This window comes from Pleurocapsa minor HA4230-MV1 (assembly GCA_019359095.1).
Classification (GTDB): Bacteria; Cyanobacteriota; Cyanobacteriia; order Cyanobacteriales; family Xenococcaceae; genus Waterburya; species Waterburya minor.
On sequence record JAHHHZ010000003.1, the window covers coordinates 1 to 57,671 of the forward strand.

Consider the following 57,671-nt stretch of genomic DNA (forward strand, 5'->3'; position numbering starts at 1 on the left):
TGGTGCTAGTAGCGCAGTGGACCCACTTCGACCCCATCCCGAACTCGATGGTGAAACGCTGTTGCGGCGAAGATACTTGGGGGGTAGCCCCTCGGGAAAATAGCTCAGTGCCAGGTTCCTTTTTTACCCGCAATTAACCCCCGAACTTCACCATGATTAATTAAGTTCGGGGGTTTTGCTATTGACTAACAGTAGATTTACTACTTTCGTTAATTGGCCAATCCTCATTTTGACCTCCAACTATAATTTTATTTATTTGCACAAATTCTTTACTAAGTTGATAAATTGAATTAATTAAAACATCGATCGCGATTAAATCACTCGTACCAAGATCGAACCAACATCTACCCCAAACACCGAGATATTCAATATCGCCCATATTGTGCATTGGTGACATCAAAGCATTTTCTAATTGCGAATGATCGTAGTCCATGTAGCTAATTTCTATTCCAGCATCTTGTATTGGAAGATTTTCAGCATTAAAACCGCCCAACTTGCCTAGATAAAACCAAGAATCAAAAAGTTCTTCAATGTACTGCTGTTCCATACGAGAAGGAACAGTGGGAAATTCTAACCAAATCCATAAATCAAAAGGATTAAATTCTCTAAATTGTATTTCCATAATTTTTATTATTTTATTGGGGTCTAGACTTTATCTTTAAAATGTTTTAAATAAGAAAAAATACTTCAAAATAAAGTAATGCCTCGCAAAATTCTGTTGACATCTTTTCAAACTTGGCTACCTCATCAAAAATCAAACTCTTCGGATGATCTGCTAAATTTAATTAATTCAGTTAATATTCATAGAGTGCAGGAGCTTAAATTAAACTCATTGTTGTTTTTGAGGCAACTTCCAGTCAATATAGAATTAGCTACACAACAAGTAATCGATGCCATTAAAGTAATTAATCCTCATGGAATTATTTGTTGTGGAATGGCTGAGTCAAGAAGTAAACTCTCTTTAGAATCTTGTGCATCATGGGATCGAGACTGCGCTTTTACTAAAGTTAATTTGAATGAGCTAGTAAATTGTTTGAACGATACTAATATTAGCCATAATGCGGGCAAGTTTGTTTGTGAAGGCTTGTATTATCGGGTATTGAAGTATATACAAACAGAAAAATTATACTTACCTTGTATTTTTGTTCATGTACCTGTCTTGCTTCCTGACAATTTAAGTTTAATTGAAGCAGATTTTCAGACAATAATTCAATTTATGCAGTCTATTGAAGCTTAAAATAAATTATCTAAATACGTTGGGGCATAAAAATAGAGCCAGGTTGAAACTTAGGAAAAAATAACTCACCAATATATTGGTACGACAAACAACATATAAATAGTTGAATTCTACAATCAGTGAATAATTTTTCTTAAGCCACTATTTGACTCAATAACTAAACTAAGATTATTTTATTTTTTAGATTTAAATTAACCTTCTCTTTGATCTTTATCAGTTTGGATAAAGAGAATTAGTAAAAAGACAGTAGGAACTAAAACAAATAGGATAGTAGCTACAAATCCCAAATCATTAACTTCCATAAAACAGCAGCTCCTAAGTAAGCAATTATTAAAACAACATTCATATATAGAATATCATTATCTTAGGTTAATAGCTGCATAGACTACGTTTATTTCTTCTTTTTAGCAGGCTTGGGCTTGGTAATAATCGTGACTGGGCCATTAACCATAGTTTGACATGCCAATCGGTAATTCTCAGGCTTTCTTTTTAATCTACGGTTTTCAAAATCTGTTCTGGGAGATAGGTTTTCCATCCCTTGAGTAACTTCGACAATACAAGTTGCACACTGTCCATAGCCACCACAATTTCTGAGTTTTCCCCCCAGGGTGTAAATATCAACTCGGTTTTGAAGAGCTTTTTCGCGCAAATTTGACCCTTGAGCAGCAATTACTTCTTGATTTTCCTTGGCAAAGGTGATTGTCGTCATAGAAATTCTCTCTTGCTAAATCCTGCTTACTATAATATTAAGAATTCATAAGAAATCATACATCGATTTTAATACTTATGGACTTTTCAGAAGTTATTGTTTACAACTTGCGATCGCTATGGATAATCTAACTTAAAAATTAATTGTACTAAAAAACTCTTTTGACCAATGCCAATAATTAATAGATTGAACTGGTATTTGAGCATTAATGGCGATCGCTGCTAAATAATCTGTTGCTGGAGTACAAGAATATAGCGACCAGTTCATTATTGTATCTTTCTTAAGTGTTGATAGGTAAGGAGATTTACTTTGATTCAAAGCAATCTCAACACTGTTTAAAGAAGCTGATAAACCTGTGCCAGTAGCCTTTAGGTAAGCCTCTTTTGCTGTCCAAAGCTGAAAAAATAATTTTGGTTGTTGCTCTATGGAGACTTCTTCTAGCATCTTGTATTCTCTGGCAGAGAAAAAACGTTGAGCAATTTTAAGCGCATCGAGCATAGTTCGTTGATATTCAATGTCAACGCCAATCAGATGATTGAGGGTGAGGCCAAAAAGGGCGTATTCCTGAGAATGAGAAAGATTAAATTGTAAAGATAAATCTTTTGCCAAGTGAGGCTTTCCGCGATCGCTGTATTCAAAGGTAATCTTTTGCGGATTTAAATCAAGATAATTAGCTAATAATTGTCTTAAAATTCCTCTGGCTGCAATAAACCTGCTTTTGTGTTTAAAGAAACGAAATTTATTAGCTCTAGCTATTTCATCAGGAGATAAAAGAGTCGTTAATTCCTCAATTTCTGAGGTAGATAGGGATAAATTGGCGCGCCAAACATGAACCAGACTATCTCTCAATCTAGGTGGTTGCGAGGGAGTTTGCCAAATTGAATCGATGCTGCTGTTGGTTGCCATGATCAAGAACAGATCAACTTAGATGATCTCACTGCACATTAGAGTTTAGTCTATAGTTAGCTTTTGTCTTAATGAGCAGATTTTGATCGTCTACTACTTCAGACCAACAATTCTCGCCCAGTTGTTCCAGTGCCAATAGACAAGCATACTTAAGATCGAAGATGGGTGTATCAAGAGTTTGTTTCAGCAAAGGAATAGCTTGAACAGCTTGCAGATTACCAAGAGCGATCGCCGCAGCGGCGCGAGACTTCTGGAACTGGGGCGAAGTATTATGTAACGCTTCGACAATTAAATCGTAGCTGGGTTGATGTTGGAGTAACCCAAGTAGCTTTATTACATGAAAATGTGCGCCATAATCATTGTGAGCTTCTGACTGATAAGTTTGTAAAAGAGCTTCTGCTGCCTCTTGAGGATAGATTTCGAGTAGTGTTTTTCCTGCTAGGTAACATCGCCCAAAATCAGTGTGATATAGCTCTCTAATCAAGAATTCTAGTTCGGGTGGTCGATCGTATTCATGTACCAGATCGATATCTTGAGGGCGATCGCGAATTATACGATCTAAACTAGGTTCAATCTCAGCAAAATTGATTTTACCTATAGCCAAACCTTTAGCAGCTAAAAGTCTAATCCCCCGCAAACGGAAGGCAATAGAAATCGGCGCTTTGGCGATCGCGTCAATGGCTGAATAATATTCAGAGTCGATTAAATCCTGAATACAGGCGCGTCTAACGTTAATGTCATCATGCTGGAGAAATTCTACAACTTGATTCATTTGACTGTAGTCATTACCCAGACGTGCTACAGAAGCGAGCGCAGCACTAGCAATAGATTTATCATCATGGCTAGTAAAAGGTTTGATCCGTTCGAGCGCGGGTAAATAATGAAAATTTGCTAGAGTATGAATAATTACGCGGTATGTTTGATTCGGTTTAGTTAATAAATTGGCGATCGCTTCGAGGAGTGATTGATCTTCTGTACCAATTTCACCAATTGCCCAAACCGCATTTTCAACGGTCAAGGGATCTGCATCCGCTAAACAAACTTTAAGTATGGGTAATGCCTGAGTCGCTTTTAAACGCCCCAAACTTTCTACCGCTTTTCTTCTGGCGATGCGGTTTTCTAAGGCTGGATCCAAGTCTTTGATTGCTTCAATTAAGGCATTGATCGATCTTTCCGTGGGAAAATTAATTAAATGTGCAGCACCAACATAACGCTCGGATGTCCCATCTTCTGTATTTAACGGTTTTTTCAACAGAGCGATCGCTTGGTCTTCCGTTAAATTAAATATGTTAGAAAATCTATTGTCCATTACTCAAGGAAATTTTATAATCGTTTCTAATTAATAAATAGTTTAAAGCTTATTGTCTTAGTTCATCGTCGGTAGTTTACTGTAGAAAAACGATTTGCGAAAATCGACATGAATTTAAACTCATTGAGTAGCCAAAATTTAGTAAAAAAACATTAAGCAGATGACAGAAAATCTAGTGACAGCCACAGATTTAGCAGAACTAATTGTTGAATTTGAAAAATATCGCGATCGCCTAATTAGCGAAACGACAGAAGCAGCCAAAAAAGCCAAGCTTTCTAAAAAAGCGACCATGGCAAAATTGGAGCCACAGCTAGCAGATATTGATGCCAAGCTACAACGACTTAAAGAACAGCAGACTAATTTAAGCGCGAGTAGTTAAATGACAAATACTCCCGATCCCGCCAGAAATAGTCAAACTTTGTTGCTTTCTCATGAAGAAACAGATGAACTATTAAGCAGGGTAAATCAGCAATTGGCTAACGGTACTTTTAATCATCAAGACCAACAGCTAATCAAGCAAATGGTAGAATGCTTAGGTGATACCAGAGGTTTAGTCCGTTTAGGCTTTGCAGAAGCCTTGGGAGTGGTGGGAAAACCTGCGGTAGACACTTTAATTGATGCCTTATTGCATCACTCTAACGAGGTAGTTAGAAGAGCTGCGGGCAAAACTCTAACCTTAATTGAAGATCCCGTCGCCATACCTCATTTAATTCACGCTTTGCTTAACGATGAAGATACGGTGGTACAAGCCTCAGCGATTGGCGCACTGGCTCGGATCGGGATCGCTTCTGTAACGCCTTTATTAGAGGTATTAGCATCTCCCAATTCTAGTGAAAGTAATAAAGGTCATGCAGCCTGGGGTTTAGCCTTTATCGGCGCTCCAGCCAAAGATAAATTGTATACCGCTTACAATTCAGACTCGCCAGCAGTTAGAGCTGCCGTGGTGGGAGCGATCGCCAAAGTGGTGCAAGAAGATCGTCATGATACCCACTCATTAAATTTACTAGTAAATGCCCTCCAGGATACCGTAGCTGATGTTCGGAGTGAGGCAGCAGCAGTCTTGGGTAATTTAAAATATCAGCCTGCAATTCCTACTTTAATAGATCTACTCCATCACCCTGAAGCAGAAACACGCCAGTCAGCTGCTTTGTCTTTAATGAAAATTGGCGAGCGCCAATCTATTCCTGCACTGCAAACTGCTTTAGACCAAGAAAGTAATCCGCAAACCAGTAAAGCGATCGCTCTAGCTGTATCTTTATTACAAAAGCAAGTCGATTCTGGGCCAGATAATGATTGGATCGAGTAATTTCTGTACCCTAATAAATAAACTTGCTCAAATTGCTTGAAAAATTGCCGATCATCTGCCATACTAATAAATGGCAAGGAAACAGCACAAACTTTAAATACTTGTGCATCATAACAATTCTCAAAGAATTAGTTAAAATGCGGGTGTAGCTCAGTGGTAGAGCGTCACCTTGCCAAGGTGAATGTCGAGGGTTCGAATCCCTTCACCCGCTTATTTGAATTAGAATAAAAGCATAACTTAATGCTCAACATCTAATAGTTTAATTAAAATTGGATTTGAGGAGTGGGGCGAGGGCAAAAGAAGATACGATCTGCATTTGAATATAAATGGATAACCAAGTTTATTTATCCTCTAACGTTATTAATCTCAGTCGATTAGAGTGCGTCCATATAAAATACACAAAATAGATTTAACTTGCGAGTACCCCTGTCCTTGCCGAAGAAACGGGAAGTTAAAACCGATTATTTTGACTGAGGCGCTAGGTTGCGATCGCTGTCAACAGATATTCGCTGTCAAAAAAGATGGTCAGGTAATAGAACAATTATCTTTTGTTTACCAAAAAAAATCTTGGAGATGGACAGGTCATCGTTGGCAAAATGCCTATGCACGATGGACGCAGGGGTATCTCATAATTATTTTTATTTTGCTATTTGGTTTGAGTCTTTTGGTAGTAATGATACTATCGTGAGTGTTGCTTTGGTTGAATGCTCAGAGTAGCATTTGCTGGATAGTAGTGTTTTTTTCGCTCATCTTATTATCTTATTAAGTTGTATCGCTGTTTGTAATCTATGGGCATTAATAGCAAAGAAATAGAAAGTTCATCAGATCGAGTGCTGGCCATAGTTCAAAAATCCCACAAAGCTGCTATCAAACTTGCTCAAATATCGGGTTCAAAACGAAGACTAGGAATATTAGCGATCGCCGAAGCAATAGAAAACAATGGCGATGAAATATTAGAATCTAATACGCTTGACCTGGAAATGAGTCGCGAAATGGCGATCGCCGAGCCGATAGCTGACTGGCTGAAGCTAACGCCAGAAAGAGTGGAAACGACAGTGGCGATCTTAAAGCGACTTTCTCAAGCTGCCGATCCTACTAGACGCTTAATTAATGCGCCCTATCAGTTAGAACCATCTCAAACTTATTGTCAGCTAGTTCCTTTGGGAACAGTTGCCTTGATTCATGAAGCCTTTCCTGAATTAGCAGCGATCGTGGCAGGACTTTGTTTGAAAACAGGCAATAGCTTAATCACAAGGGGTTGCAGTACTGCTAGTAATTCCAACCAGACTATTGCCAGCATCATTCAGACAGCATTAGCATCGACGGAGTTACCTTCAGGCACATTTGAAAGTATTTCTGATTTAGGTATTTCAGTGCAAGAGCTGGTTACCCAGGATCGTTATATTAATTTAGTTATACCTTATGGTCGCCCAAGTCTTGTGCAACAGGTAGCCGAAAAAGCAACGACAACAGTGTTGAGAACTGCCATGGGTAATTGTTATCTATATTGGTCAAAAAGCGGTAGTTTAGAGCTAACTCGCCAGATGATTGTTAATAGTCATGACGGTGAACCAGATGCAGTCAATGCGATTGAAAAAGTATTAATCAACCAGGAAATCAAGCCTTCGCTGCTACAATCGTTGTTTAATAACCTGCAACAGTCAGGATTCAAACTGCGGGGAGATGATGCATTAGTAGAGCAGTTTCCTGAGTTTCTATCTCTAATGAAACCCCAAGAATGGAGTAAACCATATTTAACTAAGATTGTGGCATTTCGCCGTATAGATAGTTTATCTCAAGCAGTCTTTTGGATTAACCGCTACAGTAGTGGTCATGCAGACTCAATTGTCACCAAATCTTACCAGGAAGGAAGGCAATTTGTTCAAGGTATTGATAGCGCGCTGGCTTATATTAATACTTCTCCTAAGTTTTCGCGTATTCCCGAAGAAGGAAGTGATGTATTTTTAGGTATGTCAAACCAAAAAGCTTATCGACAAGGTTTAATTAGCGTCGAAACCTTCACCACAATTAAGCAAATTGTTCAAGGATGAGTAGTGATTACTAATTACTGATTACTACTCAGCCAGGTGTAGAATGGGCATCGAAAATGACAATAATCAAGACCGATTGCCTAAATAATGCCCACCAGTTAATCAGCATTGATGACAACTTAAGATTAACTGATTTTAGTCAACTACTACAGATAGTGTTTTGTAAATTTGTAAACACGCTTATATGGAATTAAACTCAATAAAAAGCGATCGCTTTCTAAACAGTTAAAGTACCTGAAAAATTTTTTAAAAGCTTATAGCTTACGGCTTATAGCTCAACACTAGTTGACAAACATCGTAGTCTCTTAACTTGTCACCAATGGTTAATCAGTGATACCACAAGGGCGACGCACGACGCTAAGCGTTATACCATATGCGAAGCAGTATCTTTTAGGACAACGTCAGTAATTAGTCCTAAAGGACGACGCGTAGCTAGTGCTTTAGCATAAGCTTCGCCCTAAAGGACTAGCTTCGCGTCGCAAATAATCAGTAATCAGTAATCGCTAAATGATTTATCCACAACGTATTGAGCCACAGCCTGGACAGGAGTCTGTTTGGGATTATCCTCGTCCACCTAGGAACGAGCGATCGCACAAGCAAATTAAAATTGTTTTTAATGAAGTTATCATTGCCCAAAGTAGTAACACTTATCGAGTGTTAGAAACTAGTCATCCTCCCTCTTACTATATTCCTCCAGAAGATATTAAGCTGGAATATTTAAAGCCAGTTGCGTCTAAGAAATCGTTTTGTGAATGGAAAGGAATAGCAGCATATTACAATTTGCAGGTTGAAGATCGAGAAGTAATTAATGCAGCTTGGTATTATCCTCAGCCAACAGCAGAATTTGCGGCCATTAAAGATTATGTTGCTTTTTATCCTAGTAAAATGGATGCTTGTTATGTTGATGGTGAACTGGTTCAAGCTCAAGCTGGAGACTTTTATGGTGGCTGGATAACTCAAGACATAGTAGGGCCATTTAAAGGGGACACAGGCAGTTGGGGATGGTAATGCTCTTGAGCAAAAGTAATGAGAAATTTAGCGATCGAACCAGCTATTGTCGAAAATTGGGATCATCAAATTCTTGACAATTAACAGTTAATCATCAAGAATTTGATTAATTTATTCAAAAAGAGAAGTAATGTTTAAAGCTTGGTTATTTGGTGTGGCAATTTTGTTTGTGCTGGCAGAGTTTAGTATTTGGCTCAAGCAGTTTATCTTGCCACTGCCAATTTATATATTGGCAGGAGCGTTTTTAGCGATCGCCTCTAATTATGAGCAGGGTTTAATTGCTTTATTTAGACAGTCAGATGCATTAGCCTCAGATCCTTTAACCCAGACAGCGATTTTAATTGACCAAGCCAAGGCTTTACAAGCTTCAGAAGTTGCTAGTCAGACTGAAGTTGATAAACAGATTAAAGCGTAAAGTAAGATAATTGAATTATTTTGCTTGCTCTAGAGCAGAAGTAATAATTTGGGTTAATTCCTGTTCTGTCCAGGGTTTATATAGACAAGCATGAAGATTTGCTTGTTCTTTGGCTCTTTCAATCGCCTCTTCATCTGCTTGCCCAGTTAACATGACCGTAATCAATTTAGGAAACTGCTGATGAATTTGAATTAAAAACTCATCCCCTTTAATGCCAGGCATTAGCCAATCTGAGACGATCGCGATTACTTGAATTTCGTCTTCCTGTAGTTCTTTAATTACTTCCCAAGCTTCATCGGCACTTTCTGCCACTTCATAAATAAAGCGATCGCCAAACTTGCGTTTTAGCTGTTCTTTTAGGCTGTCTAGAATAACAACCTCGTCATCAACACATAAAATTGCAGATTCACTCATGGTTTGATTACTGATTACTGATTACTGATTACTGATTACTGATTACTGATTACTGTTCACTGTTCACTGTTCACTGATCATTGCTCAAAGGTAGCCAAACAGTGAATTTAGTATGTCCTGGTTGGCTGGCTACAGTAATAGTGCCATTATGTTTGTCAACAATTTTTTTACTAATATGTAGACCTAAACCACTTCCTTCTCCTGTCGGTTTAGTCGTGAAAAAAGCCTCAAATATTTTGTCTTTGACTTGAGGAGGAATTCCTGAACCTGAATCGGTTATTTCTACTTTAATGCCCTCATTTTCTAAAGCAGTTGTCAGAGTTAATGTTCCCCCCTGTTTCATAGCTTGAATGCCATTGTGAATTAGATTAGTCCAGATCTGAATTAGCTCATCAGGATAGCAGAGGATTTCAGGCAGATCTTGATAATGCTGAATGACCTCAATGTTATGTTTTAATTGGTTGTGGTAAATTTCTAAGACGGTTGCTAATCCATCTTCTACTTGAGCTAGTTGTTTTTCTTCACTAGCATCAAAGCGAGCGTAGTTCTTTAGGGCAAAGACAACCTTAGACGCTTTTTCGACTGAAGTCAGAATGGTTTTGTTGTTGTTCAACAAACGAGTTAGATTATAAGCTAAATCTAAAATCCAACTAACTTTTCCATGCTGTAGCAGAGGTAAATAGCTGTCAACCTCTTGGACAACTCCAATATCAATTAAGAGATCGGCAATATTGCGTGCATTATTAACCTGATATTCTTTGAGTTGCTCGGTAATTTGGCGTTTAAGAGGACGTTTTTCGCTAGAAGAAAAAATAGGCTTACTTCTCATCGCCTCTTCAATCAGTTTGAAAAACAATACTTTTTCTGCTGGATTTAAAAATTCCGACAGCTTGGGTAATTCGGCGATCGCCGCTATCAAAGCCTTGGTGTTGTTGCCTGCTGAGGCTTGAATCGCGCCTAATGGTGTATTGATCTCGTGAGCAACTCCAGCGACTAATTGTCCTAAGGCAGCCAACTTTTCCTGTTGAATTAGCTGCTGTTGAGCTAGCGTTAACTCTTTGAGGGTTATTTCTAAATCTCTGGTTTGCAGCTTGAGCTGATTAATATATTCTGCTTGTTGCAAAGCTACTGCTAAATGAGTCGCAATTTGCCTCATCAATTCGATTTCAGAATCTGACCAGGTGCGCGTAGATTGATTTTGATATGCACCTAACAAACCCCAAAGTTTTTGCTCCTGAAAAACTGGAACTAACAAATAAGCTTTGGCTTGATACTGTTCTAGAGCTTGAATATAGCAATCGGGAAATCCTTTGGTGTAAATATCCTCTACTGCGGTGAATTTTTGTCCGTGAGCATATTTTCCTCCCTGAGTTGATTGCAGAAAACTATCTTGTTGGAGAATATCCCCCTGTTCACCTTTTGACCAATCTCTTAAGAGACAGCGATCTTGTTGAACATGACCGTTATTTAACACTTCATAGTTATTTTGTTCAACTAGTAAAGAAACCCAGCCAGCACCCACGGATTCTGCCAGAACCTGACCACTCCAGTCATCATTAAACTGATAAACGATCAAGCGATCGCATTCTAAGACGCGACGTACTTCTTGAGTCGTGATCGTGAAAATAGTTTGAATATCTTGAGAACAGCGAATTTTATCAATAATTGTGGATGCTACTTTGATTCGTTCTGTAGCCACTGATTCTAGTAGATTTGGCGATTCCTCTTGGGTTGGTGGTTGATAATTATTCATAAAGTAAACAGCTAGCCAAACAATTTATCTAGTTTGTCCTAGCAAATTGCCAACGGCAAGCTGAATCAAGAGAGACAAGTAAAATTACTTAGCTAATTTTTGGTAATCTTGTTCAAGTTAGTGATAATTTTGGTCGTCATTTCGGGAACTTATAAATACAGTGGAGATTAGCGATCGCTATCACCAGTAGCAATAATGTCTTGTCGGACATACAATTTACATGGGCAATAATCAAACTAAAAATTCTGCTTGGCAATCAAAAGCTTCGTTAAGTACTAATGTTGATGATAGTAGGGCAGCAATTATCTGCGTTGATGATGAACCTGTAATTTTAAGTAGTCTGGGAGAACAGCTTAAACGTTCTTTAGGTCAGAAATATGAAATTGAATTAGTAGATAGTGGAGCGGAGGCGATCGCTCTTTGTGCTGAATTAGTGGCGGAGGGAATCCAGATTCCCCTGATTATTTCCGATCAAATTATGCCTGAGATGATGGGAGATGAGTTATTAATTAAGCTTCATGCTCTCTATCCTGACACGCTAAAAATTCTCCTAACAGGGCAAGCCAATGCCGATGCGGTGGGTAATTTGGTTAACGCTGCGGCTTTATATCGATATGTGACTAAGCCTTGGGCGGAAACAGATTTGATTCTTACCGTTGAAGAAGCTTTACGCCGTTATCAGCAAGAGCAACAGTTAGCTGAACAAAATCAAATTCTCTTAGAGGTTAATCACCAGCTAGCTAGTGCAATTTCTCTGCTGCAAGCTACCTTAGAAGCCACAGCAGATGGCATTTTGGTTTTAAACGAGAGTGGAAATGTAATCAACTATAATCAAAAATTTATTGACATTTGGGGATTGCCCAACAAGATCGAGCTAAATCGCGACCAAATTTTGACCTGGATTTTAGCCGAACTTACTGAACCCTATGCCAACAGCTTAAAAGAACGATATGCTCAGTTTAATTCTCCTAAATTTAATTCTTTAGAACTAAAAAACGGCAAAGTATTGGAGTGCTATTCTCAGGTACAGCAACTTCAAGAGCAGGCAATGGGACAGGTTTTGAGCTTTCGAGATGTAACCGAACACAAAAAAGCTCAGACGATCATTCAACATCAGGCTTTTCACGATTCTCTAACTGATTTACCCAATCGAACTCTATTTGATCGCGAATTAGCTAAAGCCTTGAATCAGGCTCAGCAGCAAAATCAGATGTTGGCAGTAGTATTTATCGATTTAGATCGTTTTAAGACGATCAATGATACTTTAGGACATGCAATTGGGGATTTATTGCTCAAAAGTGTGGTCAAGCGATTAGAACGTTGCGTGAGAGAAAAAGACATTATTGCTCGTTGGGGTGGGGATGAATTTACCCTACTGCTACCTGAAATCAATTGTCGAGATGATGCAACAGCGATCGCCCAAAGAATTTTGTCAGCTCTCAAGCCTGGATTCAAGCTGGATCGACACTATCTGCATATTACTAGTAGTTTAGGGATTGCTGTCTTTCCTGATGATGGTAAAGATGCGGAAACTTTACTCAAAAATGCTGATGTAGCTCTTTATTGGGTCAAAGAAAAAGGTCGCAACAATTATCAACACTACACCTTGAGGCTTAATTCTCAAGCTCACGAATTGCTGAGTATAGAGAACAGCCTGCATCATGCTTTAGCGAATCAAGAGTTTACTCTTTGCTATCAACCAATCGTCGAGGTTCAGACTAACAAAATTGTCAAACTAGAAGCTTTACTCCGTTGGCAGCAACCCGATCTGGGCATGGTTTATCCTGATTTGTTTATTCCCATCGCCGAAGAAAACGGTTTGATTGTCGATATTGGAGCTTGGGCATTACAAACCGCCTGCGCTCAAACAAAAGCATGGCAAAATATGGGCTTGTCTGACTTAATCGTCTCGGTCAATTTATCGGCTCGCCAATTTTACAACAACGATCTGGTACAGACAGTAAAGCAAATCTTGCGTTCAACAGAACTAAGTCCCAATTACTTAGAACTGGAAATAACCGAAACAGCGACGATGCGCAACACTAATCTGGCTAAACAGATACTATTGAGTCTGCATCAGATGGGGATCTCTCTTTCCATGGATGATTTTGGCACGGGATACTCATCACTGAGCTATCTTAAAGACTTTCCTTTTAGCACGATTAAAATCGATCGCTCTTTTGTCCAAGATCTCAGTTTTGACTCTAGTAACTTCGCTATTATCAACGCAATTACCACTTTAGGAGCAGGCTTAAATCTTCAAATCATTGCGGAAGGGGTAGAATCTGAACAGCTCAAGAACTTGTTAAAAACTTTGCACTGTGACTACATGCAAGGATACTTTTTTAGTTTGCCCCTAACAGCAGAGCAAGCAACTAAGCTACTTTTAAACTCTTTAAGTCATAAAGCTTAAGGATGTTACTCAAGCTGCTAATTTATTCTAGAGGTTTTATGTAGGGGTTTGGGGACTTGGGGACGTGGGGACTTGGGGCAATAATTCTCCCAACCTCCCAACCTCCCAACCTCCCAACCTCCCAACATAATTGTAATTACTAACTCTTCTGTGGTTAACGTCAGCTACTAATTCAGGTTTTTTCTGATTTGCTCTAGCTCTTCATCCACTTCCCATTTTTGAAATTCAGCTTCTAAAGGATCGGCGCTACGACCATACTGAGGAGGATTAGCACCCCGATCCCAGCCAATCGTATCACTAGAGGATTTGGTAGTGCTAGTAGATTGAGCTTGAGCTTGAGCAGACTGTTTAAGCTCTTGACGCTTTTGCTTAACTTGTAATAGCAATTCTTTAGCTTGGGTGGTGCGCTGTTTAACCCCCGCCATCTGTCCCCAAATTTGATTGCCTTGCCTAAGTAATTCAGCTTCTCGCTCTCTGGCTGCATCTGCTAAATCCTGTCGATTAGCTTTCTCCGCCTTGCCAATTCTACCGTGCCAAGTTTGAATATCATTGGCGATCGCCAGAATTTGATCCTGGAGGCTTTTTTCTTCTAACTGAAGTCGAGAAATCAGCTTAACGGTATCTTGTTCCTGTTCGCGTAATTGCTCCTCTAATGCCTGTAATTCAAGATGGGGATTGTTCTGCAAGAATTCATCGAGTCGCTCTTCTAAAAATTGATTAATGTCATCAAATAAACCCATCATTTAGTTCTCAAATACTTGGCTTTATGTCATATTCTAGAACGTTTCGCCGACAGAGATAGAACGAACCTCTCCTTGATAGCTAATATTGGCTTGCTGATTAGCGATCGATTCTAAAATCCAACCGTCGCTGTTAATTTCTTCTCCTAACCAAACTCGCCTAGTTTGACCTTGAACCTTGACCAATGCTGCTGAGCGATCGCCTCCTAATTCTAAGACTCCCATTAATGTATGGTTGATCTTTGGTTTGGGGGCGATCGCCACTTGATTACTCGGTGCTGAATTGTCCGCATGATCTGCGATCGGAGTGGGTGCGGGTAGAGGAGGAGGAGCGGGAATGGCTAAGGGTTCAGCAGGTGCAAGCTGAGGTGGAGGAATATCTGAAATACTGCTGTTGGGTAAAGCCAAAGGTAGATTATTATTACTGCTGGCTATATTCGGTGTTGTCGGTGCGGGGGTATAGACGGGAACATAAACCACCTGCTCGTTAGTTTTTTGCTTGGCTGCAACTTGACGATCTATCTGATTAAGCGATCGCTCCATGTAGTCAATAAACTCAACGTCAGACTTTGATAGCACCACATTCTTGCCACCCATCAAGCCGATCAGTAAATTTTGACCCTGATGCCCAAACAGCCACCAAAGGACAAATAAACTATAGCTACAGGCAAGAGCAAACAGCATTTTTCCCAAATAATCACTGGGAGTCGATGAGTTCAAACTTGACCTTAAATTTGACTCTGGGTAATTATTTTTAGTGGCATGAATTATTTCTGCCAGATTTAAGCTGTAGTCGGCTGTAGGTTGATACCAATTGTGATCGATCGTCGTCGCCGTATTAGAAGTAGTAACAATGGCGGATGGCTGTTTCTGAGTCTTTTGCGTCTTAGTTACTGAAATTTGACCATCATGACCATCATGGGATATTCTTTGTTGCTGAAAACTAAGAGCGCGATCGATCTTAAGCTTGCCTAAATTTGATGGAGAATGACGATTCTTAGAACGAGATAAGCTTAGACTTTCAATAAAAGAAAATTCTTGGCTTATTTGGCAATAACTTTTATCCCTCAACATAGGGTATTTGGCGACTAAATTAACCTATCTAACATAAGCCTGCTGTCTTACTTCCACCATAGTGTTTTTTCAGAGGCTCACGAATCGCTCCCAATTGTTGAGCGTGTAAATACGGACTTTAATTAATTTAGAGTCAAGTTAGCTAATAAATAATTGATAATTGATAATTGATCGACAGGTGCAGGAATCATTTCCCCCCGAAAATCAATGAGCTGCACGACTACTAAATAAGCGATCGCAATTAAAATTGAAATTACGCCCGTAATGATTGCCACTATTTTGCCTTTATCCATGATCGTTCTACTCTGCTGATTACTCTTTATTGTTTCACCAAAAGCTATCAGTCACAATGAGCAATGAACAGAGGTCTTATACGAAGTCCGTTTAGACAATTGCAATAAAACTCGCGCCAAGACGCAAAGACGTTTATCCCGCTTAGTTTGGGGCAAAGATTTTACAAGAAGTAATCAAGCGGACTTGATATTAAACCTGATTAATCAATTGTTCAATGTTCACTGATCATTGATAAAAATATCCCCAATCTCTAATCTAAGAAACTGAGGACAATCAATAATTTATTAAACTTTAACTGCTAAATCTTAATTTCACTTAAACAAGTAATTAAAATTACCAACCATTTTCCGCTTGAGACAAAACATAGGTTGCTACATCCTCAATTTGCGCATCAGTTAAACGACCTTTAAATGCTGGCATCGCATTCTTACCATTATTCACTTGGTAGATAATATTCTCAAGGGAATTCATTTCATATTTATCGAGAGCCTCTTTTTGCAGGGTTTTAGCTCCATTAATCACATTCTTTCCCCCTGCATGGCAAGCAGCGCAGTTGGCACTAAAAATTTTACCTCCACTAGCAGCATCCCCCGCGAGAGCAGGAGTAGCAAAGGTGAACATTGCAGCAGTTAAAAATACTAACAACGTTGATATAAGTTTGGCAAACATGGTTTCTCCTCTGAAAACAAATATATTTCAATCACAAGCTGATTGTGGTCAACTTTCGATATTCGGTGATCCACACAAAACTGTCAAAAGACAAGTCGTAGAAGTTCTACAAGTCGTCAAACTTCTGTAGTAATATATATAAGTAGGGATTAAGCCTATTTAAAGCTCTAAATTTTTAATTGAAGTAAATAGGTTTTAGATCGGGTCTGAAATCCAGATTTTGGGAATCGCTCCTTAAAAAAAATCATATTTGACAACAGAGAGTTCAACAAAATGACTAAAAGAATAACCTTGTTATTGTCCGCACTAGTATTAGTAGTATCCACTTTCTTCCTCGGCGTTAACCCCGCAGCAGCAGAAACTGTTTCTGTAAAAATGGGTACTGATAATGGAATGCTTAAGTTTGACCCTGCTACGGTAACAATCAAAGCTGGCGATACAGTGAAGTGGGAAAATAACAAAATGTCTCCCCACAACGTAGTATTTGAAAAAGCGGCTGACAAATCTCACAAAAACCTCGTGTTTTCCCCTGGAGATGGTTACGAAAGCACTTTTAACGAAGCTGGTGAATACTCTTACTACTGTGAGCCTCACCGTGGTGCTGGCATGGTTGGTAAGGTTGTAGTTCAGTAATTGGGTCCATAGTTTAGTTTGCTCCTCAAAAGCAAGCTAGATAAACTCAAGAATGATCGAGTAATAGAGAGTAGAGGTAGCTGAGATTCGGCTTACCTCTCTTTTTTTCGCTAATATGAGTATTAATAGCAACTATTTGACTTAATTTTTTTAATTATAAATACAAGCAAGAATGATAGATTTATCCCCCGAAGAATTAGCACGAGCCAGAAAAAATAACCTTTCCCCTGAGAAATATGCTCGTTTGAAAGCAGAATCTAAAGCTCCCTACAGAGGCTTGCGCAAGTTTTTCTATGTTGCTTTTGGCGCATCGGGTTTAATTGGCGCGTTTGTATTTTTGGCAAAGTTAGCAGCAGGTCAAGATTTGGCAAATAACTTGCCGAACTTTGCTCTCCAGATTGGAGTAGTTGCGCTGATGGTGTTTCTATTTCGGATCGATCAAGCTAAAGATGAAAAATAAACTAAAGATCCAAATTGTAGTCATATTTTGAGCATTATCATGAATGACTTACAAAAGTGTAGAGAAAGATTAAAAGCTAATAGCTATAAAATAACTATATTTCTCATAACGGCTAATTCCTGAGAAATACCTGTTTACAATTTAAATCAATAATAACAATGGATAACCCAATCATTCAAACTGATTTAGTTCGGGTATTAGACAAACTAGACAACAAGTTTGACAGGCTAGAAACAAAAATAGATAAGTTAGATGAAAAAATAGACAAATTAGAAATAGGTCAAACAGAAATTAAAGGCAATATTAAAGCTTTAGAAGTTAAAACAGAGCAGCTAGACAAAAGAATGGGTAATGTAGAATTTGGTATACGAGGTATTTTAATTGGTCTTATTGTGTTTATATTTGGTGGATTTGCCATGTTTTTTTGGACATCCAACAAGCTTTAATTACTAAAAGATATGGGCGAGCGATCGCTCTATAGAGAACAACCGCTTTAATTTCACTTCAGTTTATTTCCTGACGATTATTCTTCTTCAGAATCCGCATCGTCATCATCATCATGAAAGGCATTAGGAGATGCTGGTGCTGCATTTTTCCCCTCTTTTATATCCGCTCTGACTTTCGCTTCTATTTCGGCTGCCACTTCGGGGTTTTCTTGTAGGTAATTAATCGTATTATCTCTACCCTGACCAACATTCTCGCCCTTGTAGCTATACCACGCACCCTTGCGGATGACGATCTCCAAGTCTTCTGCTAAATCTAACAAACAGCCAATGGTAGAAATTCCCTGACCGAAGATAATATCAAATTCGGCAATACGGAAAGGAGGTGCAACCTTATTTTTAGCAACTTTAACTTTGGCACGAATTCCATACATCCCTTCATTGCCTTTTTTCAGAGTCTGTATGCGACGAATATCTAGGCGCACCGAGCAATAAAACTTGAGGGCATTACCACCAGTAGTTACTTCAGGACTACCATAACTAATCCCAATTTTCTGCCGTAGCTGATTGAGGAAGATTACCGTAGCTCCCGATTTACCAATATTACCCGCAATCTTTCTTAAGGCTTTACTCATTAAACGCGCCTGTAAGCCGACTTGATTATCTCCCATTTCGCCCTCAATCTCGGCGCGAGGAGTTAATGCAGCTACGGAGTCTACTACTACTAAGTCTACTGCTGCCGATCGCACTAGCTGATCGACGATTTCTAAACCCGATTCGCCGTTATCTGGCTGTGCTACCAATAAATTCTCAATATCTACCCCTAATGCTGCCGAATAGGTCGGATCTAAAGCATGTTCTGCATCGACGAAGGCAGCTACTCCTCCTGCTTTTTGGGTTTCGGCGATCGCGTGAAGGGCAAGAGTTGTTTTACCTGAACTTTCTGGCCCATATATTTCAATGATTCTGCCTTTGGGTAAGCCACCTCCTAGGGCGACATCAAGGGTTAATGCTCCGCTGGGAATAGTTTCTACCCGCATTTGGGCAGCATCACCCAAACGCATAATTGCACCCTTACCAAAATTGCGCTCAATCTGCTTTAAAACTAAGTTGAGAGCTTTGTCTTTATCCGAATTACTAGCATTACTAGTATTACTAGAAGTGTTTGCGCGAGTTGCCATGAATGCCTCAATTGATAATTATGTAAAGTAGAAAATAGTTTTAAAAACTGGTTGAGCAATTAGTTTTGATTTTATGCCCTCTATTTTAATCTCATTGGTCAAATGACTAATTACGATGATGATTTTTTAGTAGCAATATCTCTATTTTCTCAATTGTTGATAAAAAAGTCAACAGGAGTAGACTTGCTTATCTTTTAGAGTAACTAATAAAAGTAACATCGATAATGATTTGTAGCATTAGTAACAGTGGATTCTCAATTTTATTAAGATTCATTGAGGGTTTGGGTAAAGCGATCGCTTTATTTTAATCAAGATAAATTGTTTGTTTGGTGGAGGAAGATTCACGGGCAGCATTTGCCACCTTTAGGGCGTAAAGACTAGCTTGAGGCTGTAGATAAAGCGGTTTCTGTGCCAATAGATAATCTAAAACCATTGCCGTATCTTGAGCAAATAAACCACGACGAGGAGTTACAGGAATATCTTGCTCATTTTCTGCGTTAATTAACGTTCCTTTTTCGCCTTTAAACCTAATTTTGCCTGCTTCACCATAAATTTCCAGAGTGCGATCGCTTTGCCAAAAGATATCTCCTTTACCATAGGTAATATCTGCTGTAATGCCATTGTGAAAGCTAAGTTGAGCCTGACAAAAACAGGCGGTAAAATAAGCGGAATCTGAATTAGGTAAATTCCAATAGCGATTATCGCAGCTAACTTTCTCCACAGTGCCAAATAAATCAGTCAAGCGATGAATTCTCGATAATGCTGCGGAGAGGGGAAAACCAAACTGTTGCCGATGATATTTCCAGCTTGGTTCAACAGGATGTTGCGCAGCAATAGTAGTGTAGCTGGCATGAAAGACTTTACCAATTTGCGGTAAATATTGCTTAAGCGCTTGATGTAAACCACCAATAATCTCGATATGTTCAACATGAAGTAACTTTTGTTTGGCGGCGGCTAACTCAATCACTTCTTGAGCAACTTCAACTTCTAATGCTAGGGGGTACTCAACTACTACATGCTTTCCCGCTAAGATCGCCGCTTTGGCGATCGCACCACACCCTTGGTTAATCGTACAGATAAAAATCAAATCAAGCTGTGGTAAATTGACTAATTCACTCCAGGAATCAACTGCTGACACAGCGTATGTTTGGCAAAACTCTTGTAGTTTTACAGGGGTGTTTCCCGTTGCCACTAATAATTCTGTGCGTGGATCGGATTTGAGGGCTTCTGCTCTTTTTCTGGCTGCGTATCCCGTACCAACAATGCCAACCTTAAGCAAAACTGAGTCTACAATCATCATGGACAACAAAAACTAGATAAGCAAGCAAACTATTAAACATAGCCCTACGTAAAAACGTTAGGGCATCTTTAAAATACTACTTCTTATTTCCTATTTCCTATTTCCTACTTCCGAGCCGATTTAGCATAAATTAGCGATCGCCTGCTCTAACTCTGACTGTTCTAGAGTACTGAGGATAAACACTTCCTGTACGGTTTTTCCCTGACGAGCAATAACTTTATAACCACCTCTGATGGGGACAGATATTTTCAGCTTCATTTTGGGAATGTGACTTCTGGTTTTTTTAATTCGGCCAGGGGTTACAGTAGTGATTCCTGGACACTCGATCAGTTTTTCCAAGATCGGAATCAAGCCAGGAAGATGCGTTGAATGATTCCAAACCAAGCGACCATCAGAAGACATAAATGTTTGCCCTTGTATTTGAATTAAAATAGCTGATAGTTATGAATGGTATCATTGCCAGATTCACAAATTATTAATGATCAAAATTATCAGCATCATTTACGCTTGTTCCAAGGGAGCCATAGTTAATCCTGCACGGCTCAACTGTTGGTGATATAGTTCTGCTTGTTCTTGAGGGCCAACCCAAACCATTGCCTGTCCTTCAAAATGAATTTGATCGGTTAATTCGCGAGCGCGATCGCCATTCATTCCAGGGATATATTTCAGCAAACACTCAATTACATAAGGAAAAGTGTTGTGATCGTCATTCAACACAATGATTTTATAGTTGGGATAGTGCTGCGTGATGGTCTGACCAGCTTTTTCTTTAACGACAGTAGGAGTAAGACTCATATTAGTAAACTTCAATAACTTAAAATTTGGGTAAAAAGGTAATAGTAGATATCAGACAAATCTACCCATAATAACATTCCTGATTAATTCACAATTTAGTGTAGCTTTTTTAAAAAATTTATTCAAAATCAGCTTGAGTTTTACTGGCTAATATATTACTGATAATTTATATCTTAAGGGAGAAGAGATGTAGTCGATCAATATGAAACTATGATGTGTTGTATATTGTTTAGCACTTAAAATTGCCATGAGTAATCTTAAACTGTTAAATCACCTCTCATCTCAACACCAATCATGATGATTCCTTCTTGGCTGGCAATTGGACTTATTACCCTAGCTATTCCCTTTACCTGTAACCGCTTTATTTCTAGCAGAGATTTTCGCTGGTTTAAACGCTTGCGCCGTCCTGACTGGCTAACCTTTGAAGGGGCAATTCCTGTTATTTGGACGGTGGTTTTCATCTGTGGAGCATGGTCAGCCTACAATGTTTGGGAAGCCGATCCTGGTAGTGTCTCTACATGGTTAATAATGGGTTTCTATATAGTAGTGGAAACAGCGATATCGCTCTATACCGTTGTGATGTGTAAATCTCGTAGCCTCAAGATTGGCACAATTATTGGCGGCACTGGATTTTTTCTGGGAGCAATATTGGCGGTGATCGTGCAACCTATCTCGAATAATGCATTGTGGCTACTAGTTCCCTATTTGTTCTGGAGTCCTATAGGAACATTTGTGACCTGGCAAATGATGCAGCTTAATCCTATAGATGTCTAATTTTAGATGTCTAATTTTTTAGATCTATTAGGCAAAAACAGCTAACGTTAGGACATTTCCTATTTCCTATTTCCTACTTCCATCTTACGCGCCGATTACTATTTAATGTCTTAATCTAACTTTGTACGGATATTAAATGCTAGTTTATGTATAACCTGTACAAAATAAGATAACTCTAGCGAAAAGCTTAGGCTTGAGAAAATACAAATACTATTTAAAAATTAGATTAGATGAAGTTCGTCTCTGATCCTGATATTGCAGTAAAGATCGCTCAAATGAAACGTCGGGTGTGCTGGCAAGAAAAGTTAATCTCAGACAAAGCGATCGCTCAAACTAAATTAGTTATTGATGATGCAGATACTGATAATCCCAATTTTTCCTTTCTGGTAATTGGCGATAGTGGCTCTGGGTCTCATCTTAGATATGAACCTCAACGTAAGATAGCCGAGATGATGCTACAAGAAGAATCTCGTTTCGTGCTGCATACAGGGGACGTTGTTTATCAAGTAGGGTCGAAAGAATATTATCAGCAAAATTTCATCTCTCCCTATCGAGAATTTTTAGTGGGAGGAGAAAAACCAAAACAGCTTGCTTACGATCGTCTAACTTTTAAAAAGCCTTTTTTTCTAGTTCCAGGCAATCATGACTATTACGACCTGCCTCTGATCTACGGTGTTTTGGTACAGGCTACCTGGTTACCTCGTCGGTTGCTGCGGGGACGAATTGATTTAGATGTGGGGTGGCATGGCTCCAATCAAGGAGATGCTTATGCTAGGGCATTTCTTGATTATTTAGCTGAAATCAATTTAGGTAATCTCAATCAACACCTAGACAAATATTACACGGCCAAACATACAGGCGATCGCTGTCTACAATATCAGCCAGAAAAATTTACTCGTTTACCCAACCGATATTATACTTTTCGCTATGGCGGGATCGACTTTTTTGCCCTAGATTCCAACACTTTTAACGATCCTCTAGCAATTCCTGACACAGAAGAGGGTGATAATCGACGAGAACAGCTGCTAATTCGTCAAAGTCAATTGACAGAACAAGAACAGAAAATTCAAAACGCAATTGACCAACTAAATCCTGATGATAGTGATGATGCCGAACAGATCGATGACTATTATGCCAAACTAGAACATATTGCCGAAAGCCAGAGAGATATTGAAAAACAGCTCAATCAACAGCAACAAATGACCGATTGGGAACAGCTGAATTGGTTTAAGTCTAGTTTAGTTACATCTTGGCAAGACGAAAATGTTCGGGGAAGAGTCGTCTTGTTCCATCATCCTCCTTACGTTACCGAAGCTACCAAGTGGGATCAGGGACAGACTTTGGCAGTACGCGATCGCCTACGTCAAGCATTTAATGAAGCAGCAGCGGAAATAGGTGCATTGCCTGAAGGACGCTCCATTGTCGATCTAGTCTTATCGGGACACGCTCACTGTCTAGAACATCTTCAGACCAAAGATACAGGACATGCCGATTCTAATATTGACTGGATTGTCTGTGGTGGTAGTGGTCATAGCTTACGCCGTCAAAGGGAAGAAGGTACAGTACTTTATCAAGATGCCGATTTAAACTCGCAACCTATTGGTCAATCACGTCTATATGTGGGACGAAATGGTAGTCGCCGAAATCATAAACGTCCTTATTCTTTTTTGCGGATTGATGTCCAGGCAGGTAACAAACCCAAGTTTACTGTTAATCCTTTAGTAGCGGAATGGCATCAACGTCAGTGGCATGAATATGCGATCGAGCCTTTTGTAATCTAAAAGAGTAGGAAGTAGGAAGTAAGAAGTAGGAAATAGGAAATAGGAAATAGGAAATAGTATTTCAAAGATATCCTAATGTTTTTACCTAAGGCTATACATTAGAAGAATAATTATGGTCACAAATTATGAGCAGCAATCAGCATTTAAAAATAATAGTCCCAGTCTTAGTGCTAGTCTTAGTTGGGATGATTTTGCTGGCTGCACCAGTCCAAGCAGAGACAGTGGCTAATAGTGGATTTAACCTTCAAGAACTATTACGCAACGCTCTCCAGTGGGTTAATGATTTGGGTGCGATCGCGCCGATCGCTTTTATTTTTATTTATATCATTGCCACTGTAGCTTTTCTCCCTGGTTCAGTGCTTACTCTGGGTGCTGGGGTATTATTTGGCATTATTCAAGGTTCGCTTTATGTATTTGTAGGTGCAACTGTTGGTGCGACTCTCGCCTTTTTAGTTGGTCGCTATCTAGCTAGAGGCTGGATCTCGCAGAAAATTGCAGGAAATCCGAAATTTAGTGCGATCGATCGCGCTGTCGGTCAAGAAGGCTTTAAGATTGTCTTGTTAACGCGACTATCTCCCGTATTTCCCTTCAATCTCTTAAATTACGGTTTAGGAGTTACAGGAGTAGCTCTCAAGGACTATGTGTTAGCTTCCGTTGGTATGATTCCTGGCACAATCATGTATGTGTACATTGGCTCTTTAGCAGGCAGCATTGCCACGATTGGGAGCGACACAGATACTAATGCTAATCCTGTGGCGCAATGGGCAATTAGAATTATTGGCTTGATTGCTACTGTAGCCGTAACTCTGTATGTCACTAAAATTGCTCGTAAAGCACTGGATGAATCGATTGATCCTATTAATTACTGATTACTGATTACTGATGACTACAAAATTATAGACTCTTATGAATAATCAAAATCATGCGGTGACAATTGAACCCTGGGATGAATATAACCAGGAATTACTGGCAAATGTTCATCCTCCTGACTGGATAAATCCAACTCCTGCCGACTATTATGATTTAGTAGTTATTGGTGCTGGTACAGCAGGACTCGTTACGGCGAAAGGTGCAGCAGGTTTGGGTATTGGGCTAAAGGTAGCCATGATTGAAAAAAATTTGCTGGGGGGGGACTGTTTGAATGTTGGCTGTGTTCCTTCTAAGTGTTTAATTCGGTCTTCTCGCGTGGCGGCACAAATGCGCTCAGCCTTGCCTTATGGAGTGCAACCACCAGAACATATTGCGATCGATTTTCCTGCCGTGATGGCAAGAATGCGTCAGATCAGAACTAAGATTAGTCCGATAGATTCAGCAGTAGCTGCCAAAAAAGCAGGGGTTGATGTATTTTTTGGTGAGGCTAGATTTAAAAATAAGGATACTATTACCGTTGGCGGGCAAGATCTGAAGTTTAAAAAGGCGGTCATTGCCTCTGGTGCGCGTGCTGTTCAACCAAAGATTAGAGGTATCGAAGAAACTGGTTATTTAACTAATGAAAGCGTTTTCTCTTTAACTAGCTTACCAAAGAAACTAGCAGTGATTGGTGGAGGCCCGATTGGTTGTGAATTGGCTCAGGCTTTCCAGCGCTTAGGCAGCGAAGTAACTTTGTTTCACAAGGGTTCTCATGTACTTGATAAAGAAGACATCGATGCAGCGGAGATCGTCCAGCAGGGATTAATTAAGGAGGGTATTCGTTTAGTCTTAAACTGCCAAATAGAAAGTGTCTCTCAAAACCCTGAAGGTAAGGTAATCAACTTGATTAGCGATGATCGCGGTTCGGAATCTCTTGTCGTTGAGGAAATCTTGGTCGGTGCAGGCAGACAACCTAATGTCGAGAGTCTCAATTTAGAAGCTGTCGGGGTTGAATATGATGCTAGAAAAGGAGTTAAGGTTAACGATTATCTGCAAACCAGCAACTCAAAAATCTATGGTGCAGGGGATATCTGCATGAACTGGAAGTATACCCATGCAGCAGATGCAGCAGCCCGAATTGTGATTAAAAATACCTTGTTTTCACCCTTTGGCTTAAATCAATCAAAACTCAGCGATCTAGTTATGCCCTGGGTAACCTTTACCGATCCTGAAATTGCCCATGTTGGCATGTATGAAGACGAGGCACAAGCAAAAGGTATTGACTGCAAGACAATTACAATCGATTTTGAGGATGTCGATCGCGCTTTAGCAGACGGCGAAACAGAAGGCTTGCTCAAAATTCTCCACAAGCAAGGCTCAGACGAAATTCTTGGGGCTACCATTGTGGCGCGTCATGCTGGCGAAATGATTAGCGAAATTACCACGGCGATGATTGGCGGGATGGGTTTAAGTAAGCTCTCAACTGTCATTCATCCTTACCCTACCCAAGCAGCAGCTATTAAACAGGCTGCCGATGCTTATCGTCGAACTTTATTAACCGAGAAAACTAAGAAGCTTCTGGGCTTTTTATCCAAGTTGTCTTAATTGTTTTAATTGTCTTATATTCAAGTGCGATCGCCAGAGCAAAATCGAGGAGTTAGGCGATCGATTAAAATATAACTGAGTATTGAGACATTTTGAATTCAATCTTGGAATTATAGTCCTACGTAACAGCGTTAGGACATCTTTGAAATATTACTTCCTACTTCCTATTTCCTATTTCCTACTTACAAGCCAATTACTATTAATGTCCTAATCTAATTTTGTACGGCTATAAATCATGGTACAAACACCAGCAAAACCAATCACCCTAGATGAGTTTCTTGCCTTACCAGAAACCAAACCCGCTAGCGAATATATCAACGGGAAAATAACTCAAAAACCTCTGCCACCAGGAAAACACAGCACAATCCAAGGAGAACTAATTATTACTCTTAATGGTTCTTTAAAACCTGCAAAAACTGCTCGTGCTTTCCCAGAACTAAGATGCACTTTTGGCGGACGTTCAACTGTACCTGATGTAGCTGTATTTACTTGGGCTAGAATTCCTCGCGACAGCGATGGAGCGATCGCTGATTCTTTTCAGGCTGCACCAGATTGGACAATCGAAATATTATCTCCAGACGGGCGGCTCAAGCTCCCGAATTCGATTCGGGAGACGCGCCCTTATCAAAGTCATACCAGAGTAACTCGAAATATTCTGCACTGTTTAGACAACGGTACACAGTTGGGATGGTTAATCGATCCCAGTGAACAGTCTATCTTTGCCTATTATCCACAACAGCAACCTGCTTTTTTTGAGGATCTTAATGCTGTTTTACCCGTTCCCGATTTTGCCCAGTCGTTTCGGTTAACTTTAGGTGAGCTATTTGGTTGGTTATTAGATTAAAAGAGCGATCGCTTTTGAACTCAAATCAACAGTAATGCGATCGCCTTAGTGCTAACTTAAGCAACTGCATCGAGCTTTTCAGGAGTAGTCTGCTTAAATTCTTGCTCTAAAGCCAAGAATTCTGCTAGTTGTGCTTCAATCTCATCGCGGACAATTTGTCGATATTCCAAGAAGTGTTCATTGTGGGCGCACATGGTTAGATAGTGTTCCCAAACACCAGGGTTATGACGGATGATGCTAAACAAATGATGCCAAAACTTCCAGCGAGTATCTCGTTTAAATCCCTGTCGCCAGACAACAATTGCCAAGGCTCGGAGATCGACCCAAGTAGGCATACTCGAAGGTGCTTGGTGTTTAGGTGTACCGAGTTTGAGAAAGCAGCGATAGACGCGATCTAGATATCTTTTGGGTTCGTATAGTGTCCAAAATGTCTCGATGTATTCTTGGGCAATATCTTCGATGGGACGAGTCGGCACAAAATTCATCAAGGTAGTTTGGTTGATGTCTTTTCTGGTGTTGTCTCGTAAACGATTTTCCTTTTCTAAACGTTCCCACAGAGCAGTTAAGGGTAGGGCTTGCAGCATCCCAAACATGGCTGTGGGAATTGCTGCTTCTTCGACGAAGTTAATAATTCTCGTGCCTGCACCTTTTTTCTCGTTGTCAAAACCAATGATAAACCCAGCCATAGGGCGTAATCCCGCCCGAATCATCTTATCTACCGTGTCGGCAAGGGAACTACGGGTATTTTGAAACTTTTTAGTTAACTGGAGACTAGATTCATCAGGGGTTTCAATCCCCAAGAAGACAGCATTAAAATTACACTGCACCATTAACTCCATTAATTCTTCATCCGCAGCTAAATCAACGGAGGCTTCGGTATTAAAGTCAAAGGGATATTGATGAGCTTCCTGCCACGTTTTCAATTCTTGGAGGAGGAGCTTAACATTACGCTTGTTACCAATAAAATTATCATCCACCATAAAGACTGAACGTCGCCAGCCTAGTTCATAGAGATAGTCTAATTCTTTGAGTAGCTGGGCTGGATCTTTAGTACGGGGTTTACGACCATATAGTACGATAATGTCGCAGAATTCACATTGGAATGGGCAACCGCGAGAAAACTGCACCGACATCGAATCATAAGCATCAAGCTCTAATAAATCATAACGAGGTATAGGAGTGATGGTAACATCAGGCTTTTCAGTGGCGCGGAAAGTACCGCTAGTTTCTCCCCTGGCGATCGCTTCGACAAATAAGGGCAATGTAATTTCTCCCTCATCTAGAATTAAGAAATCCGCCCCCGCAGCTTTAGGTTCATCGGGTAAGGAGGTAGAATATGGCCCGCCAACTGCAACTAATTTATCTCGTCTTTTAGCTTCGGCAATTTGCTCCAACATGTCTTGTTTCTGCACGATCATGGCAGAGAAAATGACCAGATCGGCCCATGCCCATTCCGCTTCCGTGACATCTCTGATATTGCGATCGACCAGCTTAAACTCCCATTCTTGAGGCAGAATTGCTGCCACGGTGAGCATTCCCAAAGGGGGCAATAATACTTTGCGATCGACTAGTTCGAGGATTTTGTCATAAGACCAAAAGGTTTGAGGAAAGACGGGATAAATTAATAAGGCACGCATTCAAGACTAATCCTCACATTTTGGATAATACATTTTGGAGACTACATTGTATATGAAGAGAATGTAATCTGTGTTTTTTAGCTAATCCGAGAAACCAACACCAACCGACAGCGGATTTTTGATTTAGGTAATGGTGTGAAGATCACTGGCATGATAACTATGAAAATGCCCCCACGAATTCTTTTGCTTGGTTATCAATATTTTGATATTTGATCCCCCCTTAGAAAGGGAGATTATTGAGAAATATATTAATCAATCATAAGTTCTTCCTTTCCAAGCTCCACCCTGACCTTGATAGTATTTAAGTGCAGAATCAATGGTCATCAGAGTATACAGAAAAGCGATCGCTGGTAATAACCCCGCCCAAGCTGGAGATATTTGATAGAGTTTGATAGTTGGTAAATAAGCCCAGATCATTAACAACCAGGTAACAGTGGAGATGCTAAATCCTAGCCAGTTACTGGTGACTAGTCCCCAAGCCATACTAATCGGGGCAATTAAATAAATTATCACCATGCCGATTACAGTACCTGCTAATAGTAGAGGAGAATAATTTAGCTGAGTATAGGCAGTGCGGGCAATAGTATCCCAAATTACTTTGAGATTATCGTACCCACGTAGGCTAATAGTAGTTTCACTCAAGCCCAAGTAAATATTTTTACCAGTAGATTTTACAGCTTGAGCCAGGCTACAGTCATCAATGAGCGCATCTTTAATGCTAGCAATACCACCAATTTTAGTTAAAGCTTCGTTACTAATTAAAACGCAGCCTCCCGCCGCAGCAGCCATCGATCGCTTGGGATCGTTAACCCAGGCAAAAGGATAAAGCTTTTGAAAAAAGAAGACAAAGGCGGGAATTAATAATTTTTCCCAAAAACTCTGACAGCGCAGCAAAACCATTAAAGAAACTAGATCTAAATCTTCTGTTTCTGCCTTAGTCACTAGCTGAGTCAAATTATGCAAGTCGTGTTGAATGTCTGCGTCGGTAAACAGCCAATAATCGGGCGTATTAGCTGGAGTGGAGACAGATTCAATTCCCTGGTGCATTGCCCAGAGTTTACCTTTCCAACCTGTAACCAGAGGCTTGCCAGCAATTACTGTTAGGCGATCGCTTTTACCTAGTTGAGTGGCAGTGGAAAGAGCAATTTCGGTAGTGCGATCGCCACTATTGTCATCCACTAAGACAACAGAAAACTGACCAGCGTAATCTTGATTTAATAAAGAAGTTAAACTAGCTGCTATTACTTCGACCTCATTTCTGGCAGGTACAACGGCGCAAACAGTGGGGTAGTCATTTAATCCTTGAGAGTTAGCCAGACGACAATCTGCACGCCAAAAATTCCCCCAGAACAGTAATAAAAATAACCAAATACTCAAAGAAAAAATAGCACCCATGATGATTATCACTGGCTTACCCTCCCTTGCCCAGAAAAACTACAGAAAAACTAAATTTCATTAATTCCAGATATAAGAGATATAAAGAAGAATATCAAATTAACATTTCATCTTGTTCCTGAAATTAGCAATGTCGATCGACTCTAACTCTCTTTGGTTGATATTTAATACTTTTCTGGTTTTTGTGATGCAGCCAGGATTTATGTGTTTGGAATCGGGGTTAACCCGCGCGAAAAATAGTATCAATGTGGCAATCAAAAATCTCCTTGACCTGGGTATTTCGATTTTGCTTTTTTGGGCTGTGGGTTATGGCATCATCTTTGGGACTTCGATCGCAGGGATTTTTGGCTGGGATCATTTTTTCTTTAATCCTGAAGCTTTTTCCTCTGGGGAAATGGTATTTTTCCTCTTCCAAATGATGTTTTGTAGTACTGCCACCACGATCGTTTCTGGTGCTAGCGCCGAGAGACTCAAGTTTCACAGTTATGTAATCGTCACCGCGATCATTTCAGGCTTAATCTATCCTTGTGTGGCTCATTGGATTTGGCATAGTAACGGTTTTACTGATGGTTTTGGCTATTTAGAACAGTTAGGTTTTATTGATGTTGCTGGTGCGACAGTGGTTCATAGTGTCGGTGGTTGGGTTTCTTTGGCAGTTATCTTAGTTATTGGGCCAAGGACAGGAAGATTCGATCGCTCTAGTAGCTCTAGTAAATTTCGGGAAATTTATGCTTCTAACCTACCTTTATCAGTTTTAGGGGTGATGCTGATTTGGCTGGGATGGTTGGGTTTTAATGCTGGCAGCGTGACTCCTGAAGTAACTAGCGTGGCTTTAACTGTCCTCAATACTCTGCTGGCTGGTGCAGCAGGAATGCTCTGTACTGGTTTTATTGGTTGGCAAAAATTAAAAACTAATAAGGCTGAAGTTTTAATTAATGGTTCGCTAGCGGGTTTGGTTTCTATTACTGGCGTTTGTAATGCCGTTCATCCCGTAGTGGCGATCGCCATTGGTGCAGTAGGAGGCGCAGTTATGCTGCTGGTCAGCTCTGGGCTAGTCTACTGGCGCATTGATGATGCGGTGGATGCTATTCCTGTTCATTTGGGGGGTGGTATTTGGGGGACTATAGCAGTGGCACTGGTGGGCAATCCAGATGCGCTTAATTCTGAATTGAGTCCAGTTGGTCAGTTACTGGTACAGCTATGGGGGATTATCATCTGTGGTTTGTGGGCGTTTGGGGTGACTTGGATTTTACTCCAGCTAATTAACCGTTTGATGCCGTTACGAGTTTCTCTAGCTGATGAAGATCGTGGCTTAAATATTTCGGAACACTATGCTAAAAGTGCGGTGTATGAAATGCTGCGGGTCATGGAGCGTCAAGCAATTGAGCGAGATCTTAGTTTACGAGTTCCTGAAGAACCTTTTACAGAAATTGGTTATGTCGCCAAACATTATAATCAGGTAATAGATTCCCTGGAAGCTTCCCATCAACAGCTTCAGCAATTTAACACCGAGTTAGAACAGAAAGTGAAGCAACGTACGGCTGAATTATCTACTGCCAAAGAGAAAGCCGAGGTAGCTAACCAGGCTAAGAGTACTTTTATTGCCAATATGAGTCATGAACTGAGAACTCCCCTCAACGCCATTATTGGTTTTGCGCAATTGATGGCTGGCAATCAAACTTTACCCAGGGAAGAACAAAGACAGATCGGTATTATCAATCGTAGTGGGGAACACTTACTATCCTTGATTAACAATGTGCTAGACCTTTCCAAAATGGAGGCAGAGCAATTAGATTTAACCATTAGTCAGTTCGATCTTGATGCTTTGCTTAACGATTTAAAGCAGATGTTTAGTCTTAAAGCTGCTAACGCTAATCTAAAGCTAGATTTTATGGTTCATCCTGATACACCACGCTATGTTTTGGCAGATCAGGGCAAACTACGCCAGATTTTAATTAACTTACTCAATAATGCGCTCAAGTTTACTAGTCAAGGAAGAGTTGCTCTCAGGATCTTACCTACTTTAGCCAGCAAACCAGATGAACCGACAGTACTAGCTTTTGAGGTAGAAGATACGGGAGAAGGGATTGCACCTGAAGAACTAGAACATCTGTTTCAGCCTTTTAGCCAAACTCAATCAGGTAGAAAAGCTCAGGAAGGTACAGGGTTGGGACTAACCATCAGTCGTAAATTTGTGCAGTTGATGGGGGGCGATCTCAAAGTGCAATCGGTGGTCAATCGGGGCAGTATTTTTAGTTTTAAGATTCAAGTGCAAATCGTGGCTTTAGAGCAAATTGCCCCAGCAAAAACTGCTCCTCAAGAAATCATTGCCCTAGCGCCGAATCAACCCCAACCGCGAATTTTAATCGTGGACGATCGCGAACTTAATCGCGAACTATTAGTCAATATACTTCAGCCACTGGGTTTTGCTCTCTGTACCGCAGTTGATGGCGATGAAGCGATCGCTATTTGGCAATCTTGGCAACCAGATTTGATCTTGATGGATCTGAGGATGCCTCATCTGAATGGCGAAAAGGCAATTGAAATAATTAAAAGCGATCGCACTTCTACTACTAAAATTATTGCATTAACCGCTAGCGCTCTAGAAACAGAACGAGTAAGTATTATGGCTCTAGGCTGTGATGATTTTATACGCAAACCATTCAAAACCGACGATCTGTTATTAATGATGACGAAGCATTTAGGCTTGTGCTATACCTATGCAAGCAATACTGTAGATTTACCCTTACCGCCACTCACTTTAAATGACCAAGCTTTCGAGAAGATATCCAATCAATTATTATTAGAACTTCAGCAGTCGATCATGGCAATTGATCTAGCTAAAATTGAGCAGATTACTCAGCAGATCGCCCAGGAAAATGAACTATTAGCTCAGGCAATTGAGCAACATATTAGTAATTTTGAATACGAGCATATTTTGAACTTATTACCTTTTAATTAGCATTATTTCAGGAAAATTAACGAGTGAAAAAATTAATGGCAGCTAAGGAGTTGAACAACATCCTGATTGTGGATGACACTCCTCAAAATTTACATTTGCTGGTGGATCTTCTGACTAACTATGACTACCAAGTTAGACCTGTGCCAAACGGTAAGTTAGCTCTCTCCGCAGCCGAGATTAATCCGCCCGATCTGATTCTCTTAGATATTATGATGCCTGACCTTAATGGTTATGAGGTCTGTAAACAGCTGAAAACTAATCCTAAAACTAAAGACATCCCCATCATTTTTATCAGTGCGGGGAATGAAGCGGTAGATAAGGTTAAGGCTTTTGCGATTGGTGGTGCTGACTATATTAACAAGCCGTTTCAGATCCATGAAGTGTTGATGCGGATTAAAAATCAGCTGGTGGTCAAAAGCCTCCAACAACAGTTAAGAGCCAAAAATGAGCAGTTGAAACAAACTATCATTCAACTCAAAGCCAGCCAGAAACAAGAGTTTGAGTCGCAAAAACAGCTAGCCTTAGCTAAAATCACCTCTGGCATTAGCCAGCAGATCGACAACCCCATAGCGGAAATTAACCATACTCTCGCTCAAATCAGACAGTTTGGTCAGGCTACCCTCGAAAACCTTCCTATTTTTCTGGCTAAAATTTCTCCTCAACAGCAAAAATATTTTGCCTCACTGTTAAAACAGTCTCAAAATAACCAAATTAATCCTCTGCTATCAAATCTCAAAAGACAAGAGTTAAAGAATCAGCTTGTAACTAAGTTAGCTAGATTTCAAATTCAAGAAACAGCTAAAATTGCCGATACATTAATTGAACTGGGCTTTAATGAGGAAATAGAAGACTTTATGCCTCTATTTGCCAGTGAAAACTATTGGGAAATCTTCGATCATGCCTGTCTAATTATTAACCTGCATCAGAACATTAATCACATTACTGACTCAACGGTTAAAGTTAGTAACATAATTTCGGCTTTTGAAGACTATTCAGACTATAGCTACAGTAAATCTCCTAAACGCTTGGCTAATCTAGAAAATACCCTAGCTAAAGCCCTCAGTTTACTTGCCCCTAATTTACCCTCTGGAGTGCAAATCATTAAACGCTATAGCCCAGTTTCAACTATTAGCTGTTACCCTGAAGCACTGCAACAAGCCTGGTTTCATTTGATCCAGAATGCGATCGAAGCAATTGGTACTCATGGCATACTCACGATTAATCTTTACCAGCAGCAAGACTATCTCATGGTGGAGATTATTGATACAGGAGAAAGTATTAATCCAGAAATATTAGATAAACTCTGCGATCCATTTTTCACAACTAAATCCGCACAGGGCAAAGTTGGTTTAGGACTGGCGATCGCCAAGCAAATTATTGAGCAACATAATGGTAGCATTGCTGTTCAACTACTGGCGGAAAAAATGACCCTGCCAGGAAATACCAAGTTTACAATTTCTTTGCCTCTGTCTGTCAATCAGATTTAGTATTACATCAAGTATGGATAATAACTTTAAATAGAGTGATTCCCCAAGTCCCCAAGTCCCCAAGTCCCTAAATTAAAACATTTAACTGTTCATCCGAACCTGATATTACTTAAGACTTTGGGGAAGGGTAATAGTGAAAGTTGTTCCCTGTCCTAAGACGCTTTCTACAGTAATATTTCCCTGATGATTTTCCACAATGGCTTTGGTGATCGCTAGTCCTAAACCCGCACCTGTAGAGGTGTTTATTTGACGCTGGGGAGAATGAGCAGGATCGGCACGATAGAAGCGATCGAAGATATGGGGTAATCCTGCTTCGGGGATACCCTGACCATTATCTTTAACTTTAACCTCTAGTTCATATTGACTATGAGCTTCGCGGACTCTGATCGATTTGCTTGTCGGTTTGATTAAGGCTAATTGCACTTCCACGGAGGCTTCTTTGGTCTCATGCCATTCGCTATGCTCGATCGCATTAGCAATCAGATTAGTAAATAAACGAGATAAGTAATCCCAGTCGCCTTGAACGGTAAAAATATCTTCCTCATTGAAATTTTTAGCAAGATTTTCGACCATATTTTCTGGTTCGACAATGCGCAAAGAAAGAAATAATCCCTTTTGAGTAGCAGCAATGCGCTGTTCTTCAATTACATCGATTAAAAGGGCATCTAAAGGCACGGCTTGCCAGTCTAGTTCGGCGATTCCACTATCCGTACGGGCTAAAAATAATAAGTCATTAACTAATCTGCCCAATTTTTGAGTCAGACGTTCAATAATCTGTAATTGTCTTTGCTGTAGCTGAGGTTCGGCTTCTGGATAAGCTAACGCCATCTGGACATTGGTTTGGATCGTAGCAATCGGATTGCGTAATTCATGGGAAGCGTCGGCGGTAAACTGCTTCAGACTAGAATAAGATACCTGTATCGGCTCGATCGCAATCCCCGATAAAAACCAGCCAATTCCACCCACGGAAAGAATCATCAGGCTGATACCAATGATCAGATCCCTGGTTAGCTGATGAATCGGCTTGGTCACTTCAAACCAGGGATGACTCACCCGCAAATAGCCTAAAACCCGATGTTCTAACTCAACTTTCTGTACAATCTGGCGAAAAATGCGATCGCCCGTTAAATAAACCGTCTCACCAGTACGATTAGGATGAAGAGGGTAGTCAATCGGCTGGGCAAAAGTAGACCACAATAGCTGTTGCTGAGGATTAAACCATTCCAAGTCAATATGATCGTCTTCTAAATGCTCGACATTCTGATTAAAGCTAGCATCAATATTCACGCCATATCTACCCTTTGTCTCTGCTAGAGGCTGAATTACTAACGAGCGATCAATTACTTCAACCACATGCTTTAAAGTGTCATCAATGCGATCGACTAAAGTCGTGCGGACATAAAAATATACGCCGATCGCAAATAACAAGAGCAACACTGCCGTTACTGCGGTGTACCACAAGGCTAACCGACGACGAGTAGACTGAAATAGTAAGTTCATTTACAGAAGGTTGATTGTTAATTGTTTAATATTGAATAATGAATAAAATATAAGACTTTTTTTATTTAAAGTAATGCAAGACTTTATTCAAAACGTTTCTCGCTATCCGCGCTATCTCATTAGCTTTTCTTTGGGCATTTTCTGGTTTTTCCTCCAGCAACTAAGACCATTTCTCAAAAATCCCGTAACAGCGATCGCTTTAGTTGGTTTCTTTGTCGGTGGCTTCTCTCTCCTCTACCTAACCCTCGAAGCAATGTTGGGCATTAGTTAATCATAAATTTAGAAGCTAATAGCTGATAGCTGATAGCTAAAAAATAAATACTCAACAAAACTAGTTTGCCTTCAGCTAATTATGATTCCAATTCATGACGAGAATCCTACCTACGGTACGCCGATTGTAGTTTATGCTTTAATCGCCATTAACGTGGTGGTTTTTCTGCACCAAATAACTTTAGGTGCTGGATTAGATGGTTTTATGCAACTTTATGCTGTAATTCCTCAACAGTTGACCGCTAGTTTTGATGGTATACCGATTAATCAGCCTGTACCAGAGATTTTAACTTTAATTACCTCCCAATTTCTCCACGGAGGATTAATGCATATAGGCGGAAATATGCTGTTTCTCTGGACTTTTGGCGATAATATTGAACAGGATTTAGGTCACTTCAAGTTTCTCTTGTTTTATCTAACTTGCGGAGTTTTAGCTGGTTTGACTCATTGGTTTTTTGGTATGCAGTCGGGAGTCCCTACAATTGGGGCAAGTGGCGCGATCGCTGGAGTTATGGGAGCATATTTAATTAAGTATCCTAGAGCCAAAATTGTTACTTTACTGCCATTATTTATCATCTTTACGACAGTACGTATTCCTGCCATCTACTTTCTCGGCTTTTGGTTTGTTCAGCAAGCATTGAGTAGCGTAGCATCACTAGGAATGCCTCAAGCTGCTGGAGTGGCGTATTGGGCGCACGCTGGGGGATTTGTCTTCGGGGCTATTTTGGGGCCAATGTTAGGTTTAATGAGCGATCGTAAATGATTACTGATTACTGAAATTGTATTCCTGTGGTGTTACTAATTTTGTGGGCATCAAGCAAATTTCAAATGTTGCAAGATCATTAGCTTAGTTGCCCACCCTACTACTTATTACCTATCGTTAATTTTAAGATTTTCTCTGCCTTGTTAATAAAATACTCTGCTTGAGATTGAAATATTTTTGCCATTACATGGTTGATTATTAGATAATTATAAAAACTATTTGATAAATCGATTCATATATCTAACAGCTTCTTCCTTACCCGAATAAGAATCATAATATGATATGAGCGGAATCAAAGTCCCCGCTTTAAATTTAAAAGTTATTCTGCTAGTTGTGGTGTCCATGCCATCACTAGTTTCTAACAACACTTTTTCCAAATCTTTTAATGAATAATTAACTATTTGCTTGCCAAATAATCTTTTGCGTTCAATCGCTAATTCTTTGGTTTTATGGGACAGAGTACAAGTAATGTCAGTTTTTGTTATCCAAATAATCATACCAACTAAGGTAAAGAAGAAGGCTAAACCAAAACCTGTAAACACTACATCATCATTTTTCTCTTTAAGTTTTAATATTTTTTTATTGTTATTGTTTATAAATTCATTTAATTGAATTGTATTTTGTTGCCATTGCTTATAGTGATAATCGCTAGGATGACGTACTAAAACTATTTCTTCTACATTTGTTGCCAATACTGCTTGATACTCAGGTTGATTTGCCTTATCGTTATATCTTTTTACTATTGCTGCATGAGGAAGATCTGCAAATAAAATATTTTGTTCTCTTTTAATTCCTAAAAAATTTGTATTTAAAAGTTTACAACTAACAACTTCACTCTTTGATGTGAACTTTTCACAAGACAAAGTAGTTGAATAAGTAGTAGTTATAGTAAATAAAAAGAGAAATAAAGTCAATCCAATCAAAGCTAACGTAAACAGGTGAACCAAAACAGGATTGACACGCAAGATCAATTCTTCTTCAGTTAGTTTAATAATATTAATTCTTGAAAATAAAACTTTCATTACATTCTTAAGCACACTTAATTTAATTTCAATAACACTACACAATCCAAAAGCTGTTTGATTAGCGATCGCTTTTTTGAGTGTTGGTGTATCCTTGACATTAACAACCTCTAATTCAAAGGTATTAAAAGAATGGATAGCAGCAGAAATTAGAGATTTTATCGCAGATTATCAACAAAAAAACTACACTGATATTATTTAAAGTTTTTAATTTCATCTTGAACTTGTTTATATTTAATCAGATCTCCTTGCTGTTTATATAAAACTGCTGCTCGATTAAAATTTTCACCAGCTTGAAACCTATCATTTAATACACAATATATTAATCCTTTATACCAGTAAGCATCTGCATATTCTTGATTAATGGTAGTAGTTTTATTCAAATCTACAAGAGCTAAAGTAAAATTATCCATTGAATAATATACAATTCCACGAGCGAAACATGACTCAAATAAATTAGGATTTATTTCTAATGCTCGATTAAAATCTTTAATTGCTGCTTCTTTTTGTTCTAAATTAAAGAGTATGCCACCTCTATTGTGATATGCTGCTGCCAAATTTGGATTGATTAAAATAGCTTGTGAAAAATCATCAATTGCTTTTTTGAACTGTCCAAAGTCTTTATAAATTAAGCCTCTATTATAATACCTATGCCTTACCCATAAGTGCTGAAACATAAGCAAAACCAGCTACTCTAGCTAAAAAAGTAGAAAAGAGATTAAATATGTTGCAATCATGGGCAAGCGAAGAACTTAAACATGCTACGCTACCAGACAAAAGATTGAATAAGAGATTAATCAAGATTGTCGAAAACTTGGCTCAACAACCTCATGCCAGTATTCCACAAGCAAGTGGGGATTGGGCAAATACAAAAGCCACTTATAATTTTGGGAAATCCGAACGAATAGAGGCTGGAGCGATAATTGAGGCACATCAGAAACAAGTAGCAAAGAGAGCCTCAAAAGAAGAAATCATCTTAGCAATACAAGATACGAGCGACTTTAACTTCACCCATCATCAGGCAAAAACTGAATCACAAGGATTTGGTCTGACCTGCGCTCAGAAATATGTCAGAGAATTGAAAGTTCATTCTCTAATGGTATCAACGACTCAAGGAGTACCGTTGGGAATTCTAGAGCAACAAATATGGACTAGAGCAGTTGAACAGAAAAAGAATCAGAAGACACAAAAAAGCATTTTCAACAAAGAAAGCAAACGATGGCTAACAAATCTAGTCAGTGCGGAATTAGCAATTCCATCAACCACGACAGTCGTAACAGTTACCGATAGAGAGGGAGATATCTATGATTTGTTTGCTCTTGATAGAGAACCAAATTCTGAATTATTGATTAGAGCCAAACATATGCGAAGCGGTATCCTTTAGGACAATCGAAGAGTCAATCGTGAACTCAAATTCATCAAACAAGCAATGAAACGAGTTCCTGATGCTGGTCAATTAAAAATTTTCGTTCCTCGTCAAGATGAGCAAAAATCTCGAACCGCTAATCTCACAATTCGTTATGCTAAGGGTATGACGGGTAATGAACTACTCACGGCTACTCCGCTTCGCTGCGTTGAGCCATGAGTTTCTGACGCTTCACCTGAGCTAGTTGCTGAAAACCTCCGCAGTATTTCACGTTGGGATTACCAGTAGAGCTAGACTCATCGGCAGTCTTAAACGAGGACAGTTCCTGCCCACGCGCCCAAGTTAAACATACTTGAGCCGAGTTTATGTCACGATCTTCGGTATGACCACACTCTTGATTGGAGCAAATGTGCATTCTATCGGACAACGTTTTCTTCGTTATCTTCCAACATACATTGCATCGTTGAGTCGGTTTTAACGAGCGAGTTGGAGCTTCCAGATATATAGCACCAGCGTCATTTGCCTTATATTTAATTGCCTGTTTTAGCATTCCAATTCCAACATCTAGCATCGAACGGTTAAGCCCTGTTTTTTGACGTTTACGTTTGCTACCCTTGAGGGCTTTGCGCGTCATATTTTTAATCTGGAGTTTTTCAGTGGCAATGAGGCTATTACAGCTAACTATGTCTACTGCCTGATGATGAACCCAATTTTGACGCTTGTTTGCTATCTTTCTTTTAAGCTTGGCTAGATGTGATTGAATTTTCTTCCATCGTCTAGATGCCTTGATTTTCCTTTTCTCTGGTTTTCTTTTCCTCCTTAACTGCTTAGATATTTTGTTGATTTGGGACTGGGCTTCTTTAAGAAACTTGGGAGGCTCAATTTGACTGCCATTACTATCAGCAATCGCAGTCTTGCAGCCAAAGTCCAATCCTATAGCACCATTGCCTGTTTTTCTCTCAGGAACACAGACAATAGTGATACTGGCATACCATTTGTTATTTCTGTACACAATGGTAACGGTAGTTGGCTTCCCCCAAGTCCTTGCCTGACCGCGCATTTGAATTTTGCACTTCAAGTCAGTTAACTCAAGATACCCGTTTTTGCCGTTGCTGTGTATCTTAAATCCCTGTCTTGGATCAGGATAAGTCCATCCAGAATAACGTCTGATTGACTTGAATTTAGGATACTTAGCTAATCCCTGAAAAAACCGTACAAAAGCAAAATCAACTCTTTTCAAAGTTGCTTGAAGAGATCCAGCGTTTAACTCTAGATATTCAGTCCAAGTTTGCTTAAATCCAGGCAGGGAGGCTTGCTGCTCAAAGTAGTCTACAGAATGACCAAGCTTTCTGTATTGAGTAATTCTGTTAGACACCGCACCGTTATAGACATATGCGTGCATACGTCGCCAGTCAAACAGCTTTTTAAGCTGACTGGTAGACGGATATAAGCGATAGGTAATACGGCGTGTTAACATATTTATTTACTTGACCTATATGTAGTATATCATGAAGCCACACAAAGGATCTCACTCTGTTTACTCAATTCACCTGCACTTAGTTTTGGTAACAAAATACAGAAAAAAGTCATTACCTCAGACATGATGCGCGTAATGTCCGAGGTATTCCAGAGAATCTGTAAAGCTAAAAAAAGCACGATGATTGAGTTCGACGGAGAGAGCGACCATTGCCACCTTTTGATCGATCTTCATCCAGATAACAATATTTCCCAGTTAGTTGCTAGCTTGAAAAGTGCATCTAGTCGCATACTACGTAAAGAGTTTGCAAATCAAATCAATCAGGTTTACTGGAAACCTGTGTTTTGGTCTGGTTCGTACTATATTTCTAGCAGTGGAGGCGTAACAATAGAGCGTTTAAGAAAGTATATCGATCAGCAATCGGCTATGCCGATTCGCCGTTCGTAGAACGTCGGAACGCTCCAGCGTTCAGTCCGAAATAACTAATCTACGAGGCATCGAGCGACGCGAAGCTGACGGACGCGCTAGCTAATCCGTGATAGACGAGCTTGCGAGCTAACCCTTTAGGGAATCCTTTAGGACTCTTGATTAGTAAGGCGGCTTTTGGGTAAGAATCTTCTTGCCCAAAACGCGCCGTGCGCTATCCCTCCCCACCCTATCTCCACTTCGTTGCGATTGAGGGTGGGGACACTCGCGAAGAAGTTGTAAGGTTTTCTATATTCCACACCTACTTTGGCTAATACAGATTTCCAAGCTCGATTTCTAAAATTGTGATCATCTATCGGATTGCCTTTACAGGATGTAAAAACAGGTTGGTCTAAATCCAAATTTTCAGATTTCATTGATAGCAAGAGAGATTGAAGTCCAGATGTCAGTGTGATAGTTCTGGCTATATTGGTTTTAGTTGACTTTCTAACTCCTCTACTCAAGCTTTCACCAATCCAGACTAACGACAAAACCCTCTCTGTGAGAAGGTTTTAATTAGATCGGAGCGACGGGATTTGAACCCATGACCCCCACTACCCCAAAGTGAAAAAATAGTTTTTGTATAGGTTGTATAAATAGGGTTTTAGCTATTGACAATAACCTTGTCTACCAATTTTCTACCAATTTTTGCTTTGTTAAAATATGTAAATTCAAGATTTCAGCAGAATATGAGTCTCTTGAATTTTGATATTTAAGACTTCTGCAACTACTGCTATACGCTGAAACCCAGCCGAACTATATTGATTAGCTTCATCTCTTTGAACTTGCTGTTCTTTAACTCCCATTTTCTCCGCTAGTTCTTTTTGGGTCATACCCAGAGCAATTCTGGCTCTAATTAGAAGCTATTGGTAATTCTTGAATTTGATGTAATCTTAATCGGTGTTTGTTGTTGCTTCAAAGCATCATATTCCTCAATTTCTTCTCTTAAGCTGTCGATCGCAATTTGCAAGCCCTTCTTACGTGATGAAAACTGTCGAGAGTGCAAAGTATCTTTAATTTGGAACAGTTCTGCTAATGCCTGTTCTAAGTCTTTGAGTTTATTTTGAGTTACTTTATACTGATGTTCGTTTTGAATCACTATTATCTTCATTTTATTTAAGTAAATCTCTAGGATCTAGAGCGATAATCCCTCTGAGATTACCATTTCTATAATTGGCGAAGCCTAGCCGTCCTAAAGGACGACGCGAAGCTAGTCCTAAAGGATAAGCTTCGCAAATGCGACACGAAGTTAGTCCTTTAGGGCTTTAGCATACCGCTTCGCATAAAGGCATCGCATTATTTTTCTATGTTGTTTGCTTTTTGCTGCGATCGCTTCAAAGTTTTAACTTACTCATCTTCAAAACCTTGAGATTTAAACTTTAAAGTTTTACAATTCTCGCTTATTGTGCGAATTGCATGATCTGGTATTCCCTCTGTTACTTCCGCTTCAATTTCTAATGTGACTTTGACTTTAGCACCGATTAAGCTAGTTAGGTGTTGCAATACCTCATCAGCAATTTGTTGAGAATGACCAATCAGACGCAGTGAGTCTAAGTCTACAGAGCCATAAAAACGACGCTTCTGTGTTAGTTGAGGTTGAGGTTGAGGAGGTGTAACTTCTTCTTCGTCTTCATCATCTCCACTTTCATCAGGATCGGGATTAATTATTGGCGGTGGTAGTGGAGGAATAACTTCTTTTTCTATTTGTTGCTGTGCTATATCGGGTTTAACCAATAAAGAGGAAGCACTTATGATAGGTGTAATTCTCTGACCGAATTCTAAACCCAAGTATTTCTGCTTAGTTTCGTCGAAACCAGTAGCATAAGCAAAGTTTTCGTTCCACAATAAATTACCAACTCCGTCAGCGATCGCATCTAATAAAACCTGTTGGTTTTTGAGACGTGGTAAGTAAAGGTAATTAGTAAGATATTTCCAAAGAGTTTTAAGATCGATGTGGTTAGAATTTTTCCACACATAATCATTGAGAATTTCCAGAGTTAGACGAGCAGCAGCATAAGTAATAATCAGATGTTCTTCATTAACTAATTTGCGACTAGCTTGAAGGACAGGAGAATCTTTTCCTTGAAGTCTGTATTCTTCCCATTCAATATCTCCTGTAGGTTCTGGTTGTTCTGGAATGAGTAGCCATTGATAAGAATCTTGTAATAGCATTTTTACCGTGTTGTCAGCATCTTTTAATTTGGCTGAGGCTTGTTTATTTTGAAAAGTATTGAGATTAAGAACCTCTTTATCAACAACAATTGAATCCCATGCTAAGAATTCATTAATTCTTTGAAATAAGTTCTCTTGTTTACTTTGGTCGCAAGCGAGGAAAACAAGTAAATTTTTACAATAGCGAGGTGCAGAACCTTTAGTATCTAGTATCTGTTTGGCTTCTATTAGAGCGTTACTATTATCGGCTTTGCTACTGTGGGTCAAGTTGGGATGAAGTAACACCAGTCTTACTCCCATTGTTGATTCATCGGGAACATCAGATGATGAGCTTGGTGCGATATGAACTCCAGCAAAATCACCTGTTTCTTGATCTTGTTTGAGTCTTCTGATTATTTCATCCCAGGTTTGGTCTTCTCTATACTGAGTAGCGCGATCAATAGCAGTGCGGGTAACATTAGGCTGAGTATCAATCCAATAGCGATCGCTACTATCAACATAAAGATAGGTTGCTTGGTTGGTGAGTCGGCGTAGAGCATCACCAAAAGTAGTAACATTTTCGCCTGGTTGGGTACAACCTAATTTAATTCGACGAATATCCAGCCCTTTGTTAGCAGCCTTCTGCAATGGTGCTGAACCCATATAGATAGTTCTAGTTACTCGACGACAAGCAGAATAACGTCCTAAATTAGAATGTTGACGGTCAAGATCGACGGGAAGAGAGTTAGTACCATCGACATCTTTATCAATGATAGGCAACCAGTTATCATCCAAATAGCGAGTTAATTCCGACTGTACCTGAGAATCTCCCATTGGTACGTTAGCAGGAAGAATCATCAGATTTTTGTCGTTTTCTTGCCACAGATAGCTAATAACCTTTGCCATCAAGCGCAAGACTCCACGAGTGCGCTGAAACTTATCTAAACTCGACCAATCTTCGTATAAACGTTCAAATAGTTCGGGGTGAATCGGATAAGCATCTGTAATTCTTCTTTCATAATCTTTTTCGCGACATTCTGCGGGGAATTCGGTTTGTTGGTCGCGATACATCTGACTAAATGCTCGCACTACAGTATCGCGAGCAGTAAATAAATTGGGATCGGGAATTTCTTTAAACAGACGACGACGAACGATATGAAAGCTTTCCTCTGCGGTAGCAGGTCGCCAAGGAGATTCGACCCGACCGATCGCATTTTTCAGACGTTCTAAAGCTTGTTTACCTCTGTCTCCACCAATCTCAATATCCGACGCGGGAATACTCACTACTAGTAAAGTGTTGTCGGCATTTTTAGCTGATTCACTAAGGGTTTGAGCAAAGGTAAAGTGAGTATCAAAGTCTCCCCCAGGTAGGTCTTTTTCGTAGTGTAGTTGACGAGCATAAGCCACCCATTCATCGATCAGAATTAAGCAGGGTGAATAACGATTAAATAATTCTTTGAGCTTGTCCCCAGGATTGGTAGAGTTTTGATCTGCCTCTGCCAACATTGCATAGCCTTCTTTGCCTCCAAGCTGCCAAGCAATTTCTCCCCAAAGAGTTTTAACTACTGTACCGTCTTTTTTCAGTTCGGGAGTCCCAGGATCGATTTTATTGCCTACTAAAACAGCAGTTTTAACATCTTTAGGAGGATTATCGATTCCAGTTTCGGTGAAAATAGTTTCGCATCCAGGCAAGTCTTTGGCAGAAACACCAAAACACAAATGATAGAGAGCTAACATAGCGTGAGTTTTACCACCACCAAAGTTAGTTTGTAGTTCGATTACAGGGTCGCCCCCTTTGCCACTGAGACGAATTAAGGCATTGGTGAGTAGGTCTTTAAGACCTTCGGTAAGATAAGTGCGATGAAAAAACTCTTTGGGGTCGCGATATTCATCGGCACAGTTTTTGTCATCTAGGTATACTTGCCACAAATCGGCTGCGAATTCTGCTTGTTGAAAGCGTCCTGAAGCAACATCATCGTGGGGAGTGACAATTTCTCGCCAGGGTTTTAAACCACCTTGAGGATCGCTTTCAATAGCGATGTTAGTAGCTTTCCGTTTCTCATGGCGGGCTTGTTCTTCATAGTAAAGTCGCCATAATTCTTTTTTCTGCTTTTCTACAATATCGGCTTGGGGTGCGGAGATTGAAGAGAGTAAGCGGGCAGTGCTATCTAAAGCGCGGTGAGCATCATCAGTGGAGAAATTTTTGCCATGCGCCCAATCATTGCGAACTATTTTAAGCTCCCCAACTAAGTTTCTTTCTGCACTTCCCAGAGTCTTTTTAAAGACATCATGCCATTCACCAAAAATGACGTTAATAAGATCGGTTACATCGTTTTGCAGGCGTTCGGCAGTAGTCCGTTTAAGATTACGATCTTCATTTAAATGGCTGAGGGCATGATTTTCCCAATGTTCGTTGTAAACAGAGCGCATTTCTCTCTCTACAAAGGGATATAAACCTTCTTTAAGAAGATCTAATGCTCTGCCTACTCTTTCTTTATTGGTAATAGCCATGTGGGAAACCTTAACGGTGCTAGTGCTAGACCCTAGAGTTCCCAAATATTAAGTAAAAGTTTGATTAATTAATATTATTGTGTATTTTTATTTATTGTTTGCCTAAAGCCTCTTCAATACTAGCTCTTACTTCGGCGATCGCATTCTCGCTTTCCCAAGGACTTTTACTCTTGAATAGTTTTATTAGCTTAGGATCGCTTTGATAGTCGCTAGCAGCTAAATATTGATAATCAGCTTCGTTGAGAAAATATACTTTTTGATCACATTTTTTGTTGTTCTTCATATACCCTATTCTACTTAACCAAATGAATCCAGGTAATTGTATCTTTAACGCTATTAAATAATCTTTTGTCTGAAGTCTAAGTACAGGACAAAAGTTGAAAAAGTAGTCAGAAAAAGGGTTTCATGAAAAGTAACTACACTTCATTCATAAAAACCCTATGGATAATGTTAACCTGCTCCGCAATACTCTAAAGCCTCACTTAAAATGGCATGGAGCAAGACTGAGTTTCCTGGCACTGTTTCTCATTGCCTTGTTTAGAGTCAAAACGGTAAATCTGGTAGATTTATCAATTGGATTCAAGAGCAAAGCGAAGACAGAATCAAGCTACAAAAGACTGCAAAGATTTCTGAGAGAGTTTGACGTAGACTACTACAGCATGGCGAAATTAGTTATTGAAATGATGGAAATACCAGAACCCTGGGTTTTGAGTCTTGACCGAACCGAATGGCAGTTTGGAGAAAAAGTGTTTAACATTCTGACCCTGGGTATTGTTCATCAGGGGGTAGCTTTTCCTTTATTGTGGTGGATGCTTGACAAGAAGGGCAACTCGAACACGAGTGAGCGCATCGATTTGCTAAAGGAGTTTATCGAACTATTTTCTAAGTATCAAATTGATTACTTGAGTGCTGACCGCGAATTTTTAGGTCATGAATGGCTCAAATATTTACTCTCACAACCAATGATGTCATTCAGAATCAGAATTAGAGAGACAGAACTTCTGGGAGATGGAAAGCATCAACTTTCAATGCGCATCGTCTTTTCTCACCTTCAAATTGGACAAAAATTATTGTTCAGAAAAAAACGAATTTTGTGGGGTCATCAAGTTTACATTGGAGCTTTGCGTCTACAAGATAATTCTCTACTGACCATTATTGCCCCCAGTTATTGCCATACCATTATTGATGACTATGCACAGCGTTGGGGTATAGAAACTCTCTTTGGCATCTTTAAAAGTCGTGGGTTTAATTTAGAAGACACTCATTTAATTGATTCAGAACGTTTGAGTCGCCTATTTGCTCTACTCACAATTGCTCTATGTTGGGCATATCGCACTGGGGAGTGGCTGTCTCAAGCAGAACCAATTTTGATTAAGACGCACGGAAGGAAGGCTAAGAGCATTTTCCGTTATGGCTTCGACCATCTTCGCTATATTTTCTTGAACTTGGATGAATCTGAAGCTGATTTTCTTCAATCTCTTCAGTTTTTGTCCTGTACTTAGGTCTGAAGTATAAAATTCAGCATTAAACCTTTCTGAAAGAGCAAGATAATGAGCATCATAAGCAGCAGAAAGGTTAAGAGTTTTTGCTAAGACTAAAGCCCGTTTATGTAACATTTATCACCATACAAGGTAATACCTATATTTAAAGCTTCTTCTAACAATTGTTCTGCTTCTTCATGTGAGATTTGTCCAGCCAAACTCATGCGATGAAAAACATTAGTAACTTCGTAGCAATATATTGTGGGAGCAATAATTTGATCTCCTGCGCTTTTCCACTGTCGCCATAGATTGCTATAAGAGATTGCATTAGGAGGATCGGATAGCAAACGCACAATAAAATTAGCATCAGCACAGATGATTTTTTGCATTATTTATTATTCCTCCAGAGGAGGACAACAAGCTTGCATCAACTGTTCATCTCGCTCATCTCGCATTTGGTGGATAATTTCAGTTACAGATGGTTTGAATGGTTGTCCACCAGTCCGTGCATGAATTTTTTTTCTTCGTGCTTCAATTCGCTCTAAGGTTGCTTCCCAATCGGATTTATGATGTAATTTTTCTTCCAACAAATTTCTTTCTTCTTCTGACAAAGAGTTAATCACTTGAACTAAAGATTCAACTAACTTAGTATTCATAACGGTTTTCCCTTTTTGAGACTTTTTGTTTATACTTTTAACTCTCTTGTAACACTCTTTCTGGCTGTTGTTTCATCGCAGTGGGGCAAGATATTTGAAGATTAATCAACAAACTAAAGCACGAGCTTTTTCCTTCAAATTGCGATCGCAGTTTAGATTCTGATTTTGCTTTTCTAGATTAAACTGCATCGCAAACTCTGCTACTTCTAGCAAGGCGGTATCTATACTTTTTCCTGTTGATTGATACCATTTGAGTACTTCTGCTAAGTGCCAATTTAATGATTTACCATCGCTGTTAATCGGAAATGGAAAAGTGTCCATATGATTATTTTTTAGCTTGAGTATGTTCTGTCTAGTACAGTTCATAATAGTTGCGATCTCTGGAATACCTACAACGTCAGGAGAGATGTAGTAAAGTTCTGAGTCAGGTATGACGCTTTTAACATTTTCAATTGCACTATAAACAGCCTCAATTGCACTATTAGAGCTACGAATAAAATCTAATCCTATATATCCACTCTGACCTATACCAAGTAAAGCGTCATCACATCCTGCTTCAAACAATCTATCTTCATAGATGCTTGGATCTGTTGTGTGGTCGGCTAATTTAAAATGTAGTGCAAAATCGTAGTCCTTCATAGTATTAAAATTTTATTGATCGGTATCTTGATCTTTATTTATGCAGCGGTCTACAATCCGTCGTATTTGTTTGGCATGATCTTGCGGATTTTTTGGCGTAGACCAAACACTCTCAAGACAAAACTTTCCACACCTACACTCAGGATCGTTATAAGGGCATTTCAGCCTAGCCCAAGCGTGTGAACTCGAACCAGCTTCTACAACCTCCCATCCATTCTCAACGGCATACTTTACAGCATCATTAATATGTTTATTGGGATGTTTTCTCACGTTTACGATTCAAATTATAATTTAAAAGTTGTCCAATGACAACCATAGTAAAAAGTACGCTGCCAGATTTTATCCTGTTAAACTGCCAATTCTCCTTGTAAAATTGTCTCTGACTGTTGTTCCATTGCAGCCAGACGAGAGATTTCCGACCAAGAAGTAACTAAACTGTTATACGAAATTGCTTCTTGTGTCCATCCTTGTCTGTCGCAAATTACATATAAGCGATAAGCTAAATCTCGACATATTTCGCTTTTGTCACCCAGTTGAGCCACTAGTAAAGCTGCACCAGTTTCTCCTTGTTTATCGAGGGTTTGAATCAGGTGTTGGGTAGCCTCCCAATCGGGAGTGCGATCGTCTTTAGCTGGATTCCAGTTTTCGGGTAGTTCTTCTCGTTTGAGCAGCCTTACTTTACCGTTTTTAGCTAACAGAATTCCTGCTTCTTCTAAACCTTTGATACTGGTATTTTTAGCTTTAGAAAGAGTTTCCGCATCGCCATATTGTCCTGGCTCAAATTGGTATTGTTCAAACCAAGTCAAAGCCCAACGAGTATCGGGGTCGAATTCTCCTTCCTGTTCGTTGAGGAATTCATCGATATAGGAGTTAATGATTTGTAAGGCGGTACGGACGCGCATAGGATTGCCATCTGCTTCTAATACTTTGCTGTAGCGTGAGAAAACTGACATTCCTAACCCAATACTGGCTTGAGCTAAATCTACTGGGGCGATATTTCCTTGTTGTAAGTTTTTTAAGTCGGTAGGAAATTCTGTTTGCAGTTGTTTGAGGAATTGGCGACGGGTAGCGGATGGTGAGTCATTTAGGCGGGGACGACAAACAAGAGCGATCGATGATGCAAGAACATTTGCACCATTACCAACCATACGATTACTTAATTCTGTACGCAAAGGCAAAGTCCCTGTGATAGAAAAACCTGCTTTGATAAGTCCTTCTAGCATTGTTTCCCAACCAGTTGAAGCTGTGGTTGAATTACCGTTTTTGCCATTAGTTTCTGTTTCTGTTTGTTTGAAAGCGTAATAAATAGTCAGAGGATATTTATCGCTTGCCATCTTACGCATTCGTTCAAATGCTTTATTTAATCCTTGCTCAAAAAATTCTTTGGCTTTTTGTTTACTACCACCGAAGCGATAGGGAGTAGCAACTAACTCTGGCTCTTTAGGTACAAGAAGAGTGCTAAATAAATCAGGATAAACTGAACCTAAAGAACGGCGCAGCAAGACATAAAAGAAATCTGAGAGGTCAGCGTAACCTATATTATCGTAGTAAGGTGGATCTGTTGAAACAACTATTGATTCTCGATAAATATTAGAAGTTGTCGCATCTATTTGGCTAACAAATCCATTTACCCAACAAGATGATTGCTCAAGTACTTTAGTTATCCAGTCTAATGCACCAAGAAAGTTACCTGTAGAATCGCTTAATGGATTAGCTTCTGCATAATCCCAAGTCATAGGGATAGCTTGACGAGCAAAAGTATTACGGGTACTGTCTCTACTAACATCCCATGAACAAATAGTAGAGTTTCTATCAGATAACCTATCAATAGCAAACGCCAAGTAAGTAGACACAGCATCAGCAATAGCAGTTGCATCTGTTCCACCTTGATTGAGAGATAAGTTATCATCAGTCATTTCTACTGCTACTACATCTTGTTTAATCTTTTCTCTGACTTCTTTTATCAAATCACTGAAAGTAGTTAAAGCAACAAGCTGGCGAGAGGTGAAAATTTCATGCCAATGAGTAATACCGTAACCGCGTCCACTTACCAAGTTGCTTGTTTCTTGGTTCATCTCTTCTTCTGGCTTCCACTTTGGCTTGGCACTCATAGCAATAGCTAATTGCTGTTCACTGGGAGATAAGTAAATTCGTCCTTTATCTCCTTCCGCTACAATCGCTATAAGTTGAGCATTGTTACGTTTAGTAATAAATTCAGCACGAATATCCTTTTCGTTAGCAACCTGATTGCATACCAAACAGCGAAACTTTGCACCTCGCCCAATTTTTGGTGGTTCAGGTGGTGTTCCTTTCCCTGTTTTTACTTCAAAGTTTACAATAGGTGGCTGCTGGCTACGATCTATAATTGGTTCTATCCAGGCTTCTTTTCCTTTTTTAGTCGATAGCTTAAAAGAACTTACTAAAGGCATCTGACAACCACAAGCAGGATTGGGACATTTAACCGTCCGCGCCCACAACCAAGCAATTACAGTAGCTTCACCACCATGTTCTTTTGGCAACTCAACCTGGGGATAAAGATGACCGATACGTTTTTTAGCTTCATCTCGCATCCACTTACCGTAATAACGCACATCTTCCGCTAATCCTTGCGCCCCTCGCCACTGGTTGATATCTTTAGTTTTTCGAGCTTCTGGATTAATTGATGGTTGATCTTTAAACTTAGGCGGAATTTCTATCAAAGCCTTGGTAATCAATACCGCTACAGGATTTAAGTCGCTTCCATGAGCTTCAATGCCCAATCTTTGAGCTTCTAAAGGGATCGAACCCCCTCCACAGAAAGGATCGTAAACTGGTGGAGCATATTCTTGCAGATATTTGCTGACTGCTTCAGGTTCGGTAGGTGGTTCATGTTTATTTTCCCAAGCCAAACAACGAGCTATTTCCTTTTGGGCTGCTTCAATGATGGGAGAGATGCCCCTTTTATCGGTTTTGATATCATCCCAGGATACCAAACCCTTTACTATCTGCTTATTGCCAACAGTTTCAATTTTGCCGATAAGATCGTGTAATCGCTGTCTTTCGACCTGTTGTTCTTCTTCTGTGGGAAACTTGTCAGGATGAGCCGAAGGATCATCAACCAATGAAGCGAATAATACCGCCCGACAAGCTGCTAGAGGTCTTCTTGCCCACCATAAATGTAGTGTAGAAGGATGCCCGTGCCGAATCGATTTTTCCCTGGCTGACTCTTGGTTAATTGCCTCAAGAGGCATGGAAACTTCGATTAGCTTTTTACGGTAAGACATAAAGTTGGCAGATAGAACAACCAACTATCATTGCTGCTTAGTTGAACTATCTACCTCAGTATTTTCTCAATAAAATTACTGTTCTCAGTAAATTTCATTAAATAAATTCTATTGCAGTGAATATCAATTTTCTTACCATAGTTAATTAAATTAATTATCGCTTTCTAAATTAAACAATTGCTGAAGAGATTTTTGTACGCGATCGCGATCGCTTGTGGCTAATTTACCAATCTTTTTAAGCACTAAATCATCATCTAGGGTAAACAATTTCATTCTGATAATCGATTTTGCTTTTAGTCCCGCACTCTTCAAATCTGTAATAGGTATATCTAAATCCCAAGAGGAATGAGATGCAGTGGTAATCATTGCCATGACACTTTTCTTAGTAGATTTATTAAATGCCGAAGCATCAGAAATAACTAAAGCGGGACGTTTTTTAGTAGCAGAACTGTCAGTAAAAGGAAAAGGTACAACTACCACTTCAAATTGTTTATAAGTCACGATAAGCTTCCTCATCAGCTTCCGATGACCATTCGCCCAGAGTAGCAGAAATTGACTCTAGATATTCCCAATCTAAGGTTGATAGTTTTTTGAGAACTACTTTTTCATCTTCTATTTCAAAGATAACGCGATCGCCTTTTTCAATCTCTAGTTTTTCTCTTACTCCTTGGGGAATAGTTGCTTGATACTTTTGAGTTACCTTGGAGGTTAATTTGCTTTTTGCGATCGCCATTATTAATCTTTACTTACTAAATATCTACTTTAGTTATACCGTAATACCGTATTACTTAAAAACCAAATTGAGGACTATCACTAAGGAAGAGGAGAAGTAAAAATGAGCAACACTTTAACACCAGCTAGGGCGATATCACCAGGGCGCATTTTACAGAGAGAATTAGATGCTCGTGGTTGGACTCAAAAAGATCTAGCATTGATTACCAATCTTTCATCACAAGCGATCGACGAAATCATCACAGGAACAAAGCAAATTACTCCAGAGACAGCTAGAGAATTATCGGCAGCGTTGGGAACTACTGCGGAATTTTGGACTGATTTAGAAGTAAATTATCGTCTAAATCTGGCAAAGAACGTTGACAGACTCTAAAACTTTAGTAAATGATTGACCCACAAATAATTATAATTTGAATGACCAGGATAAGAACGATTAAAGCCGATCTTCTAGATTTACTAGAGTATACAGAAAGCGAAGAACCTCAATTGCATCAAAAATTGCAAGAGATATAGACACAACTAGTATTGGAGTGAAGGGTATAGCAACTAGAAAAAAATCTCGTTTAATTAAAGGGAGTCTAGCAGCAACTCTTCAAGCATCTCACGCTGTTGATAATCTACAGGAAGCCAAGCTACAGAATGGCAACAATCCTAATTTTTGTTATTTTAGCGATATTGAAGAAAATTGGAATGATCTTGTAGAGCAAGAAAATTCAAGTGAAAAATTTGCTTCAAGCATTTAAACCAAAGAAACTTCAGCTTTTTTGCTAAGAATTGATTTAAGCCAGCCGATTGTTAAGTAAACTGCTTGATTGATTAGTAAGGTTTTTGACCTCGCTGTTTTAATTCCTGCAAATTATAATTAACACTTGTCACGCCAAAATCAGGCTCTTTCTGAAATGGCTGTCGGACATAGTGAACTACACAGCTATCATCTTGAACTTTGTAACTGCTAGATCGCTCTTTAACTTTCCAAGCATCACCTGCGTTAAATTCTTCAGATGGTGGAACTTCTACAATTGCCAAAATATAATGTTCGGGTTTATTTAAAGCAGTAATAATTTCGTTCTTGGTAACGGTAACTGTTTCCGCTCCTTTAATTCTGCCCTTGACTTCGATAAATCTCAACGCTCCTGTTTCGGGGATGCGGGACTCAATATCGTAACCACATTTAAGACTGCTGACATCTTTAGGTTCATAGCCTAATTTGCTCTCTGCTGCTATCACTGCATTCATGGCAAACATTTCTACTCGTTTGGTTTCCCTAGCAAACATTTGGGCTTGTGGTTCTCTTTTCCCCTGTAATCTCTGTAGCAAACCAACTGGCACAACTAATGCTCCTCCCGCTACTACAGGAGGTAAAGGAGATAAGCGTCTTTCTTGCTGTAATTCGTCGATACGCCGAGCTAATCTAGCCTGTAGTTCATCTGCTCTGGCTCTAGCTTTAGCCGAGTTAATCTTGGCATTAGTTTTACCTGCTTCTTCTTGTTGCTTAAGTTCGGCTGCGCGATAATCCCAGTAGTTGATTTCTTTGGTCAGCCTATCTTTGACTGCCACTAAAGTTTTATCGATAAGTTCTTCCTTGTGCTGCTTGACCTCTTGCAGATGTTGAGGAACTATTTGGGAAATGGCATATTTAGTTGCTTCGGTTTCAATATCTGTTGGTAAATTAGAGTCTTCTAAAAAGGTTTCGATAATGGTTTGTTCTGTTTCAGATAGGGGTCGATAATCAAGATAGGGAGCATAACCTGCATTACGGATTTGAACCTCACCCCCAGCCCCTCTCCTATGAGGAGAGGGGAGCAAGATAGGAAGAGGGGAGCAAATTTCTACATACTGCATTCGTCGAGAAACAATTCTCCTTTTCCCTGATATGTCGGTTTTAGCATCTTGGATCGAATGTTGGAGGGTAACTAAAACTCGGACTTCCTCACCAGGGTCATTTTCATCTATTAAAATACTTCCTTGCTTGAGTACATCCCGATGACGCTCTAAAGTTAAATCGATGGTGGAATCTAATAAGGGATGACCAGGGCAAATAAAAGCAGCTAAGGGCTTACCTGGAACGCTGATTAACTCCTTATCAAAACATATTCGTTCATAGCGAGTTAAAATCGGCTCTCTTGTTCCAATTTGACGACCACGATTGCGAATTAAAGCAGGAACATTGGTAATTTGGTAGCGTTTGGGTTCTCTTTGACGAATTACACCTCCTAAATGTTGGAAGGCTTCGATAAAGAATGAGCCGATAAAATGAGGTTGCAGCTTTCTAGCTTCGGCTCGTTCCATTTCTTCGCGAATGCGTTGAATTTTGGTGATATCCATCGCATCACGCGCCAATACTTTTTCTGAGAGAAGTTCTTGTAACCGTTCTCGATTTAAACGATTGGCTACTACCTGTTCTAATTTAGCTCTCGTTTCTGGTAAATCTCCGTAACGGATAGCTTCGATTAATAATTGTCGTAGCTCAACGCCATCGATCGCTTGACCCAGAACATCAAAAACTTTTCCCCCTAATGCTTTTTGTTCTATTTCTAGTTTCCTTAGTAGCTTGAGATATACATCTCCTTCTCTAGTTTCTGCTGCTAATAAATTCCAAAGGTGACAGACTTCGGTTTGTCCAATACGATGAATCCGTCCAAATCGTTGTTCTAAGCGGTTGGGATTCCAGGGCAGGTCATAATTAACCATTAAATGCGCCCTTTGTAGATTTATCCCTTCTCCCGCAGCATCAGTGGCAATTAATACCTGGATGTCTGGATCTTGGGTAAAGGCTTCTTGTGCCTTACGTCGTTCTTCTCTCCCTGAACCACCACTGATAGTTACTACCGTTTCTTGTTTGCCAATGAGATTGCGAATTCTATCAGCTAAATAGTTAAGAGTGTCCCGATGTTCGGTAAAGATGACTAGTTTGCGTCGATGCCCCCTGACATCAAATAATTCTGCTTCATTTTGCAGGATGCGACTCAGTTCTTCCCACTTCCGATCCGTGCCACTAAGCTTAACCTGTAAGGCTATTTTCTCCAGCTTTTGTAGTAATTCTATTTCTACCTTAAGCTCTGCTATAGTACGGGCAGCAGTAGCCTGGTCAACTAATTCTTCTTCAGTGGCTTCTCGTTCGTCATTGAGCAGGTCATCTTCAAAGTCCTCCCAATCTTCTTCTTTAACTCCTGGTAAGTTTTGCCAATCTAGCTCTACTTCCTGTCCTCGTTTAACTAATTCTTCCTCTTTAAGCCGTTTGTGTAATCTTTCTCGTCTTCTCTTCAAAGATTGATATATAGCTTCGGGAGAAGAAGCTAATCGACGTTGCAGGATAGTTAAAGCAAACCCCACTGTGCCTTTTCTACCATTATTACTTAAGGCATCGGCGCGGTTAAATTCTTCCCGCACGTATTCGGTAACTGCTGAATATAATTTAGCTTCTAAATCCGACAGATGGTACTCGACAGTATAGGCTTTCCGTTCGGGGAATAGAGGTTTGCCATCGAACTTGAGCAGGTCTTCTTTAACCAATCTCCGCATCAAGTCAGAGGTATCTACTGTATGTACTCCATCGCGGAATTTACCTTCAAAGCGATCGCCATCCAATAATGCCATAAATAACTGAAAGTCCGCCTCTTTGCCATTGTGAGGCGTAGCAGTTAGTAGCAAAAAGTGACGAGTCAAACTAGATAATAGTTTGCCTAGCTTGTAGCGTTTGGTTTCTCTAATGTCACCGCCATAAAAAGCAGCAGACATCTTATGTGCCTCATCGCAGACAATTAAATCCCAATCGGTTTGCTCCAGTTTGGCTTGCAAATCATCATTACGACTTAGTGTGTCTAAACGAACAATACATAAAAGCATTTCGGCAAAAGCATTTCCACTACGGGCTGTTTCAAGGCGATCGTTTGTGAGAATATCAAAAGGTAGATGGAATCGTCGATCTAGTTCATCTTGCCATTGGGTAGCTAGTGAACCTGGGCAGACAATTAAACACCGATTTAAGTCCCCTCGAATCCGTAATTCAGAAATTAGCAATCCTGTCATGATGGTTTTTCCTGCTCCAGGATCGTCTGCTAGTAAGAAGCGTAACGGCTGACGGGGTAACATATCACCATAAACCGCAGTAATCTGGTGGGGTAAAGGTTCAACTAGAGAAGTATGCACCGCCAGCATGGGATCGAACAAATGAGCTAACTGAATACGCTGGGCTTCACTGACTAAACGTAAGAGTCTGCCATCACCGTTAAAACTCCAAGGCAGAGATGAAGTAACAATTTCTAGTTCATGCTCGCGATCGCGATAAATTAATTCACTATCAATATTACCGCTAGCTTCTTTGTAAATTAGCTCAATTACATCTGAACCATACCATTTTGCCTCAACAACAGTTACCGATTGAGTAGGCAATACTCCTCTTACGGTTGTCCCTTTAGTTAAATCCTCTAATCGCATTTCCTAGCTACCGCAGACTCTAAACTTTTTCTAAAGTAGCCGATTATTTGGGGAATTGAATGTAAATTACTGATAAAGAGCGATCGCACAGCATATCCTGAAGGGCTAATCACCTTGGTCTTACGGACTCAGAACCTTGCGGTTAAACTTTATTGGAGTCCAAGCCCCCAAAAGAATAAAACTCGCCCAATAGTATTGTCATTAATTTGGTTGCCAGATGCTTGATTGGATTTAGTTTCAGAAGATTGAGCAAAAAATTTTGGGATGTCTTTGTGCGATACTCTAGATGTCAAGAGCAAGAAATGGTATGAACCTCTAAATTCACATTTAATTGTTTACGTAAGACGGTAAAAATAGCCGTTAAATTATTCATGGTAGGATTGCCTTTAGCAGATAACATTCTGTGCAGACTTTTGCTCGGCAATGAAGTCTCACAAGCTAATGCTTCAAAACCTGTAGTTGCATTGACTAAATCTCTCAAAATCAGTCTGGCT

Annotated in this window: 57 protein-coding genes, 1 tRNA gene, 1 rRNA gene and 3 pseudogenes (1 of these 62 running past the window's edge); 28 read left to right on the forward strand and 34 right to left on the reverse strand. The window is 39.7% G+C overall.

Translation table 11 applies throughout. The features are described 5' to 3' along the window. Positions 1-116 (forward strand): 5S ribosomal RNA (gene rrf, locus KME09_00560); the annotation flags it as partial. Between the two features lie 62 nt (positions 117-178). Here the strand turns inward: rrf and KME09_00565 are convergent. Continuing rightward, the gene (locus KME09_00565) at positions 179-622 is read right to left on the reverse strand and encodes a DUF3531 family protein (GenBank protein ID MBW4532410.1); all 444 of its coding nucleotides are present in this window, start codon (positions 620-622) and stop codon (positions 179-181) included. A gap of 78 nt (positions 623-700) precedes the next feature. Here KME09_00565 and KME09_00570 point away from each other — a divergent pair, with 78 nt between their 5' ends. Beyond that, positions 701-1,237, forward strand: a complete 537-nt coding sequence (locus KME09_00570) for a peptidase C15 (GenBank protein ID MBW4532411.1) — start codon at positions 701-703, stop codon at positions 1,235-1,237. Positions 1,238-1,428: 191 nt separating this feature from the next. On the opposite strand, the gene KME09_00575 is transcribed toward KME09_00570, so the two are convergent. The 4 genes from KME09_00575 to KME09_00590 form a co-directional block, all read right to left on the reverse strand. After that, positions 1,429-1,539: a photosystem II reaction center protein M gene (locus KME09_00575; protein ID MBW4532412.1), complete on the reverse strand. Its 111-nt coding sequence runs from the start codon at positions 1,537-1,539 to the stop codon at positions 1,429-1,431. A gap of 89 nt (positions 1,540-1,628) precedes the next feature. Then, entirely contained in the window at positions 1,629-1,946 is a 318-nt protein-coding gene (locus KME09_00580; protein MBW4532413.1) for a (2Fe-2S)-binding protein, read from the reverse strand. A 132-nt stretch (positions 1,947-2,078) separates the two neighbouring features. Continuing rightward, entirely contained in the window at positions 2,079-2,852 is a 774-nt protein-coding gene (locus KME09_00585; protein MBW4532414.1) for a 4'-phosphopantetheinyl transferase superfamily protein, read from the reverse strand. A 28-nt stretch (positions 2,853-2,880) separates the two neighbouring features. Then, the gene (locus KME09_00590) at positions 2,881-4,161 is read right to left on the reverse strand and encodes a HEAT repeat domain-containing protein (GenBank protein MBW4532415.1); all 1,281 of its coding nucleotides are present in this window, start codon (positions 4,159-4,161) and stop codon (positions 2,881-2,883) included. Between the two features lie 160 nt (positions 4,162-4,321). Here KME09_00590 and KME09_00595 point away from each other — a divergent pair, with 160 nt between their 5' ends. The 7 genes and pseudogenes from KME09_00595 to KME09_00625 all read left to right on the forward strand — a co-directional run bounded on the left by KME09_00595 (position 4,322) and on the right by KME09_00625 (position 8,941). Further along, complete coding sequence (locus KME09_00595; GenBank protein ID MBW4532416.1) at positions 4,322-4,540, forward strand: hypothetical protein; 219 nt, start codon at positions 4,322-4,324, stop codon at positions 4,538-4,540. Further along, the gene (locus KME09_00600) at positions 4,541-5,467 is read left to right on the forward strand and encodes a HEAT repeat domain-containing protein (GenBank protein MBW4532417.1); all 927 of its coding nucleotides are present in this window, start codon (positions 4,541-4,543) and stop codon (positions 5,465-5,467) included. A 139-nt stretch (positions 5,468-5,606) separates the two neighbouring features. Further along, a tRNA-Gly gene (locus tag KME09_00605) sits at positions 5,607-5,678 on the forward strand. Between the two features lie 168 nt (positions 5,679-5,846). Continuing rightward, a pseudogene (locus KME09_00610) lies at positions 5,847-6,233 on the forward strand (hypothetical protein). Positions 6,234-6,276: 43 nt separating this feature from the next. Further along, positions 6,277-7,518 carry a gamma-glutamyl-phosphate reductase gene (locus KME09_00615; protein ID MBW4532418.1) on the forward strand — a complete coding sequence of 414 codons (1,242 nt, stop codon included), beginning with the start codon at positions 6,277-6,279 and terminating at the stop codon, positions 7,516-7,518. Positions 7,519-8,025: 507 nt separating this feature from the next. Further along, positions 8,026-8,526, forward strand: coding sequence for a DUF427 domain-containing protein (locus KME09_00620; protein MBW4532419.1), 501 nt, complete (start codon positions 8,026-8,028; stop codon positions 8,524-8,526). 130 nt (positions 8,527-8,656) lie between these two features. After that, a complete protein-coding gene (locus KME09_00625) occupies positions 8,657-8,941 on the forward strand; it encodes a hypothetical protein (GenBank protein MBW4532420.1) in 285 nt (94 codons plus the stop codon). Between the two features lie 15 nt (positions 8,942-8,956). Here KME09_00625 and KME09_00630 read toward each other — a convergent pair whose 3' ends face one another. Next, a complete protein-coding gene (locus KME09_00630; protein MBW4532421.1) occupies positions 8,957-9,355 on the reverse strand; it encodes a response regulator in 399 nt (132 codons plus the stop codon). Positions 9,356-9,425: 70 nt separating this feature from the next. Further along, on the reverse strand, positions 9,426-11,108 hold the full coding sequence (locus KME09_00635) for a GAF domain-containing protein (protein MBW4532422.1): 1,683 nt from the start codon (positions 11,106-11,108) through the stop codon (positions 9,426-9,428). A 220-nt stretch (positions 11,109-11,328) separates the two neighbouring features. Here KME09_00635 and KME09_00640 point away from each other — a divergent pair, with 220 nt between their 5' ends. Then, complete coding sequence (locus tag KME09_00640; GenBank protein MBW4532423.1) at positions 11,329-13,521, forward strand: EAL domain-containing protein; 2,193 nt, start codon at positions 11,329-11,331, stop codon at positions 13,519-13,521. Positions 13,522-13,688: 167 nt separating this feature from the next. On the opposite strand, the gene KME09_00645 is transcribed toward KME09_00640, so the two are convergent. From KME09_00645 to KME09_00660, 4 genes are all read right to left on the reverse strand, one after another. Further along, complete coding sequence (locus KME09_00645) at positions 13,689-14,261, reverse strand: TIGR04376 family protein (protein ID MBW4532424.1); 573 nt, start codon at positions 14,259-14,261, stop codon at positions 13,689-13,691. Positions 14,262-14,297: 36 nt separating this feature from the next. Further along, a complete protein-coding gene (locus KME09_00650) occupies positions 14,298-15,335 on the reverse strand; it encodes a hypothetical protein (GenBank protein ID MBW4532425.1) in 1,038 nt (345 codons plus the stop codon). Between the two features lie 122 nt (positions 15,336-15,457). After that, positions 15,458-15,628: a hypothetical protein gene (locus KME09_00655; GenBank protein ID MBW4532426.1), complete on the reverse strand. Its 171-nt coding sequence runs from the start codon at positions 15,626-15,628 to the stop codon at positions 15,458-15,460. A gap of 334 nt (positions 15,629-15,962) precedes the next feature. Beyond that, a complete protein-coding gene (locus KME09_00660; GenBank protein ID MBW4532427.1) occupies positions 15,963-16,298 on the reverse strand; it encodes a c-type cytochrome in 336 nt (111 codons plus the stop codon). Positions 16,299-16,571: 273 nt separating this feature from the next. Between KME09_00660 and petE the strand changes: the two genes are divergently transcribed. The 3 genes from petE to KME09_00675 all read left to right on the forward strand — a co-directional run bounded on the left by petE (position 16,572) and on the right by KME09_00675 (position 17,837). After that, positions 16,572-16,931, forward strand: coding sequence for a plastocyanin (petE, locus tag KME09_00665; GenBank protein ID MBW4532428.1), 360 nt, complete (start codon positions 16,572-16,574; stop codon positions 16,929-16,931). Positions 16,932-17,103: 172 nt separating this feature from the next. Next, complete coding sequence (locus KME09_00670) at positions 17,104-17,391, forward strand: DUF3493 domain-containing protein (protein ID MBW4532429.1); 288 nt, start codon at positions 17,104-17,106, stop codon at positions 17,389-17,391. 158 nt (positions 17,392-17,549) lie between these two features. Further along, a complete protein-coding gene (locus KME09_00675) occupies positions 17,550-17,837 on the forward strand; it encodes a hypothetical protein (protein MBW4532430.1) in 288 nt (95 codons plus the stop codon). A 77-nt stretch (positions 17,838-17,914) separates the two neighbouring features. On the opposite strand, the gene recA is transcribed toward KME09_00675, so the two are convergent. From recA to clpS, 4 genes are all read right to left on the reverse strand, one after another. After that, the gene (recA, locus tag KME09_00680) at positions 17,915-19,015 is read right to left on the reverse strand and encodes a recombinase RecA (GenBank protein ID MBW4532431.1); all 1,101 of its coding nucleotides are present in this window, start codon (positions 19,013-19,015) and stop codon (positions 17,915-17,917) included. Between the two features lie 304 nt (positions 19,016-19,319). After that, positions 19,320-20,315, reverse strand: coding sequence for a Gfo/Idh/MocA family oxidoreductase (locus tag KME09_00685; protein ID MBW4532432.1), 996 nt, complete (start codon positions 20,313-20,315; stop codon positions 19,320-19,322). A 120-nt stretch (positions 20,316-20,435) separates the two neighbouring features. After that, positions 20,436-20,717 carry a DUF2103 domain-containing protein gene (locus KME09_00690; protein ID MBW4532433.1) on the reverse strand — a complete coding sequence of 94 codons (282 nt, stop codon included), beginning with the start codon at positions 20,715-20,717 and terminating at the stop codon, positions 20,436-20,438. Positions 20,718-20,816: 99 nt separating this feature from the next. Further along, positions 20,817-21,110, reverse strand: coding sequence for an ATP-dependent Clp protease adapter ClpS (gene clpS / locus KME09_00695; protein ID MBW4532434.1), 294 nt, complete (start codon positions 21,108-21,110; stop codon positions 20,817-20,819). Positions 21,111-21,407: 297 nt separating this feature from the next. On the opposite strand from clpS, the gene KME09_00700 reads away from it, so the two are divergent. From KME09_00700 to KME09_00720, 5 genes are all read left to right on the forward strand, one after another. Then, a complete protein-coding gene (locus KME09_00700) occupies positions 21,408-21,884 on the forward strand; it encodes a TspO/MBR family protein (protein ID MBW4532435.1) in 477 nt (158 codons plus the stop codon). A 230-nt stretch (positions 21,885-22,114) separates the two neighbouring features. Beyond that, positions 22,115-23,665, forward strand: a complete 1,551-nt coding sequence (locus KME09_00705) for a metallophosphoesterase (protein ID MBW4532436.1) — start codon at positions 22,115-22,117, stop codon at positions 23,663-23,665. A 125-nt stretch (positions 23,666-23,790) separates the two neighbouring features. Next, entirely contained in the window at positions 23,791-24,534 is a 744-nt protein-coding gene (locus KME09_00710) for a TVP38/TMEM64 family protein (GenBank protein MBW4532437.1), read from the forward strand. A gap of 37 nt (positions 24,535-24,571) precedes the next feature. Then, positions 24,572-26,119, forward strand: a complete 1,548-nt coding sequence (locus KME09_00715) for a mercuric reductase (GenBank protein ID MBW4532438.1) — start codon at positions 24,572-24,574, stop codon at positions 26,117-26,119. Between the two features lie 235 nt (positions 26,120-26,354). Beyond that, positions 26,355-26,963, forward strand: a complete 609-nt coding sequence (locus tag KME09_00720; GenBank protein ID MBW4532439.1) for a Uma2 family endonuclease — start codon at positions 26,355-26,357, stop codon at positions 26,961-26,963. 56 nt (positions 26,964-27,019) lie between these two features. On the opposite strand, the gene KME09_00725 is transcribed toward KME09_00720, so the two are convergent. Beyond that, a complete protein-coding gene (locus KME09_00725) occupies positions 27,020-28,600 on the reverse strand; it encodes a B12-binding domain-containing radical SAM protein (protein MBW4532440.1) in 1,581 nt (526 codons plus the stop codon). 252 nt (positions 28,601-28,852) lie between these two features. Then, complete coding sequence (locus KME09_00730) at positions 28,853-29,995, reverse strand: glycosyltransferase (GenBank protein ID MBW4532441.1); 1,143 nt, start codon at positions 29,993-29,995, stop codon at positions 28,853-28,855. Between the two features lie 130 nt (positions 29,996-30,125). Here KME09_00730 and amt point away from each other — a divergent pair, with 130 nt between their 5' ends. Further along, positions 30,126-32,957, forward strand: coding sequence for an ammonium transporter (gene amt, locus KME09_00735; protein MBW4532442.1), 2,832 nt, complete (start codon positions 30,126-30,128; stop codon positions 32,955-32,957). A gap of 23 nt (positions 32,958-32,980) precedes the next feature. After that, a complete protein-coding gene (locus KME09_00740) occupies positions 32,981-34,444 on the forward strand; it encodes a response regulator (protein ID MBW4532443.1) in 1,464 nt (487 codons plus the stop codon). 105 nt (positions 34,445-34,549) lie between these two features. On the opposite strand, the gene KME09_00745 is transcribed toward KME09_00740, so the two are convergent. Then, positions 34,550-35,944 carry a HAMP domain-containing histidine kinase gene (locus tag KME09_00745; protein MBW4532444.1) on the reverse strand — a complete coding sequence of 465 codons (1,395 nt, stop codon included), beginning with the start codon at positions 35,942-35,944 and terminating at the stop codon, positions 34,550-34,552. Between the two features lie 73 nt (positions 35,945-36,017). Between KME09_00745 and KME09_00750 the strand changes: the two genes are divergently transcribed. Both KME09_00750 and KME09_00755 read left to right on the forward strand, forming a co-directional pair. After that, the gene (locus tag KME09_00750; protein MBW4532445.1) at positions 36,018-36,215 is read left to right on the forward strand and encodes a DUF751 family protein; all 198 of its coding nucleotides are present in this window, start codon (positions 36,018-36,020) and stop codon (positions 36,213-36,215) included. An 81-nt stretch (positions 36,216-36,296) separates the two neighbouring features. Continuing rightward, positions 36,297-36,977 carry a rhomboid family intramembrane serine protease gene (locus KME09_00755; GenBank protein MBW4532446.1) on the forward strand — a complete coding sequence of 227 codons (681 nt, stop codon included), beginning with the start codon at positions 36,297-36,299 and terminating at the stop codon, positions 36,975-36,977. Positions 36,978-37,192: 215 nt separating this feature from the next. On the opposite strand, the gene KME09_00760 is transcribed toward KME09_00755, so the two are convergent. Then, entirely contained in the window at positions 37,193-37,999 is an 807-nt protein-coding gene (locus KME09_00760; protein ID MBW4532447.1) for a hypothetical protein, read from the reverse strand. Positions 38,000-38,193: 194 nt separating this feature from the next. Then, positions 38,194-38,676 (reverse strand): tetratricopeptide repeat protein, encoded by a 483-nt coding sequence (locus KME09_00765; protein MBW4532448.1) that lies wholly within the window; start codon positions 38,674-38,676, stop codon positions 38,194-38,196. A gap of 47 nt (positions 38,677-38,723) precedes the next feature. Between KME09_00765 and KME09_00770 the strand changes: the two genes are divergently transcribed. Together KME09_00770 and KME09_00775 are read left to right on the forward strand one after the other, a co-directional pair. Next, entirely contained in the window at positions 38,724-39,383 is a 660-nt protein-coding gene (locus KME09_00770) for a hypothetical protein (protein ID MBW4532449.1), read from the forward strand. Positions 39,384-39,428: 45 nt separating this feature from the next. Then, on the forward strand, positions 39,429-39,584 hold the full coding sequence (locus KME09_00775) for a hypothetical protein (GenBank protein MBW4532450.1): 156 nt from the start codon (positions 39,429-39,431) through the stop codon (positions 39,582-39,584). Here KME09_00775 and KME09_00780 read toward each other — a convergent pair. Beyond that, positions 39,556-40,842, reverse strand: coding sequence for a transposase (locus KME09_00780; GenBank protein ID MBW4532451.1), 1,287 nt, complete (start codon positions 40,840-40,842; stop codon positions 39,556-39,558). The two genes, KME09_00775 and KME09_00780, sit on opposite strands and share 29 nt — an antisense overlap. 31 nt (positions 40,843-40,873) lie before the next feature. Here KME09_00780 and tnpA point away from each other — a divergent pair. Further along, positions 40,874-41,289 (forward strand): annotated as a pseudogene (tnpA, locus tag KME09_00785) (IS200/IS605 family transposase). 128 nt (positions 41,290-41,417) lie between these two features. On the opposite strand, the gene KME09_00790 reads toward tnpA, so the two are convergent. The 5 genes from KME09_00790 to KME09_00810 all read right to left on the reverse strand — a co-directional run bounded on the left by KME09_00790 (position 41,418) and on the right by KME09_00810 (position 46,252). Next, complete coding sequence (locus tag KME09_00790) at positions 41,418-41,684, reverse strand: hypothetical protein (protein ID MBW4532452.1); 267 nt, start codon at positions 41,682-41,684, stop codon at positions 41,418-41,420. A gap of 294 nt (positions 41,685-41,978) precedes the next feature. Continuing rightward, entirely contained in the window at positions 41,979-42,140 is a 162-nt protein-coding gene (locus tag KME09_00795; protein MBW4532453.1) for a helix-turn-helix transcriptional regulator, read from the reverse strand. A gap of 23 nt (positions 42,141-42,163) precedes the next feature. Then, a complete protein-coding gene (locus KME09_00800; GenBank protein MBW4532454.1) occupies positions 42,164-42,418 on the reverse strand; it encodes a hypothetical protein in 255 nt (84 codons plus the stop codon). Between the two features lie 236 nt (positions 42,419-42,654). Continuing rightward, a complete protein-coding gene (locus tag KME09_00805) occupies positions 42,655-45,969 on the reverse strand; it encodes a DUF499 domain-containing protein (GenBank protein MBW4532455.1) in 3,315 nt (1,104 codons plus the stop codon). A gap of 91 nt (positions 45,970-46,060) precedes the next feature. Beyond that, entirely contained in the window at positions 46,061-46,252 is a 192-nt protein-coding gene (locus KME09_00810) for a hypothetical protein (protein ID MBW4532456.1), read from the reverse strand. Positions 46,253-46,409: 157 nt separating this feature from the next. Here KME09_00810 and KME09_00815 point away from each other — a divergent pair, with 157 nt between their 5' ends. After that, the gene (locus tag KME09_00815; protein ID MBW4532457.1) at positions 46,410-47,471 is read left to right on the forward strand and encodes an IS4 family transposase; all 1,062 of its coding nucleotides are present in this window, start codon (positions 46,410-46,412) and stop codon (positions 47,469-47,471) included. A gap of 92 nt (positions 47,472-47,563) precedes the next feature. Here KME09_00815 and KME09_00820 read toward each other — a convergent pair whose 3' ends face one another. The 6 genes from KME09_00820 to KME09_00845 all read right to left on the reverse strand — a co-directional run bounded on the left by KME09_00820 (position 47,564) and on the right by KME09_00845 (position 52,741). After that, the gene (locus KME09_00820) at positions 47,564-47,839 is read right to left on the reverse strand and encodes a hypothetical protein (GenBank protein MBW4532458.1); all 276 of its coding nucleotides are present in this window, start codon (positions 47,837-47,839) and stop codon (positions 47,564-47,566) included. A 6-nt stretch (positions 47,840-47,845) separates the two neighbouring features. Beyond that, on the reverse strand, positions 47,846-48,106 hold the full coding sequence (locus KME09_00825) for a hypothetical protein (protein ID MBW4532459.1): 261 nt from the start codon (positions 48,104-48,106) through the stop codon (positions 47,846-47,848). 105 nt (positions 48,107-48,211) lie between these two features. Further along, positions 48,212-48,745, reverse strand: coding sequence for a DNA-binding protein (locus KME09_00830; GenBank protein ID MBW4532460.1), 534 nt, complete (start codon positions 48,743-48,745; stop codon positions 48,212-48,214). A gap of 347 nt (positions 48,746-49,092) precedes the next feature. Then, positions 49,093-52,008, reverse strand: coding sequence for a DUF1156 domain-containing protein (locus KME09_00835; protein ID MBW4532461.1), 2,916 nt, complete (start codon positions 52,006-52,008; stop codon positions 49,093-49,095). Between the two features lie 150 nt (positions 52,009-52,158). After that, the gene (locus KME09_00840; protein MBW4532462.1) at positions 52,159-52,524 is read right to left on the reverse strand and encodes a type II toxin-antitoxin system PemK/MazF family toxin; all 366 of its coding nucleotides are present in this window, start codon (positions 52,522-52,524) and stop codon (positions 52,159-52,161) included. Then, on the reverse strand, positions 52,499-52,741 hold the full coding sequence (locus KME09_00845) for an AbrB/MazE/SpoVT family DNA-binding domain-containing protein (GenBank protein MBW4532463.1): 243 nt from the start codon (positions 52,739-52,741) through the stop codon (positions 52,499-52,501). The genes KME09_00840 and KME09_00845 overlap by 26 nt, the downstream gene beginning before the upstream one ends. A gap of 102 nt (positions 52,742-52,843) precedes the next feature. Between KME09_00845 and KME09_00850 the strand changes: the two are divergent. After that, positions 52,844-53,095, forward strand: a pseudogene (locus tag KME09_00850) (HigA family addiction module antidote protein). Positions 53,096-53,270: 175 nt separating this feature from the next. Further along, positions 53,271-53,483, forward strand: a complete 213-nt coding sequence (locus tag KME09_00855; protein ID MBW4532464.1) for a hypothetical protein — start codon at positions 53,271-53,273, stop codon at positions 53,481-53,483. A gap of 73 nt (positions 53,484-53,556) precedes the next feature. On the opposite strand, the gene KME09_00860 is transcribed toward KME09_00855, so the two are convergent. Beyond that, the gene (locus KME09_00860) at positions 53,557-57,177 is read right to left on the reverse strand and encodes a DUF3883 domain-containing protein (GenBank protein MBW4532465.1); all 3,621 of its coding nucleotides are present in this window, start codon (positions 57,175-57,177) and stop codon (positions 53,557-53,559) included. Between the two features lie 289 nt (positions 57,178-57,466). Further along, positions 57,467-57,671, reverse strand: the 3' portion of a protein-coding gene (locus KME09_00865) for a transcriptional regulator (protein ID MBW4532466.1). It continues 119 nt past the right edge of the window; 205 of the gene's 324 nt are visible here — the last part of the coding sequence; its start codon lies beyond the right edge, outside the window — the gene reads right to left on this strand; its stop codon occupies positions 57,467-57,469.

Excerpts from the sequence above, each read along its gene's own strand:
- KME09_00565 (MBW4532410.1), bottom strand. The coding sequence starts at position 622 with ATGGAAATACAATTTAGAGAATTTAATCCTTTTGATTTATGGATTTGG.
- KME09_00570 (MBW4532411.1), top strand. The coding sequence starts at position 701 with ATGCCTCGCAAAATTCTGTTGACATCTTTTCAAACTTGGCTACCTCAT.
- KME09_00575 (MBW4532412.1), bottom strand. The coding sequence starts at position 1,539 with ATGGAAGTTAATGATTTGGGATTTGTAGCTACTATCCTATTTGTTTTA.
- KME09_00580 (MBW4532413.1), bottom strand. The coding sequence starts at position 1,946 with ATGACGACAATCACCTTTGCCAAGGAAAATCAAGAAGTAATTGCTGCT.
- KME09_00585 (MBW4532414.1), bottom strand. The coding sequence starts at position 2,852 with ATGGCAACCAACAGCAGCATCGATTCAATTTGGCAAACTCCCTCGCAA.
- KME09_00590 (MBW4532415.1), bottom strand. The coding sequence starts at position 4,161 with ATGGACAATAGATTTTCTAACATATTTAATTTAACGGAAGACCAAGCG.
- KME09_00595 (MBW4532416.1), top strand. The coding sequence starts at position 4,322 with ATGACAGAAAATCTAGTGACAGCCACAGATTTAGCAGAACTAATTGTT.
- KME09_00600 (MBW4532417.1), top strand. The coding sequence starts at position 4,541 with ATGACAAATACTCCCGATCCCGCCAGAAATAGTCAAACTTTGTTGCTT.
- KME09_00620 (MBW4532419.1), top strand. The coding sequence starts at position 8,026 with ATGATTTATCCACAACGTATTGAGCCACAGCCTGGACAGGAGTCTGTT.
- KME09_00625 (MBW4532420.1), top strand. The coding sequence starts at position 8,657 with ATGTTTAAAGCTTGGTTATTTGGTGTGGCAATTTTGTTTGTGCTGGCA.
- KME09_00630 (MBW4532421.1), bottom strand. The coding sequence starts at position 9,355 with ATGAGTGAATCTGCAATTTTATGTGTTGATGACGAGGTTGTTATTCTA.
- KME09_00635 (MBW4532422.1), bottom strand. The coding sequence starts at position 11,108 with ATGAATAATTATCAACCACCAACCCAAGAGGAATCGCCAAATCTACTA.
- KME09_00640 (MBW4532423.1), top strand. The coding sequence starts at position 11,329 with ATGGGCAATAATCAAACTAAAAATTCTGCTTGGCAATCAAAAGCTTCG.
- KME09_00645 (MBW4532424.1), bottom strand. The coding sequence starts at position 14,261 with ATGGGTTTATTTGATGACATTAATCAATTTTTAGAAGAGCGACTCGAT.
- KME09_00650 (MBW4532425.1), bottom strand. The coding sequence starts at position 15,335 with ATGTTGAGGGATAAAAGTTATTGCCAAATAAGCCAAGAATTTTCTTTT.
- KME09_00655 (MBW4532426.1), bottom strand. The coding sequence starts at position 15,628 with ATGGATAAAGGCAAAATAGTGGCAATCATTACGGGCGTAATTTCAATT.
- KME09_00660 (MBW4532427.1), bottom strand. The coding sequence starts at position 16,298 with ATGTTTGCCAAACTTATATCAACGTTGTTAGTATTTTTAACTGCTGCA.
- petE (MBW4532428.1), top strand. The coding sequence starts at position 16,572 with ATGACTAAAAGAATAACCTTGTTATTGTCCGCACTAGTATTAGTAGTA.
- KME09_00670 (MBW4532429.1), top strand. The coding sequence starts at position 17,104 with ATGATAGATTTATCCCCCGAAGAATTAGCACGAGCCAGAAAAAATAAC.
- KME09_00675 (MBW4532430.1), top strand. The coding sequence starts at position 17,550 with ATGGATAACCCAATCATTCAAACTGATTTAGTTCGGGTATTAGACAAA.
- recA (MBW4532431.1), bottom strand. The coding sequence starts at position 19,015 with ATGGCAACTCGCGCAAACACTTCTAGTAATACTAGTAATGCTAGTAAT.
- KME09_00685 (MBW4532432.1), bottom strand. The coding sequence starts at position 20,315 with ATGATGATTGTAGACTCAGTTTTGCTTAAGGTTGGCATTGTTGGTACG.
- KME09_00690 (MBW4532433.1), bottom strand. The coding sequence starts at position 20,717 with ATGTCTTCTGATGGTCGCTTGGTTTGGAATCATTCAACGCATCTTCCT.
- clpS (MBW4532434.1), bottom strand. The coding sequence starts at position 21,110 with ATGAGTCTTACTCCTACTGTCGTTAAAGAAAAAGCTGGTCAGACCATC.
- KME09_00700 (MBW4532435.1), top strand. The coding sequence starts at position 21,408 with ATGATTCCTTCTTGGCTGGCAATTGGACTTATTACCCTAGCTATTCCC.
- KME09_00705 (MBW4532436.1), top strand. The coding sequence starts at position 22,115 with ATGAAGTTCGTCTCTGATCCTGATATTGCAGTAAAGATCGCTCAAATG.
- KME09_00710 (MBW4532437.1), top strand. The coding sequence starts at position 23,791 with ATGAGCAGCAATCAGCATTTAAAAATAATAGTCCCAGTCTTAGTGCTA.
- KME09_00715 (MBW4532438.1), top strand. The coding sequence starts at position 24,572 with ATGAATAATCAAAATCATGCGGTGACAATTGAACCCTGGGATGAATAT.
- KME09_00720 (MBW4532439.1), top strand. The coding sequence starts at position 26,355 with ATGGTACAAACACCAGCAAAACCAATCACCCTAGATGAGTTTCTTGCC.
- KME09_00725 (MBW4532440.1), bottom strand. The coding sequence starts at position 28,600 with ATGCGTGCCTTATTAATTTATCCCGTCTTTCCTCAAACCTTTTGGTCT.
- KME09_00730 (MBW4532441.1), bottom strand. The coding sequence starts at position 29,995 with ATGGGTGCTATTTTTTCTTTGAGTATTTGGTTATTTTTATTACTGTTC.
- amt (MBW4532442.1), top strand. The coding sequence starts at position 30,126 with ATGTCGATCGACTCTAACTCTCTTTGGTTGATATTTAATACTTTTCTG.
- KME09_00745 (MBW4532444.1), bottom strand. The coding sequence starts at position 35,944 with ATGAACTTACTATTTCAGTCTACTCGTCGTCGGTTAGCCTTGTGGTAC.
- KME09_00750 (MBW4532445.1), top strand. The coding sequence starts at position 36,018 with ATGCAAGACTTTATTCAAAACGTTTCTCGCTATCCGCGCTATCTCATT.
- KME09_00755 (MBW4532446.1), top strand. The coding sequence starts at position 36,297 with ATGATTCCAATTCATGACGAGAATCCTACCTACGGTACGCCGATTGTA.
- KME09_00760 (MBW4532447.1), bottom strand. The coding sequence starts at position 37,999 with ATGAAAGTTTTATTTTCAAGAATTAATATTATTAAACTAACTGAAGAA.
- KME09_00765 (MBW4532448.1), bottom strand. The coding sequence starts at position 38,676 with ATGTTTCAGCACTTATGGGTAAGGCATAGGTATTATAATAGAGGCTTA.
- KME09_00770 (MBW4532449.1), top strand. The coding sequence starts at position 38,724 with ATGTTGCAATCATGGGCAAGCGAAGAACTTAAACATGCTACGCTACCA.
- KME09_00775 (MBW4532450.1), top strand. The coding sequence starts at position 39,429 with ATGAAACGAGTTCCTGATGCTGGTCAATTAAAAATTTTCGTTCCTCGT.
- KME09_00780 (MBW4532451.1), bottom strand. The coding sequence starts at position 40,842 with ATGTTAACACGCCGTATTACCTATCGCTTATATCCGTCTACCAGTCAG.
- KME09_00790 (MBW4532452.1), bottom strand. The coding sequence starts at position 41,684 with ATGAAATCTGAAAATTTGGATTTAGACCAACCTGTTTTTACATCCTGT.
- KME09_00795 (MBW4532453.1), bottom strand. The coding sequence starts at position 42,140 with ATGACCCAAAAAGAACTAGCGGAGAAAATGGGAGTTAAAGAACAGCAA.
- KME09_00800 (MBW4532454.1), bottom strand. The coding sequence starts at position 42,418 with ATGAAGATAATAGTGATTCAAAACGAACATCAGTATAAAGTAACTCAA.
- KME09_00805 (MBW4532455.1), bottom strand. The coding sequence starts at position 45,969 with ATGGCTATTACCAATAAAGAAAGAGTAGGCAGAGCATTAGATCTTCTT.
- KME09_00810 (MBW4532456.1), bottom strand. The coding sequence starts at position 46,252 with ATGAAGAACAACAAAAAATGTGATCAAAAAGTATATTTTCTCAACGAA.
- KME09_00815 (MBW4532457.1), top strand. The coding sequence starts at position 46,410 with ATGGATAATGTTAACCTGCTCCGCAATACTCTAAAGCCTCACTTAAAA.
- KME09_00820 (MBW4532458.1), bottom strand. The coding sequence starts at position 47,839 with ATGCAAAAAATCATCTGTGCTGATGCTAATTTTATTGTGCGTTTGCTA.
- KME09_00825 (MBW4532459.1), bottom strand. The coding sequence starts at position 48,106 with ATGAATACTAAGTTAGTTGAATCTTTAGTTCAAGTGATTAACTCTTTG.
- KME09_00830 (MBW4532460.1), bottom strand. The coding sequence starts at position 48,745 with ATGAAGGACTACGATTTTGCACTACATTTTAAATTAGCCGACCACACA.
- KME09_00835 (MBW4532461.1), bottom strand. The coding sequence starts at position 52,008 with ATGTCTTACCGTAAAAAGCTAATCGAAGTTTCCATGCCTCTTGAGGCA.
- KME09_00840 (MBW4532462.1), bottom strand. The coding sequence starts at position 52,524 with ATGAGGAAGCTTATCGTGACTTATAAACAATTTGAAGTGGTAGTTGTA.
- KME09_00845 (MBW4532463.1), bottom strand. The coding sequence starts at position 52,741 with ATGGCGATCGCAAAAAGCAAATTAACCTCCAAGGTAACTCAAAAGTAT.
- KME09_00860 (MBW4532465.1), bottom strand. The coding sequence starts at position 57,177 with ATGCGATTAGAGGATTTAACTAAAGGGACAACCGTAAGAGGAGTATTG.